Source organism: Micromonospora sediminicola (assembly GCF_900089585.1).
Classification (GTDB): domain Bacteria; phylum Actinomycetota; class Actinomycetes; order Mycobacteriales; family Micromonosporaceae; genus Micromonospora; species Micromonospora sediminicola.
In genome coordinates, this window is the sequence record NZ_FLRH01000003.1 from 662672 (window position 1) to 718704 (window position 56033).

Below are 56033 nucleotides of genomic sequence, written 5' to 3' on the forward strand. Positions count from 1 at the left end.
GGCACCCCGTTCGAGGGCGCCACGTTCAAGTACCTCTCGGCGAACGCCTTCAAGACCAAGACCGGCCTGCCGCTGATGCAGCCGTTCGGCATCAAGATCGTCAAGGGTGTGCCGATCGGTTTCATCGGGATGACCCTGGAGGGCACCCCGAACATCGTCAGCCAGCAGGGCGTCGCCGGCCTGCGCTTCACCGACGAGGCCGACACCGCCAACAAGTACGCCAAGATCCTGCGGCTGCTCGGCGTCAAGAGCATCGTCGTGCTGCTGCACGAGGGCGGTGTGCAGAACGGTGGCGGCATCAACGACTGCACCGGGTTCAGCGGCCCGATCGTCGACATCGCCAACCGGATGGACCCGTCCATCGACGTGATCGTCAGCGGGCACACCCACGCCGCGTACAACTGCAACATCAACGGCAAGCTGGTCACCAGCGCCAGCTCGTTCGGCCGCCTGGTCACCGACATCAACCTGAAGATCGACCCGCGTACCCGGGACGTCATCAGCGCGTCGGCCAACAACGTCGTGGTCACCCGGACCGTCGAGAAGGACCCGGCCTCGACCGAGCTGATCAACCGGTACAAGACCGCCCTCGGCCCGGTGGCCGACCGGGTGGTCGGCGAGACCACCACCGCGATCACCAAGACCCAGGAGAACCTGTACCAGACCGGGGTCGACGCGAACGGCAAGCCGACGTACCAGACCGGTGAGTCGCCGCTGGGCAACCTGATCGCGGACGCCCAGCTCGCCGCGACCGACACCGAGCAGAACGCGGTCGCCGCGTTCATGAACCCCGGTGGTGTCCGCGCCGACCTCGACGCCGGCCCGGTCACCTACGCCGAGGCGTTCACCGTCCAGCCGTTCGCCAACAACCTGGTGACGCTGGACCTGACCGGCGCCCAGCTCTACTGCATGCTGGAGCAGCAGTTCACCGTGGCCCGGGTGCTCTACGCGTCCTCGACCGTGAACTACGTCGTCGACGTCAACGGCACCACCGCGCCGGCCGGCACCCCGTGCGCCGGCACCCGGGTGGTCCGGGGCAGCCTCACCATCAACGGCACCCCGGTGACCGACACCGCGACCTACCGGGTCACGGTGAACAACTTCCTCGCCGGTGGCGGCGACGGCTTCAGCGTCCTGACCGGAGGCACCAACGCGGTGACCGGTCAGATCGACCTGGACGCCTTCACCGCGTACCTGACCGAGAAGTCGCCGGTGTCCGCGCCGGCGCTGGACCGGATCCGGACCACCGCGGAGGTTCCCGCCGCCTGACGGCACCGCACCGCCAACGGGCCCCGGAGCGCTGCTCCGGGGCCCGTTGCCGTCCGTGCCGGTCAAGGAGTTCGCGTCGGGGAGGGTGCCGAAGCGTGACGCGAACGCCTTGGTCGATGAGCCTGGGGAGGTCAGGCCGCCGGCACTGGCTCGGGGTCCCGCGCCGGGCGGCCGTCCTGCGCGGGGGTGAGCAGGGGGCGCAGCGACAGCGCGAGCAGTGAGGCGACCAGGCAGCCGCCTACCACGACGGCCACCCAGACCCGCCCGTCGGCCGCGCCGATCAACGGTCCGGCGGTGACCGGGCCGACGACCCCGCTGATCCCGAAGATCATCGAGCTCATCGCGTTGTAGCGACCGCGCAGCTCGTCGGTGGCCAGCGCGTTGGTCAGGGCCGGCATCACCGGCGACAGCATCGTCTCGCCGAACCCGAAGATCGCCGAGCAGGCCACCACGCCGAGCGCCGCGAGCAACGCGTTGCCACCGCCGACCACACCGGCCGCACCGAGCACCAGCCAGGCGCCCGCGAAGACCGCGCCGACCGTCGCCAGCGCGGCGGTGCGGCTGTGCCCCTCCAGCCGGCGGAGCACCAGCAGCTGGGAGAGCACGATCATCACGGTGTTTGCGGCCAGCGCCCAGGCCACCACGCGGGGTGTCACCTCCACCACCCGCACCGAGTACGCGGCGAAGCCCACCTCGATCTGCGCGTACCCGCAGGTGGTGAGCACCAGGCCGAAGACGACCAGCCGGCGGAACGGCCGGTCCCGCAACACCGTCAGGTAGCCACCGCTGACCGGGGTGACGCCGCCCTCCGGGACCGCGGTCGTGGCCGGGCGACGGCCGACGTGGGGCAGGGTGAGCAGGATCAGGGCGGGGGTCAGATAGCTCACCGCGTCCAGCACGTAGATCGCTTGGAACGTGGCCGGCCGGGCCACGTCGACCACCGCGCCGGAGATCAGGCCGCCGACGCCGATGCCGAGGTTGAGCAGGGCGAAGTTCAACCCGAAGACACGCTGTCGCTCACCGTCACCGGTGAGCGACGCCAGGATGGTGTTCTGCCCGGCCCAGATCGCCGAACTGCCGACCGCGACCAGGGTCATCACCCCGAACGCGGAGGCGGTCGAGTCGACCAGCGCCAGCGACCCGGTGCCGACCGCCTCGACCACCAGGCACGGCAGCACCACCCGCCGGGCGCCGAACCGGTCGATCAGCGTCCCGCCCAGCGGAGAGAGCGCCAACGTCACCGCGCCGAACCAGCCGATCACCAGACCCGCCCGGGCGTCGGTCAGCCCGCGTACGTCGGTCAGGTAGATGAACAGGAACGGCAGGGTGAGGCCGCGCCCGACCGCGGAGAGCAGCGTGCCGACCAGGATCCGGCGGGCTTCGGGACGGGCGGGCAGGGCGCGGCGCAGCATGGCTGGATTCTGTGCGGCGGGTACGACGGCCGCGACCCGTTTACCCCGCGCCCACCACGGTCGCGGAGCCGGAAGGTGAGCAAGCACACCCGGTCTGCCATGCTGGCCCGGTGAGCACGACCTGGCGCCACCTGCCCGCCCCGGCCCGCGAGATCGCCGAGACCGCCACGGACGCGGTCGCCGCCGCCCGGGACCGGGACGCGGCCGCGTACCGCCCGGCCGTCGAACGACTCGCCGTGGCCGACCGGGCCGGGCTGGTGCTCGGCGGCGCGGTGCGCCTGCTGCTGGAGGAGGGGCACCCGGACGGGTTGGACGGCGACGACGTGCGTCAGGTCCTGGAGCGCTGCGCCCGGTCGGCCGCCACGTGGTGGCCCGAGGTCGACCCGCACGTGCTGCTGGTGCTGCTGGCCGGCGCGCTCGGCGTCTACGACCCGGGCGACGACGAGAACCCGCCCGACCCGGCGGCCGTCGCCCGGCACGCCCCGCTGCTCGTGGCCGACCTGCTCACGGTCACCGGACGCCCGTTCGCCGACTACCTGAACGCGGCGTTCGCCGAGGTGGCCCGCACCGAACTGCACGACTGACCGGCCGACCCGGTCACGGGCTGGCGGCCAGGAAGACGAACGCGGCGAGCAGCACCAGGTGCACCCCGCCCTGGAGCACGGTGGCGCGCCCGGGCACCACGGTCAGCACGCCGGTCACCGCGGTCAGCGCGAGCAACGTCATCTGGGTGCCGCCCAGGCCCAGCAGCAGCGGGCCGTCCAGCCAGATCGAGGCGATCGCGATGGCCGGGATGGTCAGGCCGATGCTGGCCATGGCCGAACCGAGGGCGAGGTTGAGGCTGATCTGCACCCGGTCCCGTCGGGCCGCCCGGGCGGCGGCCAGCGTCTCCGGCGCCAACACCAGCAGGGCGATGACCACGCCGACGAACGCCTGCGGCAGGTTGGCCGCCTGGACGGCGGACTCGATCGCCGGGGAGATGGTCTTCGCGTCGCCGACCACCGCGACCAGCGCCACGACCAGCAGCGCCAGGCTGGCCAGGGCGGTACGCGTGGACGGCGGTTCGGCGTGCCCGTCGCCGTCGCGGTCCTCGGCCATGATGCTGCCCTCCTGGGTGACCGGGAGGAAGTAGTCGCGGTGCCGGCCGGTCTGCACCATCACGAAGAGCAGGTAGAGAGCCAGCGAGGCGACCGCCGCGAAGGCGAGCTGGGCGGGGGAGAACTCCGGACCGGGACGGCTGGTGGTGAACGTCGGCACCACCAGGCTGAGCGTGGCGAGGGTGGCCACCGTCGCCAGGGCCCCGCCGGTGCCCTCCGGGTTGAACACCGCCACCTGACGGCGCAGCGCGCCGAGCAGCAGGGCCAGACCGAGGATGCCGTTGCAGGTGATCATCACGGCGGCGAAGACGGTGTCCCGGGCCAGCGCCTGCGTCTTGTCCCCACCGCTGATCATCAGGGTGACGATCAGACCGACCTCGATCACGGTGACCGCGACCGCCAGCACGAGTGAGCCGTACGGCTCACCAACCTTGTGGGCCACCACCTCCGCGTGGTGCACGGCCGCCAGCACGGCGGCCGCGAGCAGTGCGGCCACCACGCCGATGAGCACACCGGGCAGCTCCCGGCCCCACGTGAGCACGAGCAGGAGCACGGCGACCAGGGGTACGACCGTGGTCCAATCGGTCAGGCGGGATCGGATCATCGCTGGCATCTGTCAACAATGCCAGGTGAATCGATCAACCGCCCGTGGCCGGACCCCTTCGCACCGCTTTCTTCCCGTCCCCGTTCGACGCCGCGAGCGCCGGCCGCCGTGGCGGTGCAACAGTCCACACCGCCCGGGCGTCCCGGTGGCAGGAGGTGGCCGATGGCTGGTGCCGAACCGGCGTTCGAGGAGTTCGTCCGGGCACGGTGGGCGGCGCTCGTCCGCTACGGGTACGTGCTCACCGCGAACCCGCACGACGCGGCCGACCTGACACAGGAGGCGCTCGCCCGGCTCGGTGCGGCGTGGGACCGGGTGCAGCGCCGGGACAACCCCGAGGCGTACGTCCGGACCACGATGGCGCGGCTGCACATCAGCCGGTGGCGGCGTACCCGTCGGGAGCGGCTGGTGCCGGACGTGCCCGACCGGCCGGTGGTCGATCCGGCGATCGAACGGGTCGACGCGTCGGACGAGCTGTGGCCGGCCGTGGCGGCGTTGCCGCCGCGGCAGCGCGCGGTCCTGGTGCTGCGCTACTACGAGCACCGGTCGGACGACGAGATCGCGGAGCTGCTCGGGATCTCCCGGGGCACCGTGCGCAGCCAGGCCGCCCGTGCCCTCGACAAGCTGCGCGCGAACGCGGCCCCGCACCACCAGCCGACAGCCGGGAGGCGAGGATGACCGACGAGCTTGAGCAACGGCTGACCGCGACCCTGGACCGGGCGGCGGAGGCCGCCCCGGTGCCGGCGTACGACCCGGTCGGGGCGGTCCACGTCCGCCGGCGTCGCCACCGACGCCGGCGGGTGGCCGCGGTCGCGGCGGCGGTCCTGATGCTGACCGGAGCGGCCGGTGTGACGGTGCGGCATCCGTCCGGGCCCGACCCCCGCCCCGCTCCCGGTCACTCGTTCGCGCCGGACCGGATCCCCGACTTCGCCCGGCTGCCCGAGCCCGGGCAGGTGTGGCCGGGCTCGGTGCACACGCTGCCGGCGACCCTGCCGGACGGCCACCGCTACGGCGTCGCCGCCCTGCTCGGCGAGGACCGCTACCTGGTGGCCCGGGACGGCTTCGTCGACGTGGCCACCCCCGCGATCTTCGACGTCCGCGGCGGCACGCTCACCGAGATCGGCGACGCGGCGGTGACCGACGGGCTGGTGCGGCCGAGCGTCCTGATGGTCCGGAGGGTGGGCGGACAGGTGATCTGGCTGCTCGAAGGCACCCGGAAGAACCGCTGGGGGCGGGAGCTGTGGGCGGCGCCGCTCGACGGCGGGGCCGCGCGGCTGCTGACCACCGTGCAGGCGCCGCGCTTCACGGTGGTCGGGGACCGGGTGGTCTGGGAGTACGAGGCGCCGGGCACCGCGGAGCGCCCGGGCGGCCCACTGGTCGACCTGCGGTCGGTGTCGCTGGCCGGCGGCCGGGTGACCCAGATCGCCGGCAGTGAGGGGCTCAGCCTGACGTACGTGGGTCCCTGGACCACCGACCAGCGACTCGGCACCGGCCTGACGGCCCGCGACGCGGGTGTGCTGCGCAACCTGGCGACCGGGCAGCGGCTGGACTGGCGGGCGAACCCCGATCTCCGGTACGTGCAGTGCAATCCGGCCTGGTGCAGCGGGCGGGACGCCGACGGCCGGCTGGGGTTGCAGGAACGCGACGGCAGCGGCCTGGTGCGGCTGCCGTACCGGGGCACGTTGCAGGCGACCGCCGGCGGCCGGGTGGTGGTGGCTGGCGTGAACGTGCCGGCCGGTGAGGCCACCGTCGTCTGGGACCGGGACACCGGCCGGGCGGCGGCGACGGTGCGGGCCCTTCCCGAGGGCTTCGACGGCGACGCGGGTCCCCACCTTCTCCAGCTGTTCGACTACGACCCCGAGGTGCTCACCCTGCGTACGACGGAGGCGGAGCTGGTCGTGCTCGACCTGGGAGCGATCCGCTGAGCAGGGCGGGCAGTGCGGTCAGGCTCGCGAACGAGGGCCCGTCCCAACCCGGGTCGGTGTCCTGGTGCTCAGTGGTCCGCAGCACGGTCATCCCGACCGCGGCGGCCCCGGCCAGCTCGCCGTCCGCGCCGTCGCCGACGTAGACGCAGTCGCCCGGGGCGACGCCCAGCCGCTCGGCCGCGTGGCGGTAGATCGCCGGGTCGGGCTTGGCCAGCCCGACGTCGCTGGAGAAGACCGCGATGTCGAAGCGGTGGGCCAGGGGGGTCCCGGGCCACGCCTCGGCGGTCTCGGCGGTCGCGTTGCTGATCAGGGCGAGCGGACGCCGGCTCGCGCGCAGCGCGTCGAGCACGTCCAGGACGGCGGGCGAGACGCGGCCCAGCACCCGGCGCGCGAGCGCCCGACGGTGCTCGGCGGCCCGGCTCACCTGCTCGTCGCTCGGCGTGCCGCCGAGCCGGCCGGCGAGGATCCGGATCGTCTCCTCGACGTCCCAGCGGACCAGCCGGTCCCGCCACGTCGCGTGGTACGCGGCGACCAGCGCGTCCGGCGGCACCCCGACGACGAGCGCCATCTCGCCGACCACCCGGTCGCGCTCGGCGTCGGCCCCGTGGACCAGGGTGTGGAACAGATCGAAGATCACCGGCCGGGCCATGCGGGCATCCTACTGAGACGGTGACCGCCGTCACCCCGGCGCTGCTCCGGAGACGCGGAACGTGCTTGCCGCAGACGGTTCGGGGAGGGAAGGGTACTGCGGGTGACGCACTCTCCCCACGGCCTGACCATCCCGTCAGGTCTCTCCCCTCAGCGTCGCCGCCTGCTGACCGAGCTCGCGGCCCGGAACGACGCGGATCACGGCGAGGACCTGCTGGGCCTGGTCCTCTCCGGTTCGGTGGGCCGGGGTGTCGCCACCGAGCGCTCGGACCTGGACGTCTACGTCGTTCTCACCGACGGGGGCATGGGCGGCCGCAGGACGACCCGATCCCCTGACGTCGACGAGATTCCGGTCCCGCTGTCCCAGCTGGAAGAGGTGCCGCCGTTCGGGAGCGGGGGCTGGTGGTTCCGCTGGTCGTTCGCCTGGGTCCCGATCCTCCTCGACCGCACCGAGGGTCGGTTGCCGGTAGCGCTTCATCGAGCGGCCACGGTCACGCCCGACGAGGCGGAGGCGATCCTGGTCGAGCACGACCGCCTGGACGGGTGGCTGAACTATGCCTACCGCGCCCTCAAGAGCGACCGGGACGGGCGCGGACTGGAACGCCGGCTCGATGCCGCCGAGTCGGTGCCCTGGTTGCTGGACGTCATCTTCACGTTGGCCGGTCGGGTGCGCCCCTACCACAAGTACCTGCCCTGGGAGCTGGGTGAACACCCGCTGCCCGGGTGGGAGGCGGGTGAACTCCTGTCCCTGCTGGAGGCGACCCTGGACGGCGATCCCGCCGCCATCCGGACCACCTTCGCGCGGGTCGAGAGCCTCTGCGCGACGTTCGACGACGAGCGTTCCGTGCCGGTGCTGACCCCCGTCTTCGAAGGCTGGGGAGACGAGCTGCAGATCTTCCGGAAGTGAACGGGCGGGAAGTGCGCGGCGGTGCTGGCTCGGGTCGCTGCGGGCCCTGCCCGGGATTGGGCACCAAGATGCACCAGAGGGCACATCCATGGATCGGATGTGCCCTCTGACCTCTGGTCGGGGTGGCCGGATTCGAACCGACGACCTCTTCGTCCCGAAGGAACCACCAGCCGTCGATGAGCTGCGCCAGCGGCAGGGCTGACCGGCCCGAACGGTCCACCGCAGTCCACGGACGTCCGGCGTTGCTCGCGCCTATCGTCACCCAGTTGGTCACCCAGCTCGGGTGGCAGACGTTGAAGCGGAACTTAGAGCCGCTACGCCGCGACCGGCGGAAGCAGATCCGAACGTCTCCTCACAGGGCGTCTCGGACAGCCACCGTTGTCCACTGCTTTCCGACGTTCAACAGTGTCTTGTGCCCCCCCGGGTGTGCCCCCACCAGCAGGGGAGGGCTAGGGCCGGGTCAATAGATGATGGCTCTACCGCGGAGGGTCAGTTCAGACCTTCCGAGGCTGGTGGGAGCTCGTTAAGCGTGCGACGATCAAGTGCGACTCGACCGACGGGCCAGGTACCTGAGTGGATCGACTCAAGTAGAGCGCCCGTGCCAGACCAAGAGCCGACGGCACCAGGAGCAGAATGGACGAGAATAAGGGTTCGGTGAGGCTGGCCTGGCGAGACATTGCCATTTGGTCAATCATCCTTTGCGTTGCCTTGGTGGCGGTGACTTCAGTCGTTGCGACGGTAAAAGACGTTGACACGCTGTCGGTGGTAGCACTTGCACTGGCCGTTATTGCCTTCGTCGCTCAAATCATCGTATTTATAGTGCAGGCCGCTGCGGCAAATGATCAGCAAATCAAGGCGCAAGACGTCTACGCTCAGACCATGAAGGCCTTAACCCTTATCGAGGAAAAGATGGAGGGCACGCGGCGAACGGTTAACACTATGAGCGAACAGTTACTGGCTCGCGTTCTCAGTGGGAGCTTGCCAGAATCCGTGGCCAAGGAGGCCATTGCAGGGGGTGTAGGCGACCCTCCCCCCATCGAGCAATCTCGTTCGACACCGCGCCAACGACCGGCAGGCAGAGTAGGGGCTCGCAACACTTCGGGCGTTAGTGGAAACCGACTGGTCTATCTTCCTCCCGAGAAAGACGAGGCGAAAAACAAAGAGATCGTCGAATTCATGCAGCGGTTTCCAACCGGGGACGATATGGAAGCAGCGCGAGAAGCGTTGAGTGACATGACCCTTCAGGAGACCCACACCCTCCTACTACTTGCCGAGGATGAGATTCATAGTAGGCGGCCGGGATCTTCGCTTGGACCGGGACTTGGCGTCCTAGACGAAGCGAGGGCTAGTCGGCTTTTCGATAAGGGCCTAATTCGACAAGTCCGAGTCCCTAAAGAGCCAAACAAGGCGGTATTCGTACTAACTGACGCAGGACGGAACGTGGCGCGCGTATTCACCGGGACAGGCAGCCCGCCACCGAACTACCCGCGTGAGTTGCTTGACTTGGCACAGAACACCCGGGACTACCAGAAGCAGGTGAGGGAACGTAGACACAGTATCAATCCCAATATCCCACTTGATGAACTCTGATCCCTAGCCATCCTGTCTGCCGTCGACCCGCCCTCTTGGGGAGCGGGGGCCACCGCCTAGCCCGCCACGTCAAGCGGACCTTGACGCACAGACGGACGCTGCCGGGACGGGCTGAGTCGGCTTTCGTGTCACGGACCGTGCCCCCGGCGGACACCGCCACAGTGGCGCAGTTGACCTGACCTCGACCGGTATGGACCCGGCTCCTGGGGTCGGAGCTGGCCATCGACCGCCACCCCGCCCCCTCCCAGGTGAGCAGTTGACCTGACCGTGAGCGGGCTCGGAGCCGGCTCCTGGACGACAGGCATGCCCTTGGCGGACACCGCCCCCATGCTTGGGGCTTGCCGCGCGAACCCGGCGGCGCCTCACCTGCGCCGCGCTGCTCAAGCGCGGAGCGGCCGGCTGCCGACGACAGATCTCACCCCTCTCCCCGCTATCCCGTCTGCGGCGGCTCCGGGCTTCCCGCTCTCCGCGCCAGCCGCCGGGCGTGTTGCGTGGCCGGAGTCGGAGCGCCAGCGGAGCGACGGACGCGCGCCCAGGCGGCGGCGCGTGCGGCCCGTCTCGGGCCGCCTTGAAGACGTACAGAAAGTTCTCACCACTTCGCCGGCAGTCGCCTGTCGAGTCTCGGGACCTGCGTGACAGGTCAGTCTCGGGACGTGGGTGACACGTCCGGCTAGACGACTGCTAACTCTGGTGAGGGTAGCTGGCGATCAGTTGAGGGAGGTTTTCCTGCGACTGGCCGTCTGACGGGTTCTTCAGACGGGGGGGTCAGGGCTGCCCGAGGAGTGGGTAGGCACTTTCGAGTGCCGACAGGGCTGTGAGCATCGCTGGGATGTTGGTCTGGTCGAGGCCGGTGATGGCGAACGTCAGGCGGTTCCCGATGCCGGGATTGTCGGCAAGCTCTCCGGTGACGGACAGCGAGCCGTTCGGGCGGCAGGTCACGGTCAGTGAGATCCATTGTTCAAGTGAGGTGAGCACTGCTTCGCCGCGTAGTTGTTGGTTGATCAGCTCTAGCCCGTGTCGGAAGGTCTGTAGTTCATCGACACGTAGCCCGGCGGCGAGCTGTGCTGAGAAGCCGCCCACGTGGGCCGAGATCGGGCTGATCAGCCAGTTGCCGTCCCAGTAGTCGGTGCTGCCGGGGTGCATTCTTCCCATGACGCGGACCGTTAGATGGTCGTCGTTGGGGAGTCCGATGACCAGTTCGGGGGGTTCGGTCACGCCGGTGATCATGCCATCCCTTCCCGGGTGGACGTCTTCTGTCTGGGTGGTTCGGGTTTGCGGACCTTGAACCGGGCGATGGGCTTGGTGGTGGTGCGGGGCACTTCGCTGAGGAGCTGGTCGCCGTCGTGGACGCGGAAGGTGGTGTCGGCGGCTTCGACGGTGAGGGTGGTTCCGGCGTGGGCGATGCCGACGTGGATGCGTTGACCAGCGATGACCAGGGATCCTCGGCAGCTGACGCGGCGTTCGACCCGCAGGGGTTCGGGTGCCGGTGTTGGTGGTGGTCCGGCGGGGCGGGCGTCGCGGATGCGGGCGACTTCGGCCGGTGTCAGCGGGTTGGGCAGGCTGCGCAGCAGGACGCCGTCGGCGGTGATCTGCATGAGGCCGCGGTCGAGGCGGACGGTGACGCGCCTGCCGGCGAAGTGGTAGCCGACGGGGTGTTGCCGGCCGGCGAGGCCGATCAGGCCGGTGGCGTTGACGAGCCGTTCGACCTCGATCGGGGCGCCGGCCTGGATGGTGCCGGTGGTGATCGGTGGTGGCCCGGCCGGTTGGCCGTCGTCGGCGAGGATCTGGCGCAGGTGCGCAGGGGTAAGTCGGGACGGGACGGTCTTGAGTCGGACGCCGTCGACGAGCAGGTGAACGACGGTGGTGTCGGCCCAGAGGGTCACCGGAAGTCCGGCGCGGGTGGGGCTGAGCCAGAACTGCTGTCCGCAGACGGTGAGGTTGCCCGAGGCGGGAACGAGGCGGGTGACCTCTACGGCCAGGCCAACGTCCCCGCTGGCGGCCACCGGCACTGGCGGGGCGACGGCATGCCCGGCGGGTGCTGGAGGCGTCGGTGCCGGTGTTGCTGGCAGTGGCCGGCGGGGTGCAGGGATGGTGGTGGCCAGCGCTGGCGGCAGCCGCAGCGGCAGCTGTTCCTCAGCCGGCTGGGCGGTGAAACGGTCGGCCGGGAACGCCATCCCGAGGGACTGGTGCGGCCGTTCGGTGTTGTATTCGTGCCGGAACACGTCGATCGCTGCTTGGGCCTCTTCCGGGGTGGCCCAGACCTCGACGTCGTCGAGTAGTTCGCGTTGCAGGGTCTGGTGGAACCGTTCGACCTTGCCGGTGGTGGTCGGTGAGCGGGGCTTGGTCAGCCGGTGAGTGATGCCGTTCTCTCGGCAGATCCGGTCGAACATCACCTCACCGCCGCCGCGGCCGAACCGGGCAGTGAACTGCTTGCCATTGTCCGTGAGGACCTCTTCGGGAATCCCGAACCTGTGCAGGGCTTCGGCGAAGGCGAGACAGATCGCCCGACCGGTGGCCCGGCGGACCACGGCGGCGATGACGCAGAACCGGGAGTGGTCGTCCACGCCGGTGACGACCTTCGCCTCACCGCCATCGGCCAGCTGAATACCGCCGACGATGTCCATCTGCCACAGTTCCATCGGCCGGCCACGTTCCCATCGCCGGTAGTCCTCACGCCGACGCCGGCGAGGTGTCGGATCGACCAGGCCGTGCCGGATCAGCACCCGATGCACGGTGATCCGAGACGGGATCGGACCCGGGCAGTCACGACGGCCAAGCTCATAGAGCAGGCGACGGGCACCCCATCGCGGGTGATCCCGGCGCAGCTCACAGATCAGCGCCTCCACCTCAGGAGAAGTCTGGCCAGGCGAGGAACGCGGCCGGCTGGACCGGTCCGCCAGCCCTTCCAAGCCCTCGTCCTGATACCAGGCCAGCCAGCGGTGCACCGCCTGGCGGGAGACCCCGAATCGTTCGGCGACGTCCGTGACCGTGGATCCGGCAAGCACGTCCTGGACGGCTCGATACCGCTGTTCCATCACGCTCATCTCCACCAACACTCGGCGGAGTGTCACCCAGGTCCTGACACCGATGTGTCACGCAGGTCCCGAGACCGGACATCGCCGGCAGTCGCCGGCAGTCGGCCGGTCAAGGTACGGAACTGCTGCTCAGGCCGCGTAGACAGCGGTGGCGTCGTCGCTGCGCTTGTTGCGTGCCCATTTCATGCAGGACGGGTCGGCGGCCTCAATGGCGCGTACCCGGCGAATCAGCTCGGTCGGTCCGTGGCGCTGTAGGACGTCGAGCACGTCGGGCCAGTCGAGCAGTCCGAACAGGGCTACCAGGCGAGCAGCTCCGTCGGTGAGCACGGCGACTCGTCGGACGCTGTCGAGTGGGACTTCTCCGGTGATGGCGTGCTGAGCGGCGAACGGGTCGGCGGCTGCTACCCAGTAGCCGCCAGGCTGGTTACGGGCGGCTAGTTCGGCATGCTTCATCCGCAGCAGCGCGGCTTGCTTCTCGGCGGATCCGAACGGGTGCCGGTCGGCTTCCTCGCGTTCGGCGCGGGCAGTCTTGTCCACCCGGTCGTCGGTGATGACTTGGACGCCGTCGGCGGTGTCGATGAGGACCGTGACATCACCGAGTACCAGGTACTCCAAGGCGTTGTCCTTGAGCCTCACCATGGCTGTCCCTGCGGAGGGTGTGCCTGGATGGCTGAGGTCGCAGGTATCGCGGTGTTGATCGGCGGTCAACCGGATGCCGTACATCAGTGCGTTGGCCAGCGCGGAGTCTCGATCGGCGGCGAGGCCGGCAAGGGCTGAGCCAAGCTTCGCGGCGTACCAGGCGATGCCGTGGACACAGCCGGTACCTGTGCGGGCGGTGGCACCGTCGAGAACGACGATTAGGCCCTCGCTAGCCATGGCCCAATCCTCGTTTGACGACTTCGGGTTGCCGGCCTCAGACGCGGTGGCAACGCGCATCAGGCCACGCCCTCGCTGCGGTAGATCGGCGTCAGCGCGCCGACCTTCGTTACGGCCCTCTTCGCCCGGTCGTACGTGCAGCTCACCAGCAGGGAGAACCGGCGGTTTTTCACCTCTCGGTACAGCTCGTCCAGGTGGTCTTCCAGGTACTGCGCGACGCCGAGAGTGCCCATCGCGTGGATACCGGCGAGGTACAGGAACGTACCCCGCCCATCGGGACGGGGCAGCCGGCCGATGTATCCGTAGTCAACCGGCTCGCCACTGTCGGAGGGAGAACGGAACTCCTCGCCGGTCTGATGGTTCACCAGGTAGACGCCGCCGTCGTCCTTGCCAAAGCCGAGCTTCGGATCGGAAGCGAGCACCTGCCCGACAAACGGCAGGATCCGAGGACTGCCGACCACCACCAGGTTAGTTCGGTTCAGGTCGACCATGCCCGGTGGTGGCACCACCTCGTACTCCGTCTTCAAGCCGAGCCCCCGGGCGAGGTTCGACAGCTTCTCGTAGGCGGCCAGCATTTCCGCAGAGACGACCGCGTACGGGTCCTTCTTGCCCGCCTCGAACTTCCCACCTACGGCAACCGTGAGAGGGCCGGTTCCGAGCATCACCCGTTCCGGGCGAGGTCCAGACGACAGGAGTTGCCCCACTCGGGCGCGGGTCATGCCGACGACTTGGGCGATCTGTGCGTGCGTCATCCCCTGCGACACCATCTCGTCCAGCGCCTCGCGTCGCAGCCGCGACAGCTCGTTGACCGCCGCCTGGTGCTCATCGATCAGGTCGCTAGCCGTACGCGCTCTCTCGCCGGGATCTTGGATGCCGGCCAGGTCATGCGGGCTGATCGCCACGGGTCTCCTCCTGCTCGCCGCCTCGCTCCAGCGACACAACGAAGTTTATCGCACCACGGGGCTTGACTCACGCAAGAGCCCTTGCCTACTCTCGGTCACACATCGATGCGCAACCCCCCTTTACAAGGGATATGGGGAGCGCAAAGAAGGCCCCGACGGGATTGCGGCCCGTCGAGGCCCGGTGCATCGGCCCTCTGCGAAAGGAAACACGATGCCTGCCCAGCCTACCGTTCACCCTGCTCATTGCGCCTCGGGCAACTTCTCGGCGCTGTCTGATGCTCGCCTGCTCTCTGCTCTGGCGACGCTTCGCGACACGCTGGCCCCTGGAAAGGCGCTGAACCTGCCCGCAGTCCTCGATCGGACTGCTCTGCTGGCCTGCCTGTCCGTGCTCACCACGAACCCAACCACTGTCCCCGCACCGGACACCTCTGCCCGACCGCCGCGTCACAACTTCGCCGGCTACTGCATCATGTGCGGCCACCAGGGCTGCCAGTCCTCGGAGTGCATCTCCGACTTCACCCAGACCGCTTGGGGCGTCTGCGACCAGTGCCACGGCTACGGGGCTGACCCCGCCTCATCTCTCCCTTGTTCCTGCTGGGGCGGCCTCACCCAGGTCGATGCGGAGACGCTGGTGGTGGCCCGATGACGGCCACGTCGATCCGCCACCCTGGAACGGCGTTCGACACGCCGACTGGTGCTCACTCGCACCTGTCCCTTGCTGATCTTCGGCCCACCACCCTGCGCACCGTTATCAGTCCCTGCAACGAACGGCTCCGCGAGACTCTGCTCTCGCTCAACGAGTCGCCGGCTGACTTCGCCGCCAAGCTCGGCGTGGATCCGAAGACCGTCGAACGGTGGATCCTTAACGCCAACCGTCACCCGCACCCGCGTACCGCCTACCAGGCCGCGCGACTGCTCGATGTTGACGTCACCTACCTGTGGCCCACCATCCACGGCAACCGCACCAGCAAGATCGCTGGCACCGACGAACTCACCGCCTGCTGGCCCGGCCGGGCCACGGTCCCGCACGACCTGTGGCCCCGCCTGTTCGCTGAGGCCACCCGGCAGGTCGTCATCATGGGCGACTTCGGGCTACCCGACCTCATCCCCAACCTGCCCCGTCTCCTGGTCGCCAAGGCCACCCGGGGCGTTCAAGTGAGGGTCATCGTCAGCGACCCGCACACCGCCACCAACCCCATCGACACGGCCCGCGCCATCGCGGCCGAGGCCACCTACCTGCCGCTGGTCGACCAGGGCGTCACGGTCGCCCGCTACCCCGGCCACCTGTCCACCACGATCTTGCGGGTCGATGACGACCTGATCGTGCGAACCGGCATCGACGGCTGCCCCGCCGCCTTCGCCCCGGTCATCCACCTGCGAGCCCTGCCGAACGGGCCGCTGTCCCGGCTGTACCTGACCAGCCTCGACACCATCACCGAAACCGCCATCCCCGTCACCACGACCATGCGGGCGGTGGCCTGATGACCACCATCCCCGCTCCTGCCGGTTACCGCTGGCGTCAACCCCGGCTGATTCGGGGTTGGGAACCGGTCCAGCTCATCGGCCGTATGAAGATCCTCGCCGCCCGTGAGGGGATCGAGCTGCCGAAGACCTACCAGCTCATCCGCGACATCTACCTGTGGGAACACCACCGGGCCGACCTGCCCGCACCCGTGGCGTCCCTGCTCGGCCGGATCTTCGACGGACCCAACCCGTTCGCCACTGGCCCCATCACCCACCTACCGATGAAGGCGGCCCGCACCCGTGGCCGCTGACCTGATCGCCGTTGTCCCGGACCAGCGCACCACTACTGGTCCGGGGCTTCGGCCCCACCGCATCAGCTCGTCCGGGTCGTTCCTGGGCCGGGATGAGTCGGCGTTGCTGCGGGCTGCCGGACCGGACTACTTCGGGTGGTTGGAGCACGTCCAAGCCGCCGCGGGCTGCTCCCACCCGATCCGCCTGTCCGGGGAAATCGCCACCGTCGACCGCGCCACCGGGCAACTCCTGACCACGACTGCCACGGCCGACCTGCCGGACGGGGAGATCTACAAGCCGTGCGGCAACCGCCGTCACGCCGTCTGCCCGTCCTGCGCCCGCACCTACCAACGCGACGCCTACCAACTCCTGCGCGCCGGCCTCGCCGGCGGTAAGGGTATCCCTGACACCGTCGCCGGCCACCCGGCGGTGTTCGTCACCCTGACCGCACCGTCGTTCGGCACCGTGCACACCCGGGCCGTGAAGCGCCACACCTGCGCCGGCCGCCGCCGCTGCGACTGCCGGGCCGAACCCTGCCACCCCCGCCGCGCCACAGACCCCACCGCCCGCCCGTGCGAGCACGGGCAACCCACGGTGTGTTGGGCCCGGCACGAGGACGACGATCCCCGGCTCGGCCAGCCGTTGTGTCTGGACTGCCACGACTATGCCGGGCAGGTGGTGTGGAACCACTCCGCGCCGGAGTTGTGGCGCCGCACCAGCGAAGGCATCCGCAAACGCCTGCACGCCCGCGCCCGCCAGCTCGGTCTACCGCCGGTCGTCCAGGTGACCGACAGCGGCACGGTCCGCCGTGTAGCACCGGTCAAACCGTCGTTCGGGAAGGTCGCGGAGATGCAACGCCGGGCGGTCGTGCACTACCACGCGATCATCCGCCTCGACGGCGTCGACGTCGATCCTGACGCCATCGTGCCGCCGGTCGGCCTCGGCGTCGACGACCTGGCCGCCGCCGTGAAGCACGCCGCCGCGACTGTCGCGTTCACCACCCGCCCACACCCCACCAACCCGGCCGGGTGGCACATCACCTGGGGCGACCCAGACAAGGGCATCGACGTGCGCACCATCACCGCCGACGGCGAGGTCACCGACGGAAAAGTCGCCGGCTACCTCGCCAAGTACGCCACCAAGAGCACCGAGGCCACCGGGCACGTCTCCCGCCGCCTCGACAGCGACGTAATCGACCTCTACGCCAACGAGCACGGCACCCACCCCGAACGCCTCATCGACGCCTGCTGGACCATCGGCCAGCACCGCGACTGGCAGATGCTTCGACGCTGGGCGCACATGCTCGGCTTCGGCGGCCACTTCCTCACCAAGAGCCGCCGCTACTCCGTCACCTTCCGCATCCTCCGCGACGCCCGCATCATCTGGCGACGCACCGAACTCGGCCACGAATACGCCGAGCAACCCGAGGAAACGACCTTGATCATCGGCCTCCTGTCCTACGCCGGCTCCGGCTGGCGCACCACCGGAGACGCCCTCCTGGCTAACACCGCCGCCGCCATGGCCCGCGAGCGCCGCGAGACCGCACGAGAGGAGTTCGCCGCTGTCGCCTGACCCGCCCACCGATTCACCGTCAAGACTTGCTTGACGGTCGACCGCATAACCGGAGAGAGGACGCCCATTGCCCACCACCCTGACCGCACCCGAGAGAAAGGCGCTCTACCGCATCCCCGAAGCCATGACCCTGCTCAGCCTGTCCCGCTCGGTCATCTACGAACAGATCCGCTCCGGCCGCCTGCGCACCGTTCGACAAGGCCGAACCCGCTTGGTGCCGGCCGCCGCGATCACCGCCTACGTCGACCTGCTCGAACTGGAAGCCACGAAAGGAGGCACCCGATGACCACCCGCCGCGCCCGAGGAGAAGGCGGCCTGCACTGGGACGAATCCCGGCAACGCTGGATCGCCACCGTCACCGTCGGCTACACCCCGGCCGGCAAGCGCATCGTGCGCAAAGGCAGCGGCAAGACCAAGACCGAAGCCCGCACCAAACTGCGGGAGAAGATCCGCGACTACGAAGACGGGCTCGCCATCGCCGAGCACCACTACACCGTCACCGAAGCCGTCACTGACTGGCTCACCTACGGACTCAACGGCCGATCAGATCGCACCAAGACCAAGTGCGAGATCCTGTGCCGAACCCACATCCTCCCGGCGTTGGGCGCTCGGAAGCTGCGCGAGCTTCGCGCCCAGGACGTCGACCGGTGGCTGACCGACAAGGCCGCCACCCTTAGCACCCGGACTCTCCGCGATCTGCACGGGTGCCTCAACCGCTCGGTCAACCGAGCCATGGCCCGGGACAAGGTGAAGCGCAACGTCGTCGCGCTGTGCTCCGTCCCGCGCGGCCAGGAGGGCCGGCCCTCCAAGTCCCTGACTCTCGATCAGGCCAAGGCGGTCCTCGATGCTGCGGAGGGGACCCGGCTGCACGCCTACGTCGTGCTCTCGCTGCTGACCGGCGCGCGTACCGAGGAGTTGCGCGCCCTGACGTGGGATCGCGTGGACCTGGATGGCCGAGCCGACATCGATCCGCCGCTGCCGCCCTCCGTGCAGGTGTGGCACTCCGTCCGGGCTGGCGGCGACACCAAGACCAAGAAATCCCGACGCACCCTGGCATTGCCTGCCCGGTGTGTCTCCGCGCTGGCCTTGCACTGTCAGCGTCAGGACCAGGAGCGCAAGACTGCCGGCAAGGACTGGCATGCGCTCGGACTGGTCTTCGCCACCACGGTCGGCACTGCCCTTGATGCGGCCAACGTCCGCCGGGCCTTCCGCCGCGTGGTCACCCTGGCCGGCATGGATCCGGCCGCCTGGACTCCTCGTGAGTTGCGGCACAGCTTCGTGTCGCTGCTTTCCGACAGTGGGGTCAGCCTGGAAGCCATCGCCGACCTGTGCGGCCACTCGGGCACCACTGTCACGGAGAAGGTCTACCGTCACCAGCTCCGGCCGGTGATGCTCCAGGGCGCGGCGGTCATGGATCGCATCTTTGCGCCGACTGCTGAGGCGTAGTCACTCAGTTGGTCACCCAGGATGCACGAGAGGGCACATCCATGGATCGGATGTGCCCTCTCACCTGGTCGGGGTGGCCGGATTCGAACCGACGACCTCTTCGTCCCGAACGAAGCGCGCTACCAAGCTGCGCCACACCCCGAGGCGTGCCGACAAATAGTAGCCCACCCGCCTCCGTGGTCAAACTCGGTACCCCCGCCTCGTCGCCGGCGTCCGATCTTGGTACGCGGCCGCCCTCCCACGGGCCGGCGCGTACCAAGATCTGCCGAGCGATCCGTCAGCGGGAGATCAGGGTCAGGATGCTCGCCTCGGGCGGGCAGGCGAAGCGGACCGGGGCGGTGGGGTGGGTGCCCAGGCCGGCAGAGACGTGCAGCCAGGAGTCCGAGGCGGGCCAGCGGTGCAGCCCGCGCGCCATCGACCGGGGCAGCCCGCAGTTGGTCACCAGCGCGCCGTACCCGGGCACGCAGACCTGCCCGCCGTGGGTGTGCCCGGCGAGCAGCAGTCCGAAGCCGTCGGCGGCCATCCGGTCCAGTACCGCCGGTTCCGGCGAGTGCGCCAGGGCGATCGACAGCGCGGCGGAGTCGCCGACCGGACCGGCCACGGCGTCGTAGTCGTCCCGCTCGATGTGCGGGTCGTCCACCCCGACCAGTTCGATCTCCCGGCCGCCGGCCTTGAGCGTGGTGCGGGCGTTGTTCAGGTCGGCCCAGCCGGCGCCGGTGAGGATGTCGCGCAGTTCCTGGTACGGCAGTGCCACGCCCTCGGTGTACTCCCGGTTGGGCAGGAAGTAGGTGAACGGGTTCTTCAGCACCGGCCCGGTGTAGTCGTTGGAGCCGAAGACGAAGGCGCCGGGCAGGTCGAGCAGGGGTTGCAGGGCGCGCAGCACGCCGGGCACCGCCTTCGGGTCGGCCATGTTGTCGCCGGTGACCACCACCAGGTCCGGGTCGAGCGCGGCCAGCGAGGCCACCCAGTCCTGCTTGCGGCGCTGGCCGGGCATCATGTGCAGGTCCGACAGGTGGAGCACGCGCAGCGGTTCGGCGTCGGTCGGGAGCACCGGCACGTCGTACCGGCGGAGGGTGAACAGGTTGCGCTCGACGAGCGACGCGTATGCCAGGGTGGCCGCGCCGACGGCGGCGGTCCCGGCCGCGAGCCGGAATAGTGTGCGCTTTCGCATGGCGTTCAGGGTAGTTTCACCGTCCATGAGCACGCTGAAGGACCGTCTCACCGCCGACATGCGCGCCGCCCTGAAGGCGCGCGACGAGCTGACCACCTCCACGCTGCGGATGGCCCTCGCGGCCGTCGGCACCGCCGAGGTCGCCGGCCGGGAAAAGCGCGAGCTCAGCGACGACGAGGTGCTCGCGGTGCTGACCAAGGAAGCGAAGAAGCGGCGCGAGGCGGCGACCGCCTTCGCCGACGCCGGGCGCGCCGAGCAGGCCGGCAAGGAGACCGCCGAGGGTGAGGTGCTGGAGCGCTACCTGCCGAAGCAGCTCTCCGACGAGGAGCTGGCCGGGCTGGTCTCGGGGGCGCTCGCCGCGGGCGGCTTCACCGGCAAGGCGCAGATGGGCCCGGCCATGAAGGCGGCCCAGGGCGCGGTGGCCGGCCGGGCCGAGGGCGGCCGGGTCGCCGCCGAGGTACGCCGCCAGCTCGGCCTCTGACCGCCGCTGACCAACGGAACGGGCGGGCACCCTCACGTGGGGGTGCCCGCCCGTCGTCGTCGCTCGCCGGTCAGCCGCGTGGGCGTCCCGGCCGGCCGTTGCCGTTGCCCGGGGGAGCGGGGGGACCACCCGGGTTGGCGGTGTTGCCGGGGGTGGGCGCGCCCTGGCCGGAGCTGACCTCGATCAGGACCACGCCGCCCTTGATGGTGCGCCCGTCCGGGCTGGTGCCGGCCGCGGTGCCGGCCGGGCACTCCGACGGCACCTTGTTGCTGGAGACCACCGGCTCGAAGCCGGCACCCTTCAGCCGGGACTTCGCGGTCTCGACGGACTCGCACTTCACGCCGGGGATCGAGCGCTGGTCGCCCAGGACGATCTTGCCGTTCGGCGGGGTGAAGTCCTTCCGCTCCTTGCCCTTCATGGCGTCGCGCAGCGTCTCGTAGACCGCCGGGTTGATGCCGTTCGGCACGTCGTGGCCCATCTCCTGGGTGGTCTGGGCCCAGTCCGGGTCGGCCATGATGCCGGCCACGGCGTACTGCTTGGTCATGGCGACCAGCGAGGAGGTCTTCTCGCCGTCGGTGGTGCCGGACTTGCCGGCCACCGGCGCCTTCACGATGCCGCGGACGTTGCCGGCGGTGGCGGTGCCGCACTTGGAGGTGGAGGAGCGGTCGCCGACCGGGCAGCGGGCGGCGTCCACTGCGGCGCGGGCCACCTCGGTGCTGATCCGCTGTTCGCAGTGCGGCTTGGCGATGTCGAGCTTCTCGCCGTCCGGCCCGCGGATCTCCTGCACCGGGATCGGCTCGCAGTATTTCCCGTCGGCGGCCAGCGTGGCGTAGGCGTTGGCCAGCTCCAGCGGGGTGGTCTGCGAGACGCCGAGGCTGAACGCGCCCCACTGGTGGGCGTTGGCCGCGAGCTGAGCGTCGCTGGACGAGCGGAACGAGATGCCCATCTTCTGCGCCGCCTTGACCGCGTTCTCCGCGCCGACCCGCTGCTGCAGGTCGATGAAGAACGTGTTCACCGAGAAGCCGAAGCCGCTCCACATGGTGTGCGGGCCGGCCATCGACTTGTTGGCGTTGGTCGGACAGTACTTGCTGGTGCCCTTGCAGGCGGCCGGCGAGTTGAACTCGACCGGGTAGTCGGACTTGAACTGCTGCGGCGCGTTGATGGTGTAGCTGAGCGGGTAGCCCTTCTCCAGCGCGGCCACCAGCGTGAAGATCTTGAAGGTCGAGCCGGCCTGGTAGCCGGCGATGCCCGGGCCGCCGGTGATCAGCGGGTTCACCGTGTTCGGGTAGTTGCCCCGGATCTTCTTCTTGGCCTTGCGCGGGTCGCTGGAGAGCTTGTTCTGCGGGTTGTTCGGGTCGTCGATCTTGAAGTTCCGGTTCACCGCCACGGCCCGCACCCGGCCGGTGCCGGGCTCGATCACGGCCACCATCCGGGCCGCCTTGCTGCTCTCGCTCAGGTGGTTGCGCACCGCCTTGTCGGCGGCCTTCTGGGCCTGCACGTCGAGGCTGGTGACGATGGTGTAGCCGCCGCTCTTCAGCCGCCGCTCGCGGTCGTACGAGGTGCCGCCGAACGTCTCCTGCTGGAGCCACCAGCGGTAGAAGTAGTCGCAGAAGAAGCCCCAGGAGCGGGTGTTGGTCTGGACGCAGCCGTTCGGCGTGCGCTTGTCCTTCACCTTGAGCTTGACCTTCTTGGCGGCGTCCGCCTCGGCCTGGGTGATCGCGCCGATCTGCACCATGTTCTGGATGACGTAGTCACGCCGGCCCACCGCGTCCGGGTAGCCGGCCTTGGTGGTGGGGTTGAAGTCGGTCGGCGCCTTCACCAGGCCGGCGAGCATGGCCGACTCCTGGATGTCGAGCTTGCTCGGCGGCTTGCCGAAGTAGACCTGGCTGGCGGCGTAGATGCCGTAGGCGCCGTTGCCGAACGCGGCGATGTTCAGGTAGCGCTCCAGGATCTCGTCCTTGGAGAGCTCCTTGTCGACCTGGAGCGCCAGGCTCATCTCGCGCAGCTTGCGGGTGCTGGTGTCCTCGGTGGCGGCGACCACGTCGGCCGGGTGGGTGGCCGAGTAGGAGATGGCCAGCCGGACGTACTGCATGGTGAGCGTCGACGCGCCCTGCCGGGACGAGCCGGCGGACTGGTTGTTGACGAACGCCCGGGCCACGCCGTTGAGGTCGACGCCGTTGTGCTTGTAGAAGTCGTGGTCCTCGGCCGCGACGATGGCCTTCTGCATGTACGGCGAGATGTCCTTGAGCTTGACGTCCTTGCGGTTCTCGTCGTACATGGTGGCCAGCGGCGTCTTGCCGTCGGAGGCCAGCAGGTAGGTGATCTGCGGGGCCCGGGCCACCGTCAGTTCCTTGGGCAGCGCGCCGAATGTCTCGGCACCCGCCTTGGCGGCAAGTCCGGACATCGCCACTGCGGGGAAGGCCGCCGCGGCGACCACCACGCCGGCCAGCAGGCCACAGATCAGTAGCGATGCGGCGTTGGTAAACACGTTGTGGTCACGTTTCCGCATCCAGGTCACCTCGACAGGGTACGCGAGCAGGGATCGGCGGGCGCGCGGGGAACTTTCCCCATTTCCTGCACGCGCCGGCCTCGTTGTGCTAAACGCACGAGCCCTGGTGCGGGGTTGCGTGAGATCCGCAGAAGTGTCCTCCGGACTCCACGTGCGGCGCAGCGTTTTCCCGTACCCGAGCCGGGTAGACGGCGGGCGAAGGCCCGGGAAGCCGGGAGTGTCCGGAATGATGGATTTAGCCGACAACGTTGCGTAATCGGGCGACTACACAGCATGATGGTGGCGGCGACCGCAGCCACACGTCGTCCGCGCCGCCCTGGGGAGGCCGGGCGGACGACCGGGGGGTCCGAAGGGCTGGCTGCTCGCGCGAAGTCGGTAGGTACTGCAAGGGGGGACGTGTACAGATGGGCATGATCACTGACTGGCCGTCACTGGCGGCGTGTCAGAACGGGGACCCGGACGCGTTGTTCGTACAGGGCGCCGAACAGAACGTGGCGAAGAGGATCTGCCGGAGCTGCCCAGTTCGGTACGAGTGCCTGGCCGACGCGCTCGACAACCGGATCGAGTTCGGTGTGTGGGGTGGCATGACCGAACGCGAGCGACGCGCGCTGCTGCGGCGGCACCCGCAGGTGACCAGCTGGCGCAAGATGTTCGAGGCGGCCATGAAGAAGAACGCCAAGGAGAAGGCCGGCAAGGACAAGGTCCTGGTCACCACGGCCAACTGACCGGACCGGTCAGCTCCGGCTGATCGCCTCACCGATCGTCCGCAGCCCGTCGACGTCGTGCACGTCGGCGGGCTGCGCCGTCACCGACACCGCCGGCACCGCCGGGAACGCCTCGGTGAAGCGGGCCGCCACCTGCTGCTCGCGTACCGCCTGCTGGGCCAGCGCGGCGTGCGCGCGCAACACCTCGACGGTGCCCTCGTGCCCGCCCTCGGCCGCCAGCCGCTCCGCCGCGGCCAGGCTCTCCGCCGCGGTCAGCTCCGGCACCGCGGGCTCGTGCACCCGGTTGAGCACCAGCCCGGCCAGCGGCATCCGCTCCTCACGCAACCGGCCCGCGAAGTAGGCCGCCTCCCGGACCGCGTCCGGCTCCGGCGCCGCGACCAGCAGGAACGCCGTCTCCCCGGCCTGCAGGATCCGGTACGTCTGCTCGGCCCGCTGCCGGAACCCGCCGAACATCGAGTCGAGCGCGGCGACGAAGCCGGACAAATCGGTGAGCAGCTGCGCGCCGAGCACCTTCTGCACCACCTTCGAGAACATCCCGAAGCTCGCCGTCACCAGGCTGAACATGCTCCGCCCGCCGGTGCGCGCCGGGGCCAGCAGCAGCCGCAGCATCCGGCCGTCGAGGAACCGGGACAGCCGGGCCGGTGCGTCGAGGAAGTCGAGCGCGGAGCGGGACGGCGGCGTGTCCACCACGATCAGGTCCCACTCGCCCCGGGCGTGCAGCTGACCCAGCTTCTCCATCGCCATGTATTCCTGCGTGCCGGCGAAGGTGGAGCTCATGGCCTGGTAGAAGGGGTTCGAGAAGATCTCCACGGCCTTGGCCGGGTCGGTGTGCTGGAGCACCACGTCGTCGAACGTGCGCTTCATGTCGAGCATCATGGCGTGCAGCTCGCCGCCGCTGGACTCGACGTCGATGCCCTTGACCTGCCGGGGCGTGTTGTCCAGCTCGGTCAGGCCGAGCGACTGGGCCAGCCGGCGGGCCGGGTCGATGGTGAGCACCACCGTCCGTCGGCCGTGCTGCTCGGCCGCGCGCAGCGCCAGCGCCGCCGCGGTGGTCGTCTTGCCCACGCCGCCCGCCCCGCAGCAGACCACGATCCGCACGCCGGGGTCGGCGAGGATCTGGTCGACGTCCAGCGGAGGCGCCGCGTCTTCGGAAGGCACCAATCGAGCGTATCGGTCCCGAGGGCGTCTCTGCTCCGTGCCGGCCGCAGGTGTGAGTCAATCCGCCCGGACGAGGACCTCGGCCAGCGTCTCCAGCCCGGCCCGGTCGACCCCGTCGGGCAGCAGCGGCAGCTCGGTCAGGGGCAGCCCCAGCTCCACCAGGTCACCGCGGAGCGAGTCCTCCAGCTCACGGCGTACCCGCTGGTCGCGCGCCTCGGCGGCGAGACCGGCCACGGTCCGGGCGTCGGTCGGCAGACCGGCGGCGGACAACCCCCGCTTCAGCTCCGCCGCGGTCACCGCGCGGCCGGCGGGCACCGGCGGGCGGGCGCCGTTGACGATCACCCGGCCGACCGGGAAGCCGAGCTGGGTCAGCTCGGCGACCGCGTCGAGCGTCTCCTGGACCGGCATCTCCTCCAGCAGCGTCACCACGTGCACCGCGGTCATCGGCGAGCGCAGCAGCGCGGACACACCCTCGCTCTGGGTCTTGATCGGGCCGACCTTGGCCAGCCGCGCGGTCTCCGCCGTGACGTTGAGGAAGCGGCCGATCCGTCCGGTCGGTGGAGCGTCCAGCACCACCGCGTCGTATGCCCGACGGGACCCGCTGGTGCGGGTGGTCGCCTCCTTGACCTTGCCGGTGAGCAGCACGTCCCGCAGGCCCGGGGCGATGGTGGTGGCGAAGTCGATCGCGCCGAGCTTGCGCAGCGCCCGGCCGGCGGCGCCCAGCTTGTAGAACATGTCCAGGTACTCGAGGAGCGCCGCCTCGGCGTCGACCGCCAGGGCCCGCACCTCACCGCCGCCCGGCGCGTCGGTGAGGTGCCGCTCCTCGTACGGCAGCGGTTCGGTGCCGAAGAGCTGGGCGATGCCCTGCCGCCCCTCCACCTCGACCAGGAGGGTGCGCCGGCCCCCGGCGGCCAGCCCGAGGGCCAGCGCTGCGGCCACGCTGGTCTTCCCCGTGCCGCCCTTGCCGGTCACCACGTGCAGGCGGGCCGGCCATCCGCCGGCGGTCTCGGCCGGCTGCTCACTCGCTGCCACCCGTCGAGCCTAACCAGCCCGGCGGATCAGGCGACCTCGCAGACCCACCAACCCGTCTTCTGCACCACGGTGAAGCGCAGTTCCTGGTCGGCGACCTTCTCGTCGGCCGTGGTCATGGTGACCCGGGTGGAGACCGTGGCCCGGTCACCGGTCTGGTTGTCGACCACCGGGTTGGTCCAGCGGAACCGGGGGTTCTGGTACTGCCCGGCGTACTTCTGCACCTCGGCGACCTTGGCCGCGATCTTCCGGTCGTCGCGGGCCGCGGAGCAGACGAACGTGGCCGCCTTCTCGGCGTCCCGCTCCTGGTAGACCGCCTTGAGGAAGCCCTCCACCGCCACCTGCGGCTCCTTCGCGCCCCGGCCGTCCTCGCCGTCGCGCAGGGCGAGGAACGCGGCCGTCCCCCCGCCGCCGCAGAGCAGCACCGCCGCGGCCAGCACGAGGGAGGCGATCAACAGGGTCGGACGCTTGCGCGGCGGCGGCCCCGCCGGGTACGCCGGGTGGCCGGGACCGGACCCGGGCGGCGGTGTGGCGCCGGGGGCCGGAACGCCGGGCCCGGGCGGCGTGAGGCCGGCGGGCGCCGGCTGCGGGATCGGGTCGCCGGGCGTGCCGGTGGCGCCCCCGACGGGCGGTTGGGTCATGTGTCTCCCCCGGGTTGCGGCGCGCCCGTCGCCGCCCCAGGCGACGGGCACGGGGTCGAGGTGCGGGCGAGCGACGGCGCGCGCCCAGTCCGGAAGGGTAGCGGTCGCCGGGCCGCTTGCCAGCCCCGCGTACGCCCGTGCCGGGCGCCGCGTCGTCGTCGCGTTCCGGACCAGCCTTGTGTCGCATATGTGACTTGACGTGATCAGGCGTGCGCGTCCCGTTGCCGGGACTGGCTCCAGGTCCTACGTTCGTCGCGACGCGGGGGGCCGGACCGGGGAGGTCCCGAGCCGGACGGTGGTGGTGGTGAACAGGTACGACGCCCGGAGGCAGCGGATGCGCGACGCGGAGAACATTCCCCGAGCCCAGTTCCCCGGCGACCGGGCCGGGCGGCCCGGCGACGCCGAGGTTCCCGGCGCGGGCACGCCGTTCAACGAGCGGTCGTACCGGCCCCCGGTCGAGGTGGTCCGCACGCTGGTCCGGCCGGCCGGGCGGGGTCGCGACGAGGAGGAGCCCGGCTACGTCATCCACCTGCCGGTGCGGGTGCCCGACCTGGCGGCGGCCACCGCGCTGGCCGGGACGGTGGCCACCTCGCTGGGCTTCCTGGTCGAGCTGGACGCCGGCGAGACCACCGTCTCCACCGCCGACGACCAGAACAACCGGCACCGCGTCTTCTGCGACCTGCTGCTGCCCGACCGCAGTCGCTGCCCGCAGCGCTACGAGCACGAGGGCCCGTGCGGCGAGCCGCCCGCGCCGGAGCAGCGTCCCGCGTCCCGCTGAGGGCGGCGGACCGTAGGCTGTGCCTGACCGAAGTCCAAGTCAGGCAAGGGAGCCTTCCTCCGATGCAGAAGTGGGAATACGCCACGGTCCCGCTGCTGGTCCACGCGACCAAGCAGATCCTCGACAACTGGGGCGAGGACGGCTGGGAGCTGGTCTCCGTGGTGCCCGGCCCGAACCCGGAGCAGCTCGTCGCGTACCTGAAGCGCCCGAAGGGCTGAGTGTGAGCGCGAGGAGTGAGCCGGGGTTGCGAGCCCCGCAGTCGCGAACGAAGGACATCGACGCATGAGCAACGGACCCCACGCGAAGCTCGCCGAGCTCGGTCTCGACCTGCCCGAGGTGGTGCCGCCGGTGGCCAGCTACGTGCCGGCCGTCCAGTCCGGGCAGCACGTGTACGTCTCCGGTCAGCTCCCGATGGCCGACGGCAAGCTGCTCGCCACCGGCAAGGTCGGCAACGGCGTCTCCGCCGAGCAGGCGAAGGACCTGGCGCAACGGTGCGCGCTGAACGCGCTCGCCGCGATCGACGCGCTGGTCGGCCTCGAGAACGTGGTCAAGGTGGTGAAGCTGACCGGCTTCGTGGCCAGCGCGTCCGGCTTCACCGGTCAGCCCGGCGTGATCAACGGCGCCTCCGACCTGTTCGGGTCGGTCTTCGGCGAGGCCGGCCGACACGCCCGCAGCGCGGTGGGCGTGGCCGAACTCCCCCTCGACGCCCCGGTCGAGGTCGAGGTCATCGTCGAGGTGGCGTAACGCCCCGTCCCCGTGATCTTGCAGTTCCCGCCCCGGCACAAGCCCCAGACGGGGACAAACCCGGGGCCGGACCTGCAAGATCGCGGGGAGTGGCGGGCGGAGTCGTACGATCGCTGCCATGGGTGGGCGTGTGAGCGGGGCCGCAGGGGCGCTCGCGGATGAGCTGCCCGGGTGGGTCTCGCTGCTGCGGGCGCCGAACCCGGGGCCGATGACGCTCGACGGGACGAACACCTGGGTGCTGCGGGCCGGCCCGGACGCGCCGGCCGTGGTGGTCGACCCGGGGCCGGCCGACGAGGCGCACCTGGCCGCGATCGCGGCCCACGGGCCGGTCGGGCTGGTGTTGATCACGCACGGGCACGCGGACCACACCGAGGGGGCGCCCCGGCTGCGCGAGCTGCTCGGCGGCGTGCCGGTGCTCGCCGCCGACCCGGCGCACACCGCCGGCGGGGCGCCGCTGACCGCCGACAGCACGTTCGACACGGGCCTCGACGTCCGGCTGCTGAGCACGCCCGGGCACACCGCCGACTCGGTCTGCCTGCTGGCCGCGCACGGCGACGAGCGGGTCGTGCTGACCGGCGACACCATCCTGGGCCGGGGCACCACCGTGGTCGCCCACCCCGACGGCAACCTCGGTGACTACCTGTCCAGCCTGGAGCTGCTCTCCACGTACCGCGGGGTCCGGGCGCTGCCGGGCCACGGCCCGGCGCTGGCCGACTGCGGCGCGGCGGCCGAGTTCTACCTGGCCCACCGGCGGGCCCGGCTCGACCAGGTGCGTGCCGCGGTGGCCGCCGGCGCCGCCACCGCGCCTGAGGTGGTCGCGGTGGTCTACGCCGACGTCGACCGGTCGCTGTGGTGGGCCGCCGAGTGGTCGGTCCGCGCCCAGCTCGAATACCTCGGGGTGGAACAGCCGTGACCTGCCCGGTGTGCGGGACCGTCGCCGTGCCCGGCGCGCGGTTCTGCCACAACTGCGGGGCCGCGTTGCCGGCCGCCGCCACGCTGCCGGCCGCCGAGCGCCGGGTGGTCACCGTGCTCTTCGGCGACCTCTCCGACTTCACCTCCTGGTCGGAGGACCTGGACCCGGAGCGGGTCGGCGCGGTCACCGACCGGGTGCTGGCCGCGCTGGCCGGCGCGGTCAAGACGTTCGGCGGGCACGTCGACAAGCTCACCGGCGACGGGATCATGGCGGTCTTCGGCGCGCCGGTGGCGCACGAGGACGACGCCGAGCGGGCGGTGCGGGCCGCGCTGTCCATGCAGCGGGCGGTCCGCCGGGTGCTCGACGACGAACGGGGCGGCGGCGCGCCGCTGGGCCTGCGGGTCGGGCTCAACACCGGCGACGTGATCGCCGGGATCCAGGCGGCCATCGAGTACACGGTCATCGGCGACACCGTGAACACGGCGGCCCGGCTGGCCGACGCCGCCGCGGTCGGCGCGGTCTACGCCGGCGGGCGGACCTCCGCCGCCACCCGGCACGTGGCGTCCTGGCGGGCGCTGCGCCCGTTGCGGCTCAAGGGCAAGCGCGAGCCGGTCGAGGCGTACGAGCTGCTGGGCCTGCTGGACGCGCCGGGCACCCGCTCCGGACTCGGTGACGAGGCCCCCTTCGTGGGCCGGGAGACCGAGATCGGCCGGGTCGCCGGCCGGCTCGCCGAGGTGATCGACCGGGGTGAGCCCCGGGTGCTGCTGGTGACCGCCGAGGCGGGCATCGGCAAGTCCCGGTTCGCGGCCGAGGTGGAACGCCTCGCCGCCGGCTACGACGTCGGCGCCGGGAGGTACGCGGCGCACACCGGCGCCCGGGTGCTCTCGGTCCGCTGCGCCGCGTTCGGCGAGCGCCGCCGGCTCGCGCCCCTGGCCGACCTGGTCCGCGCGGCGGTCGGCCTGCCCAACGACGCGGCGACCGCGATCACCCGGGCCGCCGTCGAGGAACGGCTGCGCCGGCTCGGGCAGCGCCTCGCCCGACTTCCCGGCGACCTGCCGCCGATCGCCGTCGACCAGCTCCTGGCCCTGCTCGGGTACGCCGAACTGCCCGCCGGGACGGAGACCGGCGAGTGGAGCGCGGCGGCCCCGCCACCGGACGCCGAAGCGGTGCCGAACGCGGTCGCGGACCTGCTCAGCGCGCTCGCCGGGGAGGCGCCCCTGGTGATCGTGGTGGACGATCTGCACGACGCCACCGCCGAGACGGTCAAGGCGTTGGCGCTGACCCTCAACCGGCTCTCCGGCCCGGTGCTGGTGCTCCTGCTCGGCCGGCCCGAGCTGGTGCGGACGGCCGGCGCGCTGACCCGGCTCGCGGACGCCGAGGTGCACGCGCTGCCGCCGCTGCGCGGCGCGGACGCGTCCCGGCTGCTCACCAGCTACCTGGCCGGTGGCCGCCTGCCCCAGGCCGACACGGACCGGCTGCTGGCCACCGCCCAGGGCAACGCGTTCTACCTGGCCGAGCTGGTCACGCTGCTGATGGAGCGCGGCGCGCTGACCGCCGGGCCGGGTCGCGGCGCGGACGTGGGCTGGCGCCTCGCCCCCGGTTCGCTGGGCAGCCGGCTGCTCTCCCGGGACCTCGCCGCCGTGCTCGCGGCCCGGATCGACGCGCTGCCGCCGGACGCCCGCTCGGTGCTGCGGGACGCGGCGGTGGTCGGTGACACCGTGCCGGGCGGCACGCTGGAGGCGCTGCGCGAACAGCGGGTCGGGCGGGACGGCCGACCCGCCGCGGTGGCCGCGGTCGAGCTGGACCGGGCGGTCGAGGAGCTGCTGCAACGCCGGATGCTGCACCGCACCCGCACCGGGTTCGCGTTCGCCACGCCGCTGATGCGGGAGGCCGCGTACGCCGGGGTGAGCAAGGCCGAGCTGGCCGAGCGGCACGCCGCGCTGGCCCGCTGGGCCGCGCCGGAGAGCGTGGACGGGACCGGCCCGCCGGCCGGTGGGTTCACCGAGGCGGCCCGGGACGACTTCGTCGCCGAGCACGTCGAGCGGGCGACCCGGCTCGCCGACGCGGTCAAGCTCCGCCCGGACGCGCCGGCCCGGGCGGTCGCCCCGCTGGGCGTGGCCGCGCTGAGCCGGGCGGCCCGCCGGTCGCTGCGCTCCGGGGAGCCGGCGATGGCGGTCGAGTACGCCGAGCGCGCGGCCGAGCTGGCCCGCGACGGGGTGCCGCCGGCCGACCGGGTGGTGCACGCCCGGGCGCTGCTGCAGATCGGCCGCCCGGCCGACGCGCTGGCCTCGGCCGAGAAGATCGCCGCGAACACCGGCGAACCCACCATCCGGGCCGCCGCGCTGCTGCTCGCCGGGCAGGCCCAGCAGACGCTGGGCGACGCCGAGCGGGCCGAGCGCAGCTGGCAGGAGGCGTTGCAGGTGGCCACCGACGCCGAGCTGCCCACGGTGCGGGCCTCGGCGATGCGCCGGCTCGGCATGGCCGACTTCATCGCCGGCCGGCTGGGGCAGGCGAGCAGCCGCCTGGCCGCCTCCTACCAGGTCAGTCTCGCCGCGAGGGATCCGCGCGGGCAGGCCTGGTCGTTGCAGAACCTGGCCTGGGTGACCACCACCCGCGGCGACTTTGCCGGCACCGACGCGGTGCTCGGCCGCGCCGCCCGGTTGTTCGCCGAACTGAAGGACCCGTACGGGCGGGCCTGGCTGCGCGGCACCACCGCGTTCGCCCGGCTGCTGGCCGGTCGGTTGCGGGAGGCGTGCCGGCTGGCGCGGGTCTTCCTGCCGTTCGGGGAGCGGGTCGGCGAGGCGTGGGCGGTGGGCACGTTGCGGGCGGTCGAGGCGTACGCCACCGCCGAACTGGGCGACCTGGCCGAGGCGGACCGGGCGGCCCGCCGCGCCTACCGGGACTTCGCCGAGGTGGGTGACGACTGGGGGCAGGGCTTCGCGCTGGTGGTGCGCGGCGTGGTGGCCCGCGGGCTGGGCGAGCCGGAGCACGCCGCCGACCTGTTCACCGACGCGCTGGCCTACGCCGACCGCACCACCCACCCGCTGCTCACCGGGATGGCCGGCACGCTGCGCGGCTTCGTGGCTCTGGACATGGGCGACCACGAGACCGCGGAGCGGGAGGCGCGGTCGGTGCTGACCACTGTGGAGCCGCACAACCCGCAGGCTCCGGCCCAGGTCGCGCCGCGGGTGCTGCTCGCCATGGCCCGCGTCGCGGCCGGCGACCCGGGCACCGCGGTGGGACTTCTCGCCCCGGTCGCCACCGGCGCGGCGAACGCGCCGTCGCTGCTGTTCTCCCGCCGGCAGACGATGGCCCGGTACGCCGCCGCGCTCCTCGCCCACGGCCAGCGCGAGCAGGCGCTGGACTGGGCGCGGCGGGCGGTCTCCGCCCCGGCCGAGGACGTCCGCAGCCAGGTGGTGGCGCAGCTGGTCCTGGCCGAGGCGCTCGACGCCTGCGGACGTCCGGCGGAGGCGTTGGCCGGCGCCGAGGAGGCGGTGCGTCTGGCGTACGCCACCGAGCAGCGCAGCGAGCGGGCCGCCGCCGACGCGCTGCGGGCCCGTCTCGCCGGCGGCTGACCACCCACCCCTGTTCTGCCGGTTCCGGGGATGTGCTCGTCGGTGGGGCCGGTTAGCGTGGGGCGCTGCCGTCGGGATCGACGGCCACCACCGGTGTGCCCGAGCGGCCACCGGCGGACCGTTGCTGGGGAGGAACGATGAGGCTGCCGCGCTCCGGCGCCGGCTGGACGATCGCGGTCTTCGGGCTGCTGGCGCTGCTGCTCGGCGCGCTGGGCCTGATCTGGCCGGAGACGCAGCTGCGCCTGCTCGGCTTCGAGGTGCCGACGGAGCGCGCCCCCGGTGACTACACCGGCACGTTCCTCACCGCGTCCTCGATGGCCTCGTTCAACATGGGGGTCTACTACCTGCTCGCGGTCGCCACCGAGTGGCGCCCGTTCTACCGGTTCACCGTCTGGTTCCGGCTGGTCACGTTCACCGTGTTCACCATCGCGGTGCTCTCCGACGTGGCGCCGGACCGGTTCTTCGGGGTGGCGGCGTGGGAGGGGCTGGGCGCGGTCGCGACCGCCGTCGGCCTGTGGTGGGACGCCCGTCGGGCGGCCGCCGGCGCGGCCGGGTCGACCCGGCCCGACGACTCCGCGGCGGCGCCGGCCCCCGACGCGGCGCGCTGAGCGACCGGGACCGTTGGGTATTTTCGAGCCGTGACCGAGACCCCGCCCGGCGCCCTGCGGCTGCCCATCGTGCCCGGTCTGACCGATCTGAAGGTCTTTGCCCGGGGCGGTTACGCCACCGTCTACCGGGCCACCCAGATCTCCGTCGGGCGCGAGGTGGCGGTCAAGGTGGAGAACCGGACGCTGGACCACGAGCGCGACCAGGCACGCTTCCTGCGCGAGGCGCGCGCGGCCGGGCGGATGTCGTCCCACCCGCACGTGGTGGACCTCTTCGACGTCGGCGTCACCGTCGACCAGCATCCCTACCTCATCATGGAGCTCTGCGACGGCTCGTACGCGGAGCGCATGAAGACCTCGCCGCTGGGCCCGCTGGAGACCCGCGACCTCGGGGTGAAGATCGCCGACGCGCTGGCCCACTCGCACGCGGCCGGTGTGCTGCACCGCGACGTCAAGCCGGCCAACATCCTGCACTCGGAGTTCAACTCGGCGGTGCTGGCCGACTTCGGCCTGGCGGTGCTGGCCGAGGTGCGCGACGCCTCGGTCACGCTGGAGGTGCTCACCCCGGCGTACGCGCCGCCGGAGATGTTCAGCCACAGCCCGCCCAGCCCCGCCGTCGACGTCTACGCGCTCTGCGCCACGCTCTACGCGGTGATGCACGGCCGCCCGCCGCGTTGGCAGTCCGAACGCAACCCGAGCCTGGTCACCGTGCTGGAGATGTTCCAGCAGCCGATCCCGGGCCTGCCCGGCGTCCCCGACGAGCTGATCGACGTGCTCCGCCTCGGGATGTCCAACGACCCGGGCGAACGCCCCTCCGCGGTGGAACTCCGCGGCCTGCTCGCCTCGCTCCCGCTCGACCCGAACACCCCGGTGAGCGGCGTGCCGTTCCTGACTCCCGGCGGTGGCGCCGCGGGTGGCCCGCACGGCCGCGCCGGCGGGCCGAGCCCGCGACCGCCGGCCGAGCACGACCACCCGACCGTGCCGACCCGGAGCCGACGCTGGCCCCGGCGCTGGTTCCTCGGCGGGGCCGGGGTGCTCGCGCTGGCCGCGTCGGCCGCCGGGGGCGCCTGGATGGCCGGCGGAGCGCCGTCGGTGGTGTCGCCGACCCCGGTGGCCACCGGCGTGGTCGGGTCGACACCGGTGCCGGGTTGTGCCTCCGCCGACGTCCGGCTCCCCGACGGCGCGCACTGCGCAGCCGAGCTGGAGTGCTACGGCCCGGTGCGGTTGCGGCGCGACCGCGCCGAGGCGAGCCGGGTGCCGTGCGACGGTCGGCACACCTGGGAGACCTACGCGGCCGGTGACCTGCCCGTCGCGCTCACCGGGGCGGGCCACGACACGGTCGTCGCCGACCCGGCCGTCCGCAAGGTCTGCAACGTCGGCACGTTCCAGCTGGTCAGCGGCATCGGGCCGGCGGCCGGGTGGAACCTGGAGGTGCTGCCGCCCTCCTCGACCGAGCCGGGCCGCACCTACCGCTGCCTGGCCGGGCGGGGCGTGGACGCGCTCGCCAGCCCCACCCTCACCGGTCGCTGAGCCCGTTCACGGTCCGCTGCTGCCGGACGGCCCGGGGGTCGAGCGCCTCCAACGTGTCCGCGTCCACCGGATGACCGGCGGGGGTGCGCAGGTTTCGCACCGCGCGCGGGTCGATCGCCTCCAGCGTGTCGGCGTCCACTCCGTACCCCGGGTCCTGGGTCGGCCAGGTGCTCTCCGCCGGGGCCGGCGGAGGGCCGGCCTGCCGGGCCGCGGTGACCGTCACCCCGGCGACCATGCCGAGCAGGACACAGACCAGGGCCAACACGACCGAGAGGATGCCGGGCGGTCGCCAGACCGCCAGCGTCACCACCGCGACGACCGTCGCCACGGACGCGACGACGGCCTTCGCCCGCGCATCGGGCTTCGGGAACGAACTCACCCGACAAGCATGGCCCAGCGCGTCGACCTGTCAACCGCCGGCCCGGGACGGCTTCCCGTCACCCACGCTCCACTTCGGAGCGGCCAAAAGCGTCGATCGAGAAAAAATCGTTACATTACTTGGCTGTTTGCGGCGTCGGTCCGCGTTTGGGGGGCAGCTCCGGTGGCCGTCTCTCCCTAAAGTGACGGGGGTCGAGGTCTCCTCGACGGAACTGTTCCCCGACGGAAGGCAGCCTCATGCCCCGTGCAATCCGGTCCCTCGCCGCAACAGGGATCGCCGGCGTCCTCCTCGCCGGACCGGCCGTCGCGCCCGCCGCGGCGGCGACACCGCAACCGCCCGCGTACGACCGCACCAGCGCGGCCGAGGCGCGCCGGGTGGACCGCGTGCCGACGCCGAAGCTCGACTGGTACGCCTGCTACGACTACGCCGAGTGCGCCACGGTCCGGCTCCCGCTGGACTACGACAACCCGAAGGGCGCCACCACCGAGGTCGCGTTGCTCCGGGTCAAGGCCCGCGACCAGCAGCACAAGGTCGGCAGCCTCTTCCTCAACCCGGGTGGCCCGGGCGGCTCCGGCACCAGCATCGCGCTCGCCGCGCCCTACTTCCTCGGCGACGACCTGCTCGACCGCTTCGACATCGTCGGTGTCGACCCGCGTGGCGTCGAGGCCAGCTCGAACATCAGGTGCTTCCGGTCGGTGAAGGACCAGACCCGGGCGTACGCCGGGCTGAACGTCGCGTTCCCGTGGACGAAGGCGGAGGAGAAGGCGTACGTCGCCGCGTCGAAGGCGGTCGGCAAGGCGTGCTCGACCACCGGCAGACCGCTGACCGGCGCCGCGTCCACCGCCGAGGTGGCCCGCGACATGGACGTGCTGCGCCGGGCGGTCGGCGACAGGAAGCTCAGCTACCTGGGCTTCAGCTACGGCACCGCGCTGGGGCAGTACTACGCCAACATGTTCCCGGACCGCTTCCGCGCGCTCGTCGTCGACGGGGTGCTCAACCCGAACGCCTGGGTCGGCCAGGGCAAGGCCCGCGACCAGCTCCAGGAGACCCGGCTGCGCAGCGCCGACGGGGCGTACAAGGCGCTGCACGAGATCCTCGTCCGGTGCGACAAGGCCGGCCCGGAGCAGTGCGCGCTGGCGGCCACCGGCGACCCGGTCGCCGCGTACGAGACCGTGGCGAAGCGGCTGCGCAAGAAGCCGGCGGTGATCGACGACCCGGACTTCGGCTCGTTCACCGTCACCTACGCCGACTTCGTCGGCGCCACGCTCGGCGCACTCTACGACCCGTACGGCTGGACGTCCGTGGTGGACCTGACCAGCCAGCTGCTGGCCCTGACCGACCCGGCCGCCGGCAAGGCCGCCGCCGCCTCGGCCCGCCAGGCGCTCGCCGCCCGCGCGGCGCAGGCCCGCCAACAGCGGGGGTACGACTTCCCGTACGACAACGGGCTGGAGACGTTCCTGACCGTCGACTGCACCGACGCGTACCACCCGAAGAGCGCGGACGCGTGGCCGGCGCTGTCGGCCAAGGAGGACCAGCGGGCGCCGTACTTCGGGCGCGCCTGGGCCTGGGGCACCGCGCCCTGCGCCCGCAACACCTGGACCGTGCGCGACGAGGACGCCTGGACCGGGCCGTTCAACCGCGTCACCGCCGCCCCGGTGCTGGTGGTCGGCAACTACTGGGACCCGGCGACCAACTACCAGGGCGCGGTCGGCTCGGCCAAGCTGCTGCCGAACAGCCGGCTGCTGAGCAGCGACAGCTGGGGGCACACCGCGTACGGCACGTCGGCGTGCGTGACCGGCCGGATCGACACGTACCTGCTCACCGGCAAGCTGCCGGCCAAGGGCGCGGTCTGCGTCGGTGACGCGCAGCCGTTCCAGGACGAGCCGGCGGCCGACCGCGCGGACGCGTCCAAGAGCGCGCTGGCCAAGGCCGGCGAGCCCGGCCGGGGCGAGCCGAAGCGGCTGCCGCCGGTGGCGACGCCGCGGCCCGCGGTCGGCACGCTGACCGTGCGCTGAGGAACCCCCGGGGTACGGCGGGTGATCGGGCACCCGCCGTACCCCGGGCCCGGCGATGCGCGGCGCGGTGTGCGCCGACCGCTACCCTGAGTGCCCGTCGTCGTGTTCCCGATCGAGGTCGCCCGATGCCCGAGGTCTCTTCCCGCCACCGGTTCCGTTCCCTCGCCACCACGCTGGCGGTGGCGCTGACGTTGACGCTGGCCGCCGTGGCCGGCTGCGACAACCGCCGCGAGCCGCCGCTGCCCTCGGTCCTCGACAAGCTGCGCGAGTCGCACATCGACGGGCAGGCGAAGATCAAGATCGGGGTGGCCACCACCGAGCCGTTGATGGGCGAGCTGCGCAACGGCACCCACACCGGCTTCGACGTGGAGATCGCCCGCTACGTCGCCTCGTCACTCGGCTTCGAGGGTGACCAGCGGATCGAGTGGGTGTCGCTGGCCACCGAGGACCGCATCCCCGCGCTCCAGGGCGGCACCGTCGACCTGGTCGTGTCCAGCTTCTCCATCACCGAGGAGCGGCAGAAGCTGGTCAGCTTCGCCGGGCCATACTTCGTCACGACCCAGGAGGTGATGGTGCCGAAGCGGCTGCGCGACCGCGTCCGCACCATCGAGGACCTGCGCCGACCCGAGCTGAAGATCTGCACCAGCGGCGGCTCGACCACCGAGGCGGAGCTGGAGAAGCACCAGGTCCGGGCGTACGTGGTGAAGGAGGTCGGCGACTGTGTCCGGGGCATCCGGGAGGGGCGCTACGACGCGGTCAGCTCGGACGAGACCATCCTGGCCGGCTTCCTCTCCCAGTACCCGACCGAGTTCGAGATCGTCGACATGCCGTTCGGCACCAGCGAACTGCTCGGCATCGGGGTGCCGATCGGCGATCCGGCGCTGCGCGACCTCGTCGCGTTCTTCCTGCAGAAGAGCTACCTGGAGGGCCGGGACGGGATCAGCAGCCCCTGGCTGACCGCGTACAACCGCACGCTCGGGCCGTGGCTGAAGGCGGACAAGTCCCAGCCGCAGCCGCTCGACGTGCCGAAGCTCGTCGACTTCGACGACAAGGCGCCCCGGCGATGACCGCGCCGGCGACCCTGCCGGACACCGTCGAGTCGACCCGTCCCGCACCGCGGCCGGCCGACCCCGCCGAGCGCCGCGCCCGGGCCAGCCAGTCGTTCTGGACCGCTGTCGTCGGCGTGCCCGCCGTCTTCTCGGTGCTGCGGCTCGGCGTCGAGGCCGGCGGCGAGTTGCAGACCACGTTGCTGCTGGTGGCCAACGTCGGCACGGTGAACCTGCTGGCCGGCTTCCTCACCACGGCCGCCGCCCTGCTCTCCACCGCGCTGGTCGCGGTGTTCGCGCTCGGCGCGGTGCTGCGGGTCAGCGTGGACCGGATGTCGTCGGGGATGCGCCGCCCGCTCTTCGCGCGCTGGGTGGACAGCACCCCGGCCTGGTTCGCGGTGGCCAGCTTCCTGCTCGCGCTGGTCACCTGGCCGCTGCTCTACCTGCCGTTGCTGCTGCCGGCGTTCGTGGCCGCGTTCCAGCTCAGCCCGGAGCGGCTGCACGAGCAGCGGGTGCCCCGGCTGCTGCTGCTCGGCGCCGGCTTCGTCGGCTACCTCTGGCTGCTCGGGCCCACCCTGCTCGACGCCGGCCGGCAGGGGGAGGCGCTCGCGGTGGTGCTGCTGGTCGTACCCCCGGTCCTGGCCCTGTTCGTGACCGGCCCGCTGCCGGCGGCGGTGATCCGGCCGCTCGCGTCGATCACCGAGGCGGCGGTGCTGGCCATGCTGGTCTGGGCCGCGCTGCCGGTGATCAGCACGCCGGTGCTGCCGCTGACCGTGACCACCGTCGAGTCCGCGCCGGGCGTCACCGAGGACGTGCGCGGCCACGTCGTCACCGTGGACGACGTCGACGTGGTGCTGCTCCAGGAGCGCGGCGGCGTGCGCTACCTGCCGGTCGACCAGGTACGCGCCCAGGTGCTCTGCCCGAGCGAGGACGAGCTGCCCCGGCGGCAGTTGCGGGTGCGCGACTTCCACGTGGAGGACTCGCTGCTGGAGGGGCTGGGCCGCCGGGTCCGCCCGGTGCACCGCATCGACGCCGCCTGCCGCACGGTCGACTGACCGGTCAGTAGGACTTGTCCTGGCCGAGGACGTGCTGGGCGACGAAGTTGAGGATCATCTCGCGGCTGACCGGGGCGATCCGGCCGGCCCGTACCGCGCCGAGCAGCGTCGCCACGCCGTACTCGGTGGTCATGCCGGCGCCGCCGAGCGCCTGGACGGCGGTGTCGACGGCGAGCGCGGCGGCCTCGCCGGCCGCGTACTTGGCCATGTTGCCGGAGACGCCCGCCTCCAGGTCGCGACCGGCGTCGTAGAGCGTGGCCGCCTTGTAGATCATCAGCCGGGCCAGCTCGACCTGCACGGCCGCGTGGGCGAGCGGGTGCGCGACGCCCTGGTGCGAGCCGATCGACCGGCCGCCCCACACCTTGCGGGTGGTGGTGTAGTCGGACGCCTTCTCGATCGCGTACCGGCCGGTGCCGGCGCCCATCGCGGCGACCGTGATCCGCTCCGGGTTGAGCCCGGCGAACAGCGCCGGCAGCCCGGCGTCGAGCGACTCGCCGACCAGCGCGTCGGCGGGCAGTCGGACGTCGTCCAGGTAGAGCAGGAACTGGTTCTCCGGGGACAGGATCTCCATGTCCAGCTTGGACTTCTCCAGGCCCGGAGCATCGGTGGGCACGATGAACAACGCCGGCTTCAACCTGCCGCTCGCGGCGTCCTCGGTGCGGGCCACCACGAGCACGTGCCCGGCCTCGTCGACGCCGGAGATGTAGACCTTGCGGCCGGAGATCAGCCAGTCGTCGCCGTCGCGCCGGGCGACGGTGCCGAGCCGGTGGAAGTTCGAGCCCGCGTCCGGCTCGGTGATCGCGAAGACGATCTTCTGGGAGCCGTCCGCGAGGCCGGGGAGGTGCTTCTTGCGCTGCTCCTCCGTACCGTGCTTGTTGATCACCGTGGCGGCGATGGCGGGGGAGACCACGAGCAGCAGCAGCGGGCAGCCCGCCGCGGCCAGTTCCTCGCACACGAGCGTCAGGTCGGTGATGCCGCCGCCCCCGCCGCCGTACTCGGTGGGGATGTTCACGCCCAGGTAGCCCAACCGGCCGGCCTCGTGCCACAGCTCGGTGGTGTGCTCTCCCGCCTTCGCCTTTCCGACGAAGTAGGAGTGGCCGTACTTGCGGCCCAGCTCCCGTACGGCGTCGCGGAGCTGGTCCTGCTCGGGGGTGAGGTCGAAGTTCACTGCGGGTCCTCCTCGGGGTCCACCACGGCCAGTACGGCACCCGTCTCGACCTGGCCGCCGGCCGGCACCGGCAGCTCCGCCACCACGCCGTCGGCGGGGGCGAGCACGGGATGTTCGAGCTTCATCGCTTCCAGCGTCAGCAGCAGGTCACCGGCGGCGACCCGCTGGCCGACCTCGACGTGCACCCGGGTCACCGCGCCGGGCAGCGGCGCGAGCAGCGACCCGGCCGCCAGCTCCGCGGCGGGCCGGGGCAGCCGGGGCAGCTCGGTGAGGCTCGCCGCCCCGTCCGGGCCGTCCACGAAGACCGACGACCCCACCCGGTGTACGCGGAACGCGCGCCGCACCCCGTCGACGTCGAGCACCACCCGATCCGGCGCGGCGCTCACCAGCTCCACCTGCGCCGGCTCCGGCTCGCGCTCGGTGTTAACAGGGGGCCCTTGCTCTACCCCAGGCGTTAGGAGGGGGCCCCTCCTAACGCCCCACTCGGCGAGCGTGCCGGTGCGGGTGAGGCGGTAGGTGATCTCGATGTCGTGGAACCGGGTGACCTGCGGTACGGCCGGCACGTTGCGCCACCCCGACGGCAGGCCGGCCAGCACCGGCGCGGCGGCCCGGCGCGCGGCGGCGCCGGCCAGCGCGGCGGCCAGCGCGGCCAGCGGGAGCTGCGCGGCCGGCAGCAGCGGCGCGAAGACCTCGGGATGCCGCTCCAGGAAGCCGGTGTCCACGTCGGCGGCGGCGAACTCTTCGCTGCGCAGCACGCGGACCAGCAGGTCCCGGTTGGTGGCGACGCCGTGCACCTCGGCCCGGGCCAGCGCGCCGGCCAGGGCGCGGGCCGCCTCGGCGCGGGTGGGCCCCCAGGCGACCAGCTTGGCCAGCATCGAGTCGTAGTGCACGCTCACCGTCGAGCCGTCCACCACGCCGGAGTCCAGGCGCAGCCCGCGGGTCGGCCCGAACTCGGCCCCGACCCCGGGGACCGCGAACCGGTGCAGGGTGCCGGTGGCCGGGCGGAAGCCCTGGGCCGGGTCCTCCGCGCAGAGCCGTACCTCGATGGCGTGGCCGTCCGGGGCCGGCGTGGTGGTGATCGGCAGCGGCTCGCCCTCGGCGACCAGCAGTTGCAGGCGGACCAGGTCCAGGCCGGTGGTCAGCTCGGTGACCGGATGCTCCACCTGGAGGCGGGTGTTCATCTCCAGGAAGTGGACCTGGCCGTCCGGCGCCAGCAGGAACTCCACCGTGCCGGCGCCCACGTAGTCGACCGCCCGGCCGGCCGCCACCGCCGCCTCGTGCAGCCGTTCGCGCACCTCGTCCGGAAGCACGCCGGGCGCCTCCTCGACGATCTTCTGGTGGCGGCGCTGGATCGAGCAGTCGCGCACCCCGAGCGCCACCACCGTGCCGTGGCTGTCACCGAAGATCTGCACCTCGACGTGGCGACCCCGCTCGACGTACCGCTCGATGAAGACCGTGCCGTCGCCGAACGCCGCCGCCGCCTCGCGGCGCGCGCCCGCGACGGCCTCGGCGAGCCCGGCCGCGTCGCGGACGATCCGCATGCCCCGGCCGCCGCCGCCCGCGCTGGCCTTGACCAGCACCGGGAAGTCGGTGACCTGCCCGGGGTCGGTCCAGGTGGGCAGCATCGGCACGCCGGCGTCGGCGAGCAGCGCCTTGGCGGCCATCTTGTCGCCCATCGCGGCGATCGCCTTGGCCGGCGGTCCGACCCAGGTCAGGCCGGCGTCGGTGACGGCCGCGGCGAACTCCGCGTTCTCGGCGAGGAAGCCGTAGCCGGGGTGCACGGCGTCCGCGCCGGCCCGCCGGGCCGCGTCCAGGATCAGGTCGATGCGCAGGTACGTCTCGGCCGGCGTGTTCCCCGGCAGCCGCACCGCCTGGTCGGCCTCGGCGACGAACGGCGCGTCGGCGTCCGCGTCGGAGTGCACGGCGACCGTCGCCACGCCGAGCGCCCGGCAGGTGGCGAGGACCCGGCGGGCGATCTCCCCCCGGTTCGCCACGAGAAGGGTGGTGATCAAGGCTCTCTCCCCCTCACATCCGGAAGACGCCGAAACCGTCGGCGCCCTTCACCGGTCCGTTGTGGATCGCCGACAGGCAGAGCCCGAGGACGGTACGGGTGTCCCGGGGGTCGATCACCCCGTCGTCGTAGAGCCGGCCGGAGAGGAACAGCGCCCCGGACTGCGACTCGATCTGCTGCTCGACCATCATCCGCATGGCGGTGTCGGTGTCCTCGTCGTACTCGCGGCCCCGGGCGGCGGCGGCCTGCCGGGCCACGATCGACAGCACGCCGGCGAGCTGCGCCGGTCCCATCACCGCCGACTTCGCGTTCGGCCAGGTGAACAGGAACCTCGGCTCGTACGCCCGGCCGCACATGCCGTAGTTGCCGGCGCCGTAGGAGGCGCCCAGGTTGACCGTCAGGTGCGGCACCGTGGAGTTCGACACCGCGTTGATCATCAGGGCACCGTGCTTGATGATGCCGCGCTGCTCGTACTCGGTGCCGACCATGTAGCCGGTGGTGTTCTGAAGGAAGACCAGCGGAGTGTCGGCCGCGTTGGCGAGCTGGATGAACTGGGCCGCCTTCTGCGCCTCGGCGCTGAACAGCACGCCCCGGGCGTTCGCCAGCACGCCGACCGGCCAGCCGTGCAGCTCACCCCAGCCGGTGACCAGCGCGGTGCCGTAGCCGGGCTTGAACTCGTCGAACGCGCTGTCATCGAGCACCCGGGCCAGCACCTCGCGCGGGTCGAACGGCACCTTCAGGTCGGCGCTGGCGATGCCGAGCAGCTCCTCCGGGTCGTACCGGGGTGGCAGCGGGTGGGGGTTGCGCGGCGGCGGGCCATGCTTGCGCCAGTTGAGCCGGCGGACGCACTGCCGGGCCAGGCGGATGCCGTCCCGCTCGTCCTCGGCGAGGAAGTCGGCCAGGCCGGAGGTGGTGGCGTGCATCGTCGCGCCACCGAGCGACTCGTCGTCGGTGACCTCGCCGGTGGCCATCTTCACCAGCGGCGGCCCGGCCAGGTAGACCTGCGACCGGTCCCGGATCATGATGGTGAAGTCCGACATGCCCGGCACGTACGCCCCGCCGGCGGTCGCGTTGCCGAACACCACGCTGACCGTGGGGATCTTCGCCGCGGAGAGCCGGGTCAGGTCGCGGAACACCCGCCCGCCGGGAATGAAGATCTCCGCCTGGGTGGGCAGGTCGGCGCCGGCGGACTCGACCAGGTTCACCATCGGCAGCCGGTTGGCCAGCGCGATCTCGCCTGCCCGCCGCGTCTTCGCCAGCGACCACGGGTTGATCGCGCCGCCGCGTACGGTCGGGTCGTTCGCCACGATCAGGCACTCCACGCCCTCGACCACGCCGATGCCGGTCACGGTGCTGGCGCCCACCGGGAAGTCGGTGCCGTACGCGGCCACCGGCGACAGCTCCAGGAACGGGCTGTCCGGGTCGAGCAGCAGCTCGATCCGCTCCCGGGGGAGCAGCTTGCCGCGCCCGTGGTGGCGGGTCACGTACTTCTCGCCGCCACCGGCCCGGGCCTGGTCGAGCGCGGTCTCCAGCTCGGCGAGGCGTTCCCGCAGCGCCTCGCGGTTGGCGGTGAAGGCCGGCGCGGATGTGTCGATCGTGCTCTGCAGGACAGTCACAGGCCCATGCCCTTCGCGATGATCTCGTTCATGATCTCGGTGGTGCCGCCGCCGATGCCGAGGATGCGGGCGTCCCGGTAGTGCCGCTCCACCTCGGCGTCGCGCAGGTAGCCGAAGCCGCCGTGCAGTTGCAGCGCGGCGTCGACCACGTGGTCGCAGGCGGCCACCGCCACGTTCTTCGCCATCGCCACCTCGGTCACCACCGGTTGTCCCGCGGCCACCCGCTCGGCCACCTCGTGCACGTACGCGCGGGCCGCCTCGGCGCGGGTGTGCATCTCGGCCAGCCGGTGCCGGACGAGCTGCCGACCGGCGAGCGGGCGGCCGAACGTGGAGCGGTCCCGGCACCACCGCACGGCCAGGTCGACGCAGCGTTGCGCGGTCGCGTACGCCTGGGTGGCCAGCGAGAGCCGCTCGGTGGCGAACTGCTGCATGATGGCGAGGAAGCCGGTGTCCTCCGGGCCGATCCGGTTCGCCACCGGCACCCGCACGTCGACGAAGGACAGTTCGGCGGTGTCCGAGCAGTGCCAGCCGAGCTTCTCCAGCCGCCGACCCACGGTGAACCCGGGGGAGTCCCTGTCGATCACGAGCAGGCTCAGTGAGCCCGACCCGGGGAAGTCGGTGCAGACCGCGGTGGTCACGAAGTCCGCCCTGATCCCGCTGGTGATGTAGGTCTTCGCGCCGTTCACCACGTAGTGGTCGCCGTCCCGGACCGCGCAGGTGCGGATGCCGGCGACGTCCGACCCGCCGTCCGGCTCGGTGATCGCCAGCGCGCCGATCATGGTCCCGGCCAGGGTGGGCCGCACGTACCTCTCGATGAGATGCTGCGGACCGCCGGCGCCTGAGCCGGCTGTGTCGCCGCAGGCGGCGACGATGTGCGGGAGCGCGATGCCGTGGGTGAACAGCGCGGCGATCAGCCCGGACGAACCGCCCGAGCGGATGATCTCCTCGGTGACCACGATCGAGTCGAGCAGGTCGCCGCCGCTGCCGCCGACCGACTCGGGGAAGCCGATGCCCAGCAGCCCGATCTTCGCGGCGGTCTCGTGCAGCGACCGGGGCACCTCGCCGGCCCGCTCCCACCCGGCCAGGTGAGGCAGCACCTCGCGGGTGACGAAGGAGCGGGTCAGCTCGCGCAGCTGGCGGCGCTCGGGGGTGTCCACGATGGTCATGCCGACACCTCCGCCGGCAGGTCGACCACCCGGGAGCGCAGCAGCTCGCCGAGCGCCTTGGCCTGCGGGTCGAACCGGGTGGAGGCGGCCACGCCCTGGCCGAGCAGCCCTCGGATCACGAAGTTGACCGCGCGCAGGTTCGGTAGCTCGTACCGCTCGACGGTCAGCGGCGCGGTCTCCGGCAACAGCTCGGCCAGCCGCTCCACGGTGAGCCAGTCGCGCAGCCAGGCCCAGGTCGTGTCCGTGCGGGCCCAGACGCCGAGGTTGGCGTCGCCACCCTTGTCCCCCGACCGCGCCCCCACCAGCTCACCCAGCGGCCCCCGCCGGCTGGCGTGCAAGGAAGGGCCCCTTGTTAACGCCTCGTGTTGTACAGGGGCCCCCTGCAAACCGTTCGTCACGGTCGGCGGCGGGACCGGCACGCGCGCGCCGGAGGGAAGCACCGCGACGTGCTCCACCGCGTCCTGCGCGATGCTGTCGGCGGTGAACACCCCGTACGGGGTGGCGTCGCCGGGCAGCGTGGTCAGCGTGCAGCCCGGATAGGAGGCCAGCGCCAGTTCCACCGCCGCCGCCGAGAACGCCCGCCCGGCCCGCGACCTGTCGCCGTCGCGCAGGTGGACGTGCAGCAGCGCGCTCGCCGCCTCGGTGTCGCCGACGTCCGGGTGGTCGGTGCGGGCCAGCGTGAACTCCAGCCCCTCGGTGCCGACCGACTCCTCGATCTGGCTGCGGACCAGGGCCGCCTTGGCCGGCACGTCCAGCCCGCACAGGACGAACGTCATCGAGTTGCGGAAACCGCCGAGGTTGTTGACGCCCACCTTCAGCGTGTCCGGCGGCGGCGTGCCGCGCACCCCGGTGACGCGTACCCGGTCCGGGCCCTCCTGGTCCAGCCGCACCGTGTCCAACCGGGTCACCACATCCGGCCCGAGGTAGTCCGGCCCGCCCACCTCGTAGAGCAGCTGCGCGGTGACCGTCTCGACGGTCACCGCGCCACCGGTGCCCGGGTGCTTGGTGAGCACCGACGAGCCGTCTGGGTGCAGCTCGGCGATGGGGAAGCCGGGGCGGCGCCCGCCGTCCAGCAGCTCGGTGAAGAAACTGAAGTTGCCGCCGGTGACCTGCGCCCCGCACTCGATCAGGTGCCCGGCCACGGTCGCCCCGGCCAGCGCGTCGAGGTCGTCCCGGCCCCACCCGAAGCGGGCGATGGCCGGCCCGACCGCCAGCGAGGCGTCGGTGACCCGCCCGGTCACCACCACGTCCGCGCCCGCGTCGAGGCAGGCCGCGATCCCGAACGCGCCCAGGTACGCGTTCGCGGTCAGCGCGTCCGGCCGCTGGATCGCGTCGCCCTCGACGTAGCCGACCCGCACCTGGAGGCCGAGCCGGTCGCCGAGCGACCGGATCGCGTCGGCCAGCCCCGCCGGGTTGAGGCCGCCCGCGTTGGTGACCAGCGTGACGCCGCGCTCCAGCGCGGCGCCGAGCACGCCCTCCGCCTGGCGCAGGAACGTCTTGGCGTAGCCGAGCGACGGGTCGCGCATCCGGTCCCGGCCGAGGATCAACATGGTCAGCTCGGCCAGGTAGTCGCCGGTCAGCACGTCCAGCTCGCCGCCGTCGAGCATCTCGCGCCAGGCGTCGAACCGGTCGCCGTAGAACCCGGACGCGTTCCCGACCCGCAGCACGCTCATGAGGGCACTCCGTCGGCGGGCTCCCGCTTGTCGCCGGGCGGGCCGGCGAAGGCCTGGGCCACGTCCAGCCACTCGTCGGCCACCGGCCCGGTCGCCATCAGGGCCAGGTCGGCGCGGTGCCGGCGCTGGGTGACCAGCAGGCAGAAGTCGAGCGCCGGCCCGGTCACCCGGTCGGCCGCGTCCGCCGGCCCGAAGACCCACGGCTCACCGCCCGCGGGCGGGGTCAGCTCGACCCGCACCGGCGCCGTGGGCACCGCGCGGCCGTGGGCCGCGAAGCCGTGCCCGAGAGTACGGAAGCCGAGGTGCGCGACGTGTCGCAGCCGCGCGGTCGGGGTACGCCGGACGCCCAGCGCGTCGGCCACGTCCTCGCCGTGCGCCCACGTCTCCATGAGCCGGGCGGTGGCCATCGAGGCGGGTGACATGCTCGTGCCGTACCAGGGCATCTTCTGCCCGGGCGGGACGGCGGCGAGCGTGCCGGCGAGCGCCGAGCGGCCGGCACGCCAGCGGGCCAGCAGCGCCGGTGGCGGGGCGAGGAAGGACTCGGCGCCGTCCTCGACCAGGCGGGACGGGTCCGGCGCGGAGGTGACCGAGGCGAAGAACGCCGACTCGTCGGTGGCGGCCAGGTGAGCCACGTGGTCGGTCCAGGCGAGGTGCGCGACCTGATGGGCGACGGTCCAGCCGGGGGCCGGTGTCGGCCGTTCCCACCCCGCCGGCGGCAGGTCCGCGACGAGCGCGTCGAGCTGCTCGGACTCGGCGGCCAGATCCGCGAGCAGTGCATTCAGGTCGACCATGGTGCCTCCGGGCGGGACGGGCCGTCAGGGGATCAGTGCCGCTCGCCCTCCGCGGTGAGCAGCGCGGCGAGCTGGCGCTTCCAGGCGTGCAGCAGGGTGGTGCGGCGGGTCGAGTCGTCGCTGAGCAGGTTGGCCACGCCGAGGCCGCGGAGCAGGTCGAGCGTGGTCTGGACCGATTCGCGGACGCCGGGGCGGCGCTCGTCCACGCCGAGCAGCTCGACGGTGAGCCGGTGCATCTCGCGGCCGATCCGGGCCTCCAGCGGGACCAGCGCGTCGCGCAGCTCGGCGTCGGTGCGGGCGGCCACCCACAGCTCCAGCGCGGCGACGAAGAGCGGGCCGGTGAAGGCGGCGGCGAGCAGGTCGACCACCCCGTCGAGCCGGCGCGGGCCGGCCGGCAGGGCCTCCGCCTCGGTGCGCAGCTCGACCGCCCGACGCTCGGTCAGGTGGGCGACGGCGGCGGTGACCAGCGCCGCCTTGGTCGGGTAGTGGTGCAGCTGGGCGCCCCGGGAGACGCCGGCGCGGGCCGCCACCACCGTCGTGGTGGTGCCGGACCAGCCGTGCTCCACCAGGCACTCGACGGTCGCCTCCAGCAGTCGGGCCTGGGTGGCGCGGCTGCGGTCCTGCTGAGGGACGCGGGTCGATGCGGCGGGCACGGGGACAGCCTGCCGCCCTCAAAACAAACAGTCAAGCCTGACTTTTTTGAAAGGAAGGGCCCCCTGTTAACGCCTCCGGTAGAGGAAGGGCCCCTTGTTAACGGTCAGCGGCCGTCGCGCGGCCCGAAGACGGCGAGGGCGTCGGCGTCGGAGTGGCGGGAGCGGACGTACTCGTCGGCCCACGCCACCGCGTCGGGGAAGGTGGATCCGGCGGCGATCCGGGCGCATGCGGCGTCCACGTCGAAGGACGTCCGGCGCAGCTGCACGCCGGGGCCGAGCAGGGCCCACCAGGCGCCCGCGCCCCCGTACGGCATCCCGACGCTGCCCGGGTTGACCACCAGGCGGCGGTCGACCAGCCGCGCGAACGGCATGTGGGTGTGCCCGCAGACCACGGTGGTGACCTCGGCGGGGAGGCCGGCGAAGACCTCGGCCCAGCGGTCGAGGCGGGAGTCGACCAGCACCATCTCCTCGTCGTCCCGGGGCGTGGCGTGGCAGAACAGCACCTCACCCAGGCCGGCGACGGGCAGCGTGACGTGCGGCGGCAGCGCGGCCAGCCGGGCCACCTGGTCGTCGCGGAGCTGGGCGGCGGCCCAGTTGGAGACGTCGTACGGGGCTGGACGGCCGGCATGGGCCGCCACCAGGTCGCGTTCACCGTTGCCGCCCACCCAGCACGCCCGGTCACCGAGCGCGGCGAGCCGATCCAGCACCTCGACCGGCTGCGGGCCGTCGGCGATGTCGCCGGTGAGCACGATCAGGTCGGCGGTGGCCACGTCCGGCTCGGCCAGGACGGCCTCCAGCGCCGGCAGCACGCCGTGGATGTCGGAGAGGACGGCGACACGTTCACGCATCGCCCCAGCCTGGCCGCCGCCCGTCGGGCCGTCCAGGAATTCTGCGCCGGGCAGAGACGGCGCCGGCCCGGACCGCGCGAGGCGGGCCGGGCCGGGAAAGCCGGTGCGGAGGTCAGACGCGCGCGCGGCGGGCCAGGCGCTCCGGGTCGAGGATGATGATGCTCTTGCCGTCCAGGCGCAGCCAGCCGCGCGAGGCGAAGTCGGCGAGCGCCTTGTTGACGGTCTCCCGGGAGGCGCCGACGAGCTGGGCGATCTCCTCCTGGGTGAGGTCGTGTGTCACCCGCAGCACGCCGCCGTCGCGGGTGCCGAAACGGCCGGCCATCTGGAGCAGGTTCTTGGCGACCCGGCCGGGCACGTCGGTGAAGATCAGGTCGGCCAGCGAGTCGTTGGTCCGGCGCAGCCGGCGGGCCAGCACGCGCAGCAACTGCTCGGCGATCTCGGGCCGGTTGTTGAGCCAGGGGCGCAGGGCCTGCTTACGCAGCCGCACCAGCCGGGTGTCGGTGACCGCCGTGGCCGTCGCCGTACGCGGGCCCGGGTCGAAGAGCGACAGCTCGCCCACCATGTCCGACGGGCCCATCACGGCGATCAGGTTCTGCCGGCCGTCCGCGGCGCGGCGGCCCACCTTGATCTTGCCGGACAGAAGGATGTAGAGACTGTCGCCGGGCTCGCCCTCGTTGAAGACGACCTCGCCCTTGCGGACCTCGATCGTCTCCATCTCCTTGGCGAGCGCCTCGGCAGCCTCCGGGTCCACACCCTGGAAGATCCCGCTGCGGGCCAGTACCTCGTCCATCGCGCACCTCCGCCTGCGCGTGCCGTCCGTCGGCCGGGTCCGCCGTCCGCTGATCCCTCGCGCGCCGCCAGTCTAGGCGCACATGAGCAGGAATCAGAGGTGCACCCCTGGAATCTTGATCGTTGGGCGTAACCTGCCCGACCTGGTGAGCGGCTAAGATCCCGCCTCCGGCCCGGGCCGGCGCCACCCGTTCCCACCTGCGATCGTAGGGTGACCGGCGTGCTCTGTGCGCCGATCCTGACCACCCGGTCCGAAACCGGCTGGGACATCCCGCTCCTGGTCTGGCGGTCCGAGGCGCCGCTGCTGGCGGTCGGCTCCGCCCCGCTGGGCGGGGGGATCGGCGTCCGCCGGTGGGTGGTGAACGCGACCGTGCCGATGTCGTACGACCGGGACGACCCCGCCGCCCACCTGGCCGAGATGGCCCGCGACCTCGACCTGGACGGGCCCGGCGTCGGGCTGCTCACCGGGGTGGACGTGACCGAGGTGGTGCACCGCGCGGACGGCGGCGTCCGGGTCTGGGCCACCGTCGGCCTGGGCACCCCGGTGTGGGCCGCCGCGCCCGCGCCCGCGCCGCCCGTCCAGCGCGTCGGCACGGTCAACATCGTCGTGCACGTGCCGGCCCGGCTCGGCGAGGCCGCCCTGGTCAACGCGGTGGCCACGGCCACCGAGGCGAAGGCGCAGGCGATCTGGGAGCTGGGCCTGCCGGCCACCGGCACCCCCACCGACGCGGTCACCGTTCTCTGCCCCGCCGACGGCGACCCGGCCCCGTACGGCGGGCCCCGCTCGACCTGGGGCGCCCCGCTGGCCCGGGCCGTGCACGCCGCCGTCCGGGCGGGCGGCGCCGGCACCGTGGTGCCCTGGTCCGACCGGCGGGCGGTCTGACGTGCCACGACGGGTAATCCGACCGATCGGCCCTCGTCGGAGCGATCCCGGGACGGTAGCGTCGCCGACGATGTACGCTTCCGCCCGCTCTGCGCCCTGGTCCCGCCGCGCCGCCGCTCCCGGCCCGCCTCCCGCCGTCCCCGGTCGACGCCTCGCCGGGCTCGCCACGCTCGTCGCCGTCCTCCTGGTCGCCGGCTGCTCGACCTCCGGCGGGGACGACCCGCGCTGGCAGACCGGGCAGGGCGGGGGGACCCCCGGCTCGGCCGCTCCCGCGACGGCCGAGCAGCCCGCCGCGGGCGGCGCGGCCGACCGGGCGATCTCGCTGACCGCCACCGGCGACGTGATCATGGGTAACGCGCCGAACCGGCTGCCCCCCAACGGCGGCAAGGGCTTCTTCGACGACGTGAAGTCGGCGCTCAAGGGCGACCTGGTGATGGGCAACCTGGAGGAGCCGCTCACCGACGACACGGGCGCCGGCAAGTGCGGCCCGAACCCGAAGAACTGCTATCAGTTCCGGGCACCCCCCGGCTATGCGGCGCACCTGCGCTCGGCCGGTTTCCAGCTGCTCAACCAGGCCAACAACCACGGCAACGACTACGGCCAGCAGGGCTACGAGAACACCCAGTCGGCGCTGGAGGCGCACGGGCTCAAGCACACCGGGGCACCGGGCGAGATCACCGTGGTCGACGTCAAGGGCGTCAAGGTGGCCGTGGTGGGCTTCTCGTCGTACCCCTGGTCGAACAGCCTGATCGACATCGACGCCGCCAAGCAGGTGATCGAGTTGGCCAAGGAGCAGGCCCAGCTCGTGGTGGTCCAGGTGCACATGGGCGCCGAGGGCGCCGACCGCACCCGGGTGAAGCCGGGCACCGAGATGTACGTCGGCGAGAACCGCGGCGACCCGATGCGCTTCTCCCGCGCGGTCATCGACGCCGGCGCCGACCTGGTGATCGGGCACGGGCCGCACGTGCTGCGGGGCATGGAGTTCTACAAGGGCCGGCTGATCGCCTACAGCCTGGGCAACTTCGCCGGCGGCGGGAAGTCGCTGAACAGCGCCGGTCGGCTCGGCTGGGGCGGCGTGCTCAAGGTGTCGCTCACCGCCGAGGGCCGCTTCGTCGGCGGCACCTTCACCTCGACCGCGATGAACGGCGTCGGCAAGCCGTCGGTCGACCGGCAGGACCGTGGCCTCGGCCTGGTCCGCGAGGTGACCGCGGCCGACTTCCCGGACACCGGCGCGAAGCTCGACCCGAGCGGCAAGATCAGCGCGCCGGCGGGTGGCTGAGCGCACGCCGCCCGCGTGGACCCGCCGGAGCGTCGGCCCCGCGACGTAGGCTGGCCGGCGTGACCACGCGCTCTCCCGAGACCGACCTCGGTCGTACGCGTCGCGCCCGCCGGATCGGTCGGGTGCTGACCGAGACCCACCCCGACGCGCACTGTGAACTCGACCACTCCAACGCGCTGGAGCTGGCCGTCGCCACGATCCTCTCCGCCCAGTGCACCGACAAGAAGGTCAACGAGGTCACGCCGAAGCTGTTCGCCCGCTACCGCACGGCCGCCGACTACGCCGGGGCGGACCGGGGCGAGCTGGAGGAGCTGATCCGGCCCACCGGGTTCTACCGCAACAAGACCAGCTCCCTGATCAACCTGGGCCGCGCGCTCTGCGAGCGCTACGACGGCGAGGTGCCGGGCAAGCTGGTCGACCTGGTGACGCTGCCCGGGATCGGGCGCAAGACCGCGAACGTGATCCTCGGCAACGCCTTCGACGTCCCCGGCATCACCGTCGACACCCACTTCCAGCGGCTGGTGCAGCGGTGGCAGCTGACCACCGAGACCGACCCGGTCAAGATCGAGCATGCGATCGGCGCGCTCTACCCGAAGCGCGACTGGACGATGCTGTCGCACCGGATCATCTTCCACGGCCGCCGGGTCTGCCACGCCCGCAAGCCCGCCTGCGGCGCGTGCACGCTGGCGAAGCTCTGCCCCGCGTACGGCACCGGGCCGACCGAGCCGGCGGCCGCGGCCAAGCTGTTGAAGGGCCCCCGCGCGCGGGACCTGGCGGTCGCCGTCGGCCTCGACCCCGACCTGGTGCCGCAGCAGGCGGCCGCGGCGGACGTGCCGTGACGCGCCGGCTCGCCTACCTGCTCGTCCCGCTGCTGCTCGCGGCGGCGGGCTGCACCGCCACGGCCGAGGAGCCGGCCGGCCCGGCGCCGGCCACCCGGGCCGAGCGTCCGTCGCCGTTCGCCGACTGCGCCCCGCTGACCGTCGCGCCCGCGTCGGCCGCCCCGGCACCGACCGGCGCCGCCGGCGTCGCGCTGCCCGACCTGACCCTCAACTGCTTCACCGGCGGCGCGCCGGTGCGGGTGCGGGACGTCAAGGGCCCGGCGGTGATCAACGTGTGGGCGTCCTGGTGTGCCCCGTGCCGCAAGGAGCTGCCCGCCTTCCAACGGCTCAGCGAGCGGGCCGACGGGCGGTTCCAGGTCATCGGCGTGAACAGCCGGGACAGCCGCGGTGGCGCGCAGTCCATCGGCGAGGACTTCGGCGTCGGCTTCCCCATGCTCGTCGACCAGGGCGACGCGTTCCAGCGCGCGCTCGAACGCAACGCCTTCCCGCTGACCGTCCTGGTCGACGCCGACGGCCGGATCCGGCACGTCGACGCGACCGGCGCGTTGGACGACGACCGGCTCGCGAAGCTGGTCCGCACCCATCTCGGGGTGACGGTGTGACCCGCAGGCCGCCCGCGTGGATCGACCCGCTGCTGGGCCGGCTGGGCACCGCCCGGGCGGAGGACTTCACCCGGATCGTCACCCCGGACAGCGGGGGTCGGGAGAGCGCCGTGCTGGTGCTGCTCGGCGAGGAACCCGACGCCGGGCCGGACGTGCTGGTCCTCCAGCGCGCCGCGACGCTGCGCAACCACGCCGGGCAGCCCGCCTTCCCCGGCGGCGCCGCCGACCCGGAGGACGCCGACGCCCGCGCCACCGCGCTGCGCGAGGCGAACGAGGAGGTCGGCCTCGACCCGGGGAGCGTCACCGTGCTGGCCGAGCTGCCCCGGCTCTGGATCCCGGTCAGCGACTTCGTGGTCACCCCGGTGCTCGCCTGGTGGCACGAGCCGCACCCGGTGCACCCGCGCGAGCCGGCCGAGGTCGCGCACGTCGCCCGGCTCCCGGTCGCCGAGCTGGTCGACCCCGACAACCGCATGCGGGTACGCCATCCCAGCGGCTGGATCGGCCCCGCCTTCTCGGTGCGCGGCATGCTGGTCTGGGGCTTCACCGCCGGTGTGATCGACACGTTGTTGCAGATGGGCGGTTGGGCCCGGCCGTGGCCGCGCAGCCGGGTGGTGGAGTTGCCGCCGGTGGGCGCCACCCCCGCCCCGTCGGCCGGCACCGACGCGGCGGACGAGACGCGGGTGCGCTGATCACCCGGGCGCACCCTCAGGTCACGTTCAGCGAGCGCTGAGCCTCCCGTGGGCCCGGTGCCCGTACCCTTGGGGCGTGTCCGCCGTGGATCTCGTCCTGCTCCTGCTCATGCTCGTGTTCGCGATCAGCGGATACCGCCAGGGCTTCGTCATCGGGGCCCTGTCGTTCTCCGGGTTCTTCCTGGGCGCGCTGCTCGGCCTCCAGATCGGCCCGCTGATCGCCCAGCAGTTCGCGGCGAGCGGCACCCGGGTGCTGATCTCCCTGGTGGCGATCTTCGGGCTCGCCGTGCTGGGGCAGGCGCTGGCCGGCTGGCTCGGCTCCAACCTGCGCGCGGCCATCACCGGGCCGGCCGGGAAGAAGATCGACGACGTCGGCGGCGCGTTCATCTCCGTCATCGCGGTCATGCTGGTGGCCTGGCTCGTCGCGGTGCCGCTGGGCTCCTCCTCGGTGCCCTGGCTGGCCGCCTCGGTCAAGAACAGCGCGCTGCTCACCGTCGTCGACCGGGTGCTGCCCGACCAGGCGCAGGAACTGTCCACGGCGCTGCGCGACACGGTCGACACCAACGGCTTCCCCGACGTGTTCAACGGGCTGGACCGCACCACCGCCCGGCAGGTGTCCCCACCCGACCCGGCGCTGGCCAACTCGCAGGTGGTGCAGAACAGCAAGCGGGCCGTGGTCAAGGTGCTCGGCTCCGCGCCGAGCTGCTCGCGCCGGATCGAGGGCTCCGGCTTCGTCTACGCCGACGACCGGGTGATGACCAACGCGCACGTGGTGGCCGGCACCCGCTCGGTGGCGGTGGAGCTGCGCGGCGAGCGGTACGACGGCGAGGTGGTCGTCTACGACCCGAACCGCGACCTGGCCGTCCTCTACGTGCCCGGCCTGCCCGGGCCGTCGCTGCGCTTCGCCGCCGGCGAGGCGGGCAGCGGGGCGGACGCGATCGTGCTCGGCTTCCCGCTCGACGGCCCGTACGACGCCCGCCCGGCCCGGGTCCGCGACGTCGACCGGATCACCGGGCCGGACATCTACTCCGCCGGTGACGTGACCCGGGAGATCTACACCATCCGGGCGCTGGTGCGCAGTGGCAACTCCGGCGGACCGCTGGTCTCGTCGAACGGGTTGGTGCTCGGGGTGATCTTCGCGGCGGCCGCGGACGATCCGAACACCGGTTTCGCGGTGACCGCGGCCGAGGCGCGGTCGGTGGCGTTGGCGGGCGCGGAGCGTACCCGGGGAGTGGGCACCGGCGACTGCACCTGAGCGGGGCCGACGGCGGCCGGGCGGCGCGGGGTTCAGCCGCCGGCCGGCGCGCCGGCCGGGGCCACGTCGTCGCCCGACCGATTGAGCGGCAGTTTCGCGCGCCCCCAGGTCAGCGTGCGGTCGAGCACCGCGCGCGCCATGATCGCCACGCAGGTCCCGCCGTTGAGGAACGAGGCCACCACGTCGCTGGGGTGGTGCATGCCCCGGTACATCCGGGTCAGCGCCACCCCGACCGGCACCAGCACCAGCAGCGCCCACCAGGTGACCTTGGCCGGGGTGCTGCGCGCCCGCAGCGCCAGCAGCACCGCGAGGCCGACGTAGAGCGCGGTCGCGGCGGACGTGTGCCCGGACGGGAAGCTGGACGTCGGCGGGGACGCGTCCA

53 protein-coding genes and 1 tRNA gene (2 of these 54 running past the window's edge) are annotated in these 56033 nt (G+C 72.4%); 30 read left to right on the forward strand and 24 right to left on the reverse strand.

The window, feature by feature from the left end; genetic code table 11:
• A protein-coding gene (locus tag GA0070622_RS03555; protein ID WP_091568486.1) for a bifunctional metallophosphatase/5'-nucleotidase crosses the window boundary here: on the forward strand, positions 1–1269 show its 3' portion. Its footprint begins 474 nt before the window's first position; the window shows 1269 of its 1743 coding nt (coding positions 475–1743); its start codon lies beyond the left edge, outside the window; it ends in the stop codon at positions 1267–1269.
• Between the two features lie 131 nt (positions 1270–1400).
• Here the strand turns inward: GA0070622_RS03555 and GA0070622_RS03560 are convergent, their stop codons facing one another.
• A complete protein-coding gene (locus GA0070622_RS03560; protein WP_091568490.1) occupies positions 1401–2681 on the reverse strand; it encodes an MFS transporter in 1281 nt (426 codons plus the stop codon).
• Between the two features lie 110 nt (positions 2682–2791).
• Between GA0070622_RS03560 and GA0070622_RS03565 the strand changes: the two genes are divergently transcribed.
• A complete protein-coding gene (locus GA0070622_RS03565) occupies positions 2792–3265 on the forward strand; it encodes a hypothetical protein (RefSeq protein ID WP_091568493.1) in 474 nt (157 codons plus the stop codon).
• A 13-nt stretch (positions 3266–3278) separates the two neighbouring features.
• On the opposite strand, the gene GA0070622_RS03570 is transcribed toward GA0070622_RS03565, so the two are convergent.
• On the reverse strand, positions 3279–4382 hold the full coding sequence (locus tag GA0070622_RS03570) for a calcium:cation antiporter (RefSeq protein ID WP_091568496.1): 1104 nt from the start codon (positions 4380–4382) through the stop codon (positions 3279–3281).
• Positions 4383–4544: 162 nt separating this feature from the next.
• On the opposite strand from GA0070622_RS03570, the gene GA0070622_RS03575 reads away from it, so the two are divergent.
• Both GA0070622_RS03575 and GA0070622_RS03580 read left to right on the forward strand, forming a co-directional pair.
• Positions 4545–5057 (forward strand): SigE family RNA polymerase sigma factor, encoded by a 513-nt coding sequence (locus tag GA0070622_RS03575; RefSeq protein WP_091568499.1) that lies wholly within the window; start codon positions 4545–4547, stop codon positions 5055–5057.
• The gene (locus GA0070622_RS03580; RefSeq protein ID WP_091568503.1) at positions 5054–6304 is read left to right on the forward strand and encodes a hypothetical protein; all 1251 of its coding nucleotides are present in this window, start codon (positions 5054–5056) and stop codon (positions 6302–6304) included. The genes GA0070622_RS03575 and GA0070622_RS03580 overlap by 4 nt, the downstream gene beginning before the upstream one ends.
• Here GA0070622_RS03580 and GA0070622_RS03585 read toward each other — a convergent pair.
• The gene (locus tag GA0070622_RS03585) at positions 6246–6953 is read right to left on the reverse strand and encodes an HAD family hydrolase (protein ID WP_091568506.1); all 708 of its coding nucleotides are present in this window, start codon (positions 6951–6953) and stop codon (positions 6246–6248) included. The genes GA0070622_RS03580 and GA0070622_RS03585 overlap by 59 nt on opposite strands.
• Before the next feature lie 102 nt (positions 6954–7055).
• Here GA0070622_RS03585 and GA0070622_RS03590 point away from each other — a divergent pair, with 102 nt between their 5' ends.
• Together GA0070622_RS03590 and GA0070622_RS31920 are read left to right on the forward strand one after the other, a co-directional pair.
• Positions 7056–7859, forward strand: a complete 804-nt coding sequence (locus GA0070622_RS03590; protein ID WP_091568510.1) for a nucleotidyltransferase domain-containing protein — start codon at positions 7056–7058, stop codon at positions 7857–7859.
• Positions 7860–8492: 633 nt separating this feature from the next.
• The gene (locus tag GA0070622_RS31920) at positions 8493–9449 is read left to right on the forward strand and encodes a hypothetical protein (RefSeq protein ID WP_141684512.1); all 957 of its coding nucleotides are present in this window, start codon (positions 8493–8495) and stop codon (positions 9447–9449) included.
• A 765-nt stretch (positions 9450–10214) separates the two neighbouring features.
• On the opposite strand, the gene GA0070622_RS03595 is transcribed toward GA0070622_RS31920, so the two are convergent.
• From GA0070622_RS03595 to GA0070622_RS03610, 4 genes are all read right to left on the reverse strand, one after another.
• Entirely contained in the window at positions 10215–10676 is a 462-nt protein-coding gene (locus GA0070622_RS03595; protein WP_091568513.1) for a WapI family immunity protein, read from the reverse strand.
• The gene (locus tag GA0070622_RS03600; protein ID WP_245666118.1) at positions 10673–12493 is read right to left on the reverse strand and encodes an IS481 family transposase; all 1821 of its coding nucleotides are present in this window, start codon (positions 12491–12493) and stop codon (positions 10673–10675) included. The genes GA0070622_RS03595 and GA0070622_RS03600 overlap by 4 nt, the downstream gene beginning before the upstream one ends.
• 120 nt (positions 12494–12613) lie before the next feature.
• A complete protein-coding gene (locus GA0070622_RS03605) occupies positions 12614–13360 on the reverse strand; it encodes a protein phosphatase 2C domain-containing protein (protein ID WP_245666119.1) in 747 nt (248 codons plus the stop codon).
• A gap of 59 nt (positions 13361–13419) precedes the next feature.
• Positions 13420–14262, reverse strand: coding sequence for a sigma-70 RNA polymerase sigma factor region 4 domain-containing protein (locus tag GA0070622_RS03610; RefSeq protein WP_245666120.1), 843 nt, complete (start codon positions 14260–14262; stop codon positions 13420–13422).
• 211 nt (positions 14263–14473) lie between these two features.
• Here GA0070622_RS03610 and GA0070622_RS32955 point away from each other — a divergent pair, with 211 nt between their 5' ends.
• From GA0070622_RS32955 to GA0070622_RS03640, 6 genes are all read left to right on the forward strand, one after another.
• Positions 14474–14908, forward strand: a complete 435-nt coding sequence (locus tag GA0070622_RS32955; protein WP_245666121.1) for a hypothetical protein — start codon at positions 14474–14476, stop codon at positions 14906–14908.
• Entirely contained in the window at positions 14905–15744 is an 840-nt protein-coding gene (locus GA0070622_RS03620) for a helix-turn-helix domain-containing protein (protein WP_091568524.1), read from the forward strand. The genes GA0070622_RS32955 and GA0070622_RS03620 overlap by 4 nt, the downstream gene beginning before the upstream one ends.
• Positions 15744–16037, forward strand: a complete 294-nt coding sequence (locus GA0070622_RS03625; RefSeq protein WP_091568528.1) for a hypothetical protein — start codon at positions 15744–15746, stop codon at positions 16035–16037. Before GA0070622_RS03620 ends, GA0070622_RS03625 begins: the two co-directional genes overlap by 1 nt.
• Positions 16027–17589, forward strand: a complete 1563-nt coding sequence (locus GA0070622_RS03630; RefSeq protein ID WP_091568531.1) for a replication initiator — start codon at positions 16027–16029, stop codon at positions 17587–17589. The genes GA0070622_RS03625 and GA0070622_RS03630 overlap by 11 nt, the downstream gene beginning before the upstream one ends.
• 67 nt (positions 17590–17656) lie before the next feature.
• Positions 17657–17875, forward strand: coding sequence for a helix-turn-helix domain-containing protein (locus GA0070622_RS03635; RefSeq protein WP_091568535.1), 219 nt, complete (start codon positions 17657–17659; stop codon positions 17873–17875).
• Entirely contained in the window at positions 17872–19035 is a 1164-nt protein-coding gene (locus GA0070622_RS03640) for a site-specific integrase (protein ID WP_091568540.1), read from the forward strand. Before GA0070622_RS03635 ends, GA0070622_RS03640 begins: the two co-directional genes overlap by 4 nt.
• Positions 19036–19100: 65 nt before the next feature.
• Here GA0070622_RS03640 and GA0070622_RS03645 read toward each other — a convergent pair.
• A tRNA-Pro gene (locus GA0070622_RS03645) sits at positions 19101–19177 on the reverse strand.
• Between the two features lie 135 nt (positions 19178–19312).
• Entirely contained in the window at positions 19313–20206 is an 894-nt protein-coding gene (locus GA0070622_RS03650) for a metallophosphoesterase (protein WP_091568544.1), read from the reverse strand.
• A gap of 25 nt (positions 20207–20231) precedes the next feature.
• Between GA0070622_RS03650 and GA0070622_RS03655 the strand changes: the two genes are divergently transcribed.
• A complete protein-coding gene (locus GA0070622_RS03655; RefSeq protein ID WP_091568548.1) occupies positions 20232–20687 on the forward strand; it encodes a GatB/YqeY domain-containing protein in 456 nt (151 codons plus the stop codon).
• 70 nt (positions 20688–20757) lie between these two features.
• Here GA0070622_RS03655 and GA0070622_RS03660 read toward each other — a convergent pair whose 3' ends face one another.
• Complete coding sequence (locus tag GA0070622_RS03660) at positions 20758–23196, reverse strand: transglycosylase domain-containing protein (RefSeq protein WP_091576836.1); 2439 nt, start codon at positions 23194–23196, stop codon at positions 20758–20760.
• 404 nt (positions 23197–23600) lie between these two features.
• Between GA0070622_RS03660 and GA0070622_RS03665 the strand changes: the two genes are divergently transcribed.
• The gene (locus tag GA0070622_RS03665) at positions 23601–23921 is read left to right on the forward strand and encodes a WhiB family transcriptional regulator (RefSeq protein WP_046564004.1); all 321 of its coding nucleotides are present in this window, start codon (positions 23601–23603) and stop codon (positions 23919–23921) included.
• Positions 23922–23930: 9 nt separating this feature from the next.
• Here the strand turns inward: GA0070622_RS03665 and bagB are convergent, their stop codons facing one another.
• Genes bagB through GA0070622_RS03680 form a run of 3 tightly spaced genes read right to left on the reverse strand, consistent with a single transcriptional unit; the run spans position 23931 to position 26749 of the window.
• Entirely contained in the window at positions 23931–25082 is a 1152-nt protein-coding gene (gene bagB, locus GA0070622_RS03670) for an ArsA family ATPase (RefSeq protein WP_176710411.1), read from the reverse strand.
• A gap of 54 nt (positions 25083–25136) precedes the next feature.
• On the reverse strand, positions 25137–26111 hold the full coding sequence (gene bagA / locus GA0070622_RS03675; protein ID WP_091568553.1) for an ATPase BagA: 975 nt from the start codon (positions 26109–26111) through the stop codon (positions 25137–25139).
• Between the two features lie 26 nt (positions 26112–26137).
• Positions 26138–26749 carry an Rv0361 family membrane protein gene (locus tag GA0070622_RS03680; RefSeq protein ID WP_091568556.1) on the reverse strand — a complete coding sequence of 204 codons (612 nt, stop codon included), beginning with the start codon at positions 26747–26749 and terminating at the stop codon, positions 26138–26140.
• 334 nt (positions 26750–27083) lie between these two features.
• Here GA0070622_RS03680 and GA0070622_RS03685 point away from each other — a divergent pair, with 334 nt between their 5' ends.
• The 7 genes from GA0070622_RS03685 (at position 27084) to GA0070622_RS03715 (ending at position 34894) form a co-directional block, all read left to right on the forward strand.
• A complete protein-coding gene (locus tag GA0070622_RS03685; RefSeq protein ID WP_091576838.1) occupies positions 27084–27527 on the forward strand; it encodes a hypothetical protein in 444 nt (147 codons plus the stop codon).
• 62 nt (positions 27528–27589) lie between these two features.
• A complete protein-coding gene (gene sp36 / locus GA0070622_RS03690) occupies positions 27590–27745 on the forward strand; it encodes a Sp36 family protein (RefSeq protein ID WP_013289021.1) in 156 nt (51 codons plus the stop codon).
• 64 nt (positions 27746–27809) lie between these two features.
• Complete coding sequence (locus tag GA0070622_RS03695) at positions 27810–28271, forward strand: RidA family protein (RefSeq protein ID WP_091568559.1); 462 nt, start codon at positions 27810–27812, stop codon at positions 28269–28271.
• Positions 28272–28389: 118 nt separating this feature from the next.
• The gene (locus tag GA0070622_RS03700) at positions 28390–29184 is read left to right on the forward strand and encodes an MBL fold metallo-hydrolase (protein ID WP_091568561.1); all 795 of its coding nucleotides are present in this window, start codon (positions 28390–28392) and stop codon (positions 29182–29184) included.
• A complete protein-coding gene (locus GA0070622_RS03705; protein ID WP_091568563.1) occupies positions 29181–32759 on the forward strand; it encodes an AAA family ATPase in 3579 nt (1192 codons plus the stop codon). The genes GA0070622_RS03700 and GA0070622_RS03705 overlap by 4 nt, the downstream gene beginning before the upstream one ends.
• Before the next feature lie 137 nt (positions 32760–32896).
• Positions 32897–33367 (forward strand): hypothetical protein, encoded by a 471-nt coding sequence (locus GA0070622_RS03710; RefSeq protein ID WP_091568566.1) that lies wholly within the window; start codon positions 32897–32899, stop codon positions 33365–33367.
• A gap of 30 nt (positions 33368–33397) precedes the next feature.
• Complete coding sequence (locus GA0070622_RS03715) at positions 33398–34894, forward strand: serine/threonine-protein kinase (RefSeq protein WP_091568568.1); 1497 nt, start codon at positions 33398–33400, stop codon at positions 34892–34894.
• Here GA0070622_RS03715 and GA0070622_RS03720 read toward each other — a convergent pair.
• Positions 34881–35273 carry a hypothetical protein gene (locus GA0070622_RS03720; RefSeq protein ID WP_091568570.1) on the reverse strand — a complete coding sequence of 131 codons (393 nt, stop codon included), beginning with the start codon at positions 35271–35273 and terminating at the stop codon, positions 34881–34883. The genes GA0070622_RS03715 and GA0070622_RS03720 overlap by 14 nt on opposite strands.
• Positions 35274–35509: 236 nt before the next feature.
• Here GA0070622_RS03720 and GA0070622_RS03725 point away from each other — a divergent pair, with 236 nt between their 5' ends.
• The 3 genes from GA0070622_RS03725 to GA0070622_RS03735 all read left to right on the forward strand — a co-directional run bounded on the left by GA0070622_RS03725 (position 35510) and on the right by GA0070622_RS03735 (position 39389).
• The gene (locus GA0070622_RS03725) at positions 35510–37288 is read left to right on the forward strand and encodes an alpha/beta hydrolase (protein ID WP_091568573.1); all 1779 of its coding nucleotides are present in this window, start codon (positions 35510–35512) and stop codon (positions 37286–37288) included.
• A gap of 125 nt (positions 37289–37413) precedes the next feature.
• The gene (locus GA0070622_RS03730) at positions 37414–38355 is read left to right on the forward strand and encodes a transporter substrate-binding domain-containing protein (protein WP_091568575.1); all 942 of its coding nucleotides are present in this window, start codon (positions 37414–37416) and stop codon (positions 38353–38355) included.
• Positions 38352–39389, forward strand: a complete 1038-nt coding sequence (locus GA0070622_RS03735) for a hypothetical protein (RefSeq protein WP_091568578.1) — start codon at positions 38352–38354, stop codon at positions 39387–39389. The genes GA0070622_RS03730 and GA0070622_RS03735 overlap by 4 nt, the downstream gene beginning before the upstream one ends.
• A 4-nt stretch (positions 39390–39393) precedes the next feature.
• Here the strand turns inward: GA0070622_RS03735 and GA0070622_RS03740 are convergent, their stop codons facing one another.
• The 9 genes from GA0070622_RS03740 to GA0070622_RS03780 all read right to left on the reverse strand — a co-directional run bounded on the left by GA0070622_RS03740 (position 39394) and on the right by GA0070622_RS03780 (position 50105).
• Positions 39394–40557 (reverse strand): acyl-CoA dehydrogenase family protein, encoded by a 1164-nt coding sequence (locus GA0070622_RS03740; RefSeq protein ID WP_091568580.1) that lies wholly within the window; start codon positions 40555–40557, stop codon positions 39394–39396.
• Positions 40554–42569 (reverse strand): ATP-binding protein, encoded by a 2016-nt coding sequence (locus GA0070622_RS03745; protein WP_091568582.1) that lies wholly within the window; start codon positions 42567–42569, stop codon positions 40554–40556. Before GA0070622_RS03745 ends, GA0070622_RS03740 begins: the two co-directional genes overlap by 4 nt.
• A 13-nt stretch (positions 42570–42582) precedes the next feature.
• On the reverse strand, positions 42583–44184 hold the full coding sequence (locus GA0070622_RS03750; protein ID WP_091568585.1) for an acyl-CoA carboxylase subunit beta: 1602 nt from the start codon (positions 44182–44184) through the stop codon (positions 42583–42585).
• On the reverse strand, positions 44181–45350 hold the full coding sequence (locus GA0070622_RS03755) for an acyl-CoA dehydrogenase family protein (protein ID WP_091568588.1): 1170 nt from the start codon (positions 45348–45350) through the stop codon (positions 44181–44183). The genes GA0070622_RS03750 and GA0070622_RS03755 overlap by 4 nt, the downstream gene beginning before the upstream one ends.
• A complete protein-coding gene (locus tag GA0070622_RS03760) occupies positions 45347–47023 on the reverse strand; it encodes an acyclic terpene utilization AtuA family protein (RefSeq protein WP_091568590.1) in 1677 nt (558 codons plus the stop codon). Before GA0070622_RS03760 ends, GA0070622_RS03755 begins: the two co-directional genes overlap by 4 nt.
• Positions 47020–47814: a TIGR03084 family metal-binding protein gene (locus GA0070622_RS03765; RefSeq protein ID WP_091568593.1), complete on the reverse strand. Its 795-nt coding sequence runs from the start codon at positions 47812–47814 to the stop codon at positions 47020–47022. Before GA0070622_RS03765 ends, GA0070622_RS03760 begins: the two co-directional genes overlap by 4 nt.
• Before the next feature lie 32 nt (positions 47815–47846).
• Positions 47847–48467 carry a TetR/AcrR family transcriptional regulator gene (locus GA0070622_RS03770; protein WP_091568595.1) on the reverse strand — a complete coding sequence of 207 codons (621 nt, stop codon included), beginning with the start codon at positions 48465–48467 and terminating at the stop codon, positions 47847–47849.
• A 104-nt stretch (positions 48468–48571) separates the two neighbouring features.
• A complete protein-coding gene (locus GA0070622_RS03775) occupies positions 48572–49315 on the reverse strand; it encodes a metallophosphoesterase family protein (protein ID WP_091568598.1) in 744 nt (247 codons plus the stop codon).
• 112 nt (positions 49316–49427) lie between these two features.
• Positions 49428–50105 carry a Crp/Fnr family transcriptional regulator gene (locus GA0070622_RS03780; protein ID WP_007073398.1) on the reverse strand — a complete coding sequence of 226 codons (678 nt, stop codon included), beginning with the start codon at positions 50103–50105 and terminating at the stop codon, positions 49428–49430.
• Between the two features lie 219 nt (positions 50106–50324).
• Here GA0070622_RS03780 and GA0070622_RS03785 point away from each other — a divergent pair, with 219 nt between their 5' ends.
• The 6 genes from GA0070622_RS03785 (at position 50325) to GA0070622_RS03810 (ending at position 55651) form a co-directional block, all read left to right on the forward strand.
• Entirely contained in the window at positions 50325–50987 is a 663-nt protein-coding gene (locus tag GA0070622_RS03785) for an adenosylcobinamide amidohydrolase (protein WP_091576841.1), read from the forward strand.
• A gap of 70 nt (positions 50988–51057) precedes the next feature.
• The gene (locus GA0070622_RS03790) at positions 51058–52266 is read left to right on the forward strand and encodes a CapA family protein (protein ID WP_091568601.1); all 1209 of its coding nucleotides are present in this window, start codon (positions 51058–51060) and stop codon (positions 52264–52266) included.
• 59 nt (positions 52267–52325) lie between these two features.
• Positions 52326–53105, forward strand: a complete 780-nt coding sequence (gene nth, locus GA0070622_RS03795; protein ID WP_091568604.1) for an endonuclease III — start codon at positions 52326–52328, stop codon at positions 53103–53105.
• Positions 53102–53707, forward strand: a complete 606-nt coding sequence (locus GA0070622_RS03800; protein ID WP_091568607.1) for a TlpA family protein disulfide reductase — start codon at positions 53102–53104, stop codon at positions 53705–53707. Before nth ends, GA0070622_RS03800 begins: the two co-directional genes overlap by 4 nt.
• Positions 53704–54396, forward strand: a complete 693-nt coding sequence (locus tag GA0070622_RS03805) for an NUDIX hydrolase (protein ID WP_091568610.1) — start codon at positions 53704–53706, stop codon at positions 54394–54396. The genes GA0070622_RS03800 and GA0070622_RS03805 overlap by 4 nt, the downstream gene beginning before the upstream one ends.
• A gap of 76 nt (positions 54397–54472) precedes the next feature.
• Positions 54473–55651 carry a MarP family serine protease gene (locus GA0070622_RS03810; protein ID WP_091568612.1) on the forward strand — a complete coding sequence of 393 codons (1179 nt, stop codon included), beginning with the start codon at positions 54473–54475 and terminating at the stop codon, positions 55649–55651.
• A gap of 32 nt (positions 55652–55683) precedes the next feature.
• Here GA0070622_RS03810 and GA0070622_RS03815 read toward each other — a convergent pair whose 3' ends face one another.
• Positions 55684–56033 carry the end of a phosphatase PAP2 family protein gene (locus tag GA0070622_RS03815; RefSeq protein ID WP_091568615.1) on the reverse strand. The gene runs 376 nt beyond the window's last position, so the window shows 350 of its 726 coding nt (coding positions 377–726); its start codon lies beyond the right edge, outside the window — the gene reads right to left on this strand; the stop codon is at positions 55684–55686.

What these genes read in the sequence shown, in the direction of transcription:
- GA0070622_RS03560 (WP_091568490.1), bottom strand. Translation starts at nt 2,681, where the DNA reads ATGCTGCGCCGCGCCCTGCCCGCCCGTCCCGAAGCCCGCCGGATCCTG.
- GA0070622_RS03570 (WP_091568496.1), bottom strand. Translation starts at nt 4,382, where the DNA reads ATGATCCGATCCCGCCTGACCGATTGGACCACGGTCGTACCCCTGGTC.
- GA0070622_RS03575 (WP_091568499.1), top strand. Translation starts at nt 4,545, where the DNA reads ATGGCTGGTGCCGAACCGGCGTTCGAGGAGTTCGTCCGGGCACGGTGG.
- GA0070622_RS03580 (WP_091568503.1), top strand. Translation starts at nt 5,054, where the DNA reads ATGACCGACGAGCTTGAGCAACGGCTGACCGCGACCCTGGACCGGGCG.
- GA0070622_RS03585 (WP_091568506.1), bottom strand. Translation starts at nt 6,953, where the DNA reads ATGGCCCGGCCGGTGATCTTCGATCTGTTCCACACCCTGGTCCACGGG.
- GA0070622_RS31920 (WP_141684512.1), top strand. Translation starts at nt 8,493, where the DNA reads ATGGACGAGAATAAGGGTTCGGTGAGGCTGGCCTGGCGAGACATTGCC.
- GA0070622_RS03595 (WP_091568513.1), bottom strand. Translation starts at nt 10,676, where the DNA reads ATGATCACCGGCGTGACCGAACCCCCCGAACTGGTCATCGGACTCCCC.
- GA0070622_RS03600 (WP_245666118.1), bottom strand. Translation starts at nt 12,493, where the DNA reads ATGAGCGTGATGGAACAGCGGTATCGAGCCGTCCAGGACGTGCTTGCC.
- GA0070622_RS03605 (WP_245666119.1), bottom strand. Translation starts at nt 13,360, where the DNA reads ATGGCTAGCGAGGGCCTAATCGTCGTTCTCGACGGTGCCACCGCCCGC.
- GA0070622_RS32955 (WP_245666121.1), top strand. Translation starts at nt 14,474, where the DNA reads ATGCCTGCCCAGCCTACCGTTCACCCTGCTCATTGCGCCTCGGGCAAC.
- GA0070622_RS03620 (WP_091568524.1), top strand. Translation starts at nt 14,905, where the DNA reads ATGACGGCCACGTCGATCCGCCACCCTGGAACGGCGTTCGACACGCCG.
- GA0070622_RS03625 (WP_091568528.1), top strand. Translation starts at nt 15,744, where the DNA reads ATGACCACCATCCCCGCTCCTGCCGGTTACCGCTGGCGTCAACCCCGG.
- GA0070622_RS03640 (WP_091568540.1), top strand. Translation starts at nt 17,872, where the DNA reads ATGACCACCCGCCGCGCCCGAGGAGAAGGCGGCCTGCACTGGGACGAA.
- GA0070622_RS03650 (WP_091568544.1), bottom strand. Translation starts at nt 20,206, where the DNA reads ATGCGAAAGCGCACACTATTCCGGCTCGCGGCCGGGACCGCCGCCGTC.
- GA0070622_RS03655 (WP_091568548.1), top strand. Translation starts at nt 20,232, where the DNA reads ATGAGCACGCTGAAGGACCGTCTCACCGCCGACATGCGCGCCGCCCTG.
- GA0070622_RS03660 (WP_091576836.1), bottom strand. Translation starts at nt 23,196, where the DNA reads ATGCGGAAACGTGACCACAACGTGTTTACCAACGCCGCATCGCTACTG.
- GA0070622_RS03665 (WP_046564004.1), top strand. Translation starts at nt 23,601, where the DNA reads ATGGGCATGATCACTGACTGGCCGTCACTGGCGGCGTGTCAGAACGGG.
- GA0070622_RS03680 (WP_091568556.1), bottom strand. Translation starts at nt 26,749, where the DNA reads ATGACCCAACCGCCCGTCGGGGGCGCCACCGGCACGCCCGGCGACCCG.
- GA0070622_RS03685 (WP_091576838.1), top strand. Translation starts at nt 27,084, where the DNA reads ATGCGCGACGCGGAGAACATTCCCCGAGCCCAGTTCCCCGGCGACCGG.
- sp36 (WP_013289021.1), top strand. Translation starts at nt 27,590, where the DNA reads ATGCAGAAGTGGGAATACGCCACGGTCCCGCTGCTGGTCCACGCGACC.
- GA0070622_RS03695 (WP_091568559.1), top strand. Translation starts at nt 27,810, where the DNA reads ATGAGCAACGGACCCCACGCGAAGCTCGCCGAGCTCGGTCTCGACCTG.
- GA0070622_RS03700 (WP_091568561.1), top strand. Translation starts at nt 28,390, where the DNA reads ATGGGTGGGCGTGTGAGCGGGGCCGCAGGGGCGCTCGCGGATGAGCTG.
- GA0070622_RS03710 (WP_091568566.1), top strand. Translation starts at nt 32,897, where the DNA reads ATGAGGCTGCCGCGCTCCGGCGCCGGCTGGACGATCGCGGTCTTCGGG.
- GA0070622_RS03725 (WP_091568573.1), top strand. Translation starts at nt 35,510, where the DNA reads ATGCCCCGTGCAATCCGGTCCCTCGCCGCAACAGGGATCGCCGGCGTC.
- GA0070622_RS03730 (WP_091568575.1), top strand. Translation starts at nt 37,414, where the DNA reads ATGCCCGAGGTCTCTTCCCGCCACCGGTTCCGTTCCCTCGCCACCACG.
- GA0070622_RS03735 (WP_091568578.1), top strand. Translation starts at nt 38,352, where the DNA reads ATGACCGCGCCGGCGACCCTGCCGGACACCGTCGAGTCGACCCGTCCC.
- GA0070622_RS03755 (WP_091568588.1), bottom strand. Translation starts at nt 45,350, where the DNA reads ATGACCATCGTGGACACCCCCGAGCGCCGCCAGCTGCGCGAGCTGACC.
- GA0070622_RS03760 (WP_091568590.1), bottom strand. Translation starts at nt 47,023, where the DNA reads ATGAGCGTGCTGCGGGTCGGGAACGCGTCCGGGTTCTACGGCGACCGG.
- GA0070622_RS03765 (WP_091568593.1), bottom strand. Translation starts at nt 47,814, where the DNA reads ATGGTCGACCTGAATGCACTGCTCGCGGATCTGGCCGCCGAGTCCGAG.
- GA0070622_RS03775 (WP_091568598.1), bottom strand. Translation starts at nt 49,315, where the DNA reads ATGCGTGAACGTGTCGCCGTCCTCTCCGACATCCACGGCGTGCTGCCG.
- GA0070622_RS03780 (WP_007073398.1), bottom strand. Translation starts at nt 50,105, where the DNA reads ATGGACGAGGTACTGGCCCGCAGCGGGATCTTCCAGGGTGTGGACCCG.
- GA0070622_RS03790 (WP_091568601.1), top strand. Translation starts at nt 51,058, where the DNA reads ATGTACGCTTCCGCCCGCTCTGCGCCCTGGTCCCGCCGCGCCGCCGCT.